Annotated in this window: 48 protein-coding genes and 1 pseudogene; 2 read left to right on the forward strand and 47 right to left on the reverse strand. The window is 45.1% G+C overall.

Features of this window, described 5'->3' with window-relative positions:
* Nucleotides 1-201: 201 nt before the first annotated feature.
* The 35 genes and pseudogenes from guaA (EV211_RS05750) to EV211_RS05915 all read right to left on the reverse strand — a co-directional run.
* Nucleotides 202-948 (reverse strand): annotated as a pseudogene (gene guaA, locus EV211_RS05750) (glutamine-hydrolyzing GMP synthase); the annotation flags it as partial.
* 294 nt (nt 949-1,242) lie between these two features.
* Nucleotides 1,243-1,650: a C-GCAxxG-C-C family protein gene (locus EV211_RS05755; RefSeq protein WP_456298057.1), complete on the reverse strand. Its 408-nt coding sequence runs from the start codon at nt 1,648-1,650 to the stop codon at nt 1,243-1,245.
* A 179-nt stretch (nt 1,651-1,829) separates the two neighbouring features.
* Entirely contained in the window at nt 1,830-2,030 is a 201-nt protein-coding gene (locus EV211_RS05760; RefSeq protein WP_133528472.1) for a hypothetical protein, read from the reverse strand.
* Between the two features lie 268 nt (nt 2,031-2,298).
* Nucleotides 2,299-2,790 carry a pyridoxamine 5'-phosphate oxidase family protein gene (locus tag EV211_RS05765; RefSeq protein WP_133528473.1) on the reverse strand — a complete coding sequence of 164 codons (492 nt, stop codon included), beginning with the start codon at nt 2,788-2,790 and terminating at the stop codon, nt 2,299-2,301.
* 157 nt (nt 2,791-2,947) lie between these two features.
* Nucleotides 2,948-3,307 (reverse strand): NifB/NifX family molybdenum-iron cluster-binding protein, encoded by a 360-nt coding sequence (locus EV211_RS05770; RefSeq protein WP_330564580.1) that lies wholly within the window; start codon nt 3,305-3,307, stop codon nt 2,948-2,950.
* A 33-nt stretch (nt 3,308-3,340) separates the two neighbouring features.
* Entirely contained in the window at nt 3,341-4,210 is an 870-nt protein-coding gene (locus tag EV211_RS05775) for an ATP-binding protein (protein ID WP_133528475.1), read from the reverse strand.
* Entirely contained in the window at nt 4,207-5,043 is an 837-nt protein-coding gene (locus EV211_RS05780; RefSeq protein ID WP_133528476.1) for a nucleotide-binding protein, read from the reverse strand. The genes EV211_RS05775 and EV211_RS05780 overlap by 4 nt, the downstream gene beginning before the upstream one ends.
* A gap of 25 nt (nt 5,044-5,068) precedes the next feature.
* Entirely contained in the window at nt 5,069-5,434 is a 366-nt protein-coding gene (locus EV211_RS05785; protein WP_133528477.1) for a NifB/NifX family molybdenum-iron cluster-binding protein, read from the reverse strand.
* 184 nt (nt 5,435-5,618) lie between these two features.
* Nucleotides 5,619-5,975: a CoA-binding protein gene (locus EV211_RS05790; protein ID WP_133528478.1), complete on the reverse strand. Its 357-nt coding sequence runs from the start codon at nt 5,973-5,975 to the stop codon at nt 5,619-5,621.
* Between the two features lie 24 nt (nt 5,976-5,999).
* Nucleotides 6,000-6,464, reverse strand: coding sequence for a DUF134 domain-containing protein (locus tag EV211_RS05795; RefSeq protein WP_133528479.1), 465 nt, complete (start codon nt 6,462-6,464; stop codon nt 6,000-6,002).
* A 158-nt stretch (nt 6,465-6,622) separates the two neighbouring features.
* Nucleotides 6,623-7,003: an amidohydrolase family protein gene (locus tag EV211_RS11155; RefSeq protein WP_133528514.1), complete on the reverse strand. Its 381-nt coding sequence runs from the start codon at nt 7,001-7,003 to the stop codon at nt 6,623-6,625.
* The gene (locus EV211_RS05805; RefSeq protein WP_133528480.1) at nt 6,958-7,668 is read right to left on the reverse strand and encodes an amidohydrolase; all 711 of its coding nucleotides are present in this window, start codon (nt 7,666-7,668) and stop codon (nt 6,958-6,960) included. The genes EV211_RS11155 and EV211_RS05805 overlap by 46 nt, the downstream gene beginning before the upstream one ends.
* Nucleotides 7,665-8,210 carry a recombinase family protein gene (locus EV211_RS05810; RefSeq protein ID WP_207667996.1) on the reverse strand — a complete coding sequence of 182 codons (546 nt, stop codon included), beginning with the start codon at nt 8,208-8,210 and terminating at the stop codon, nt 7,665-7,667. The genes EV211_RS05805 and EV211_RS05810 overlap by 4 nt, the downstream gene beginning before the upstream one ends.
* Nucleotides 8,211-8,911: 701 nt before the next feature.
* Nucleotides 8,912-9,415, reverse strand: coding sequence for an LptM family lipoprotein (locus EV211_RS05815; protein WP_133528482.1), 504 nt, complete (start codon nt 9,413-9,415; stop codon nt 8,912-8,914).
* A 23-nt stretch (nt 9,416-9,438) separates the two neighbouring features.
* Nucleotides 9,439-9,801, reverse strand: coding sequence for a recombinase family protein (locus EV211_RS05820; RefSeq protein ID WP_133528483.1), 363 nt, complete (start codon nt 9,799-9,801; stop codon nt 9,439-9,441).
* 432 nt (nt 9,802-10,233) lie between these two features.
* The gene (locus EV211_RS05825) at nt 10,234-11,856 is read right to left on the reverse strand and encodes a UvrD-helicase domain-containing protein (protein WP_133528484.1); all 1,623 of its coding nucleotides are present in this window, start codon (nt 11,854-11,856) and stop codon (nt 10,234-10,236) included.
* Nucleotides 11,841-13,883 (reverse strand): ATP-dependent nuclease, encoded by a 2,043-nt coding sequence (locus EV211_RS05830; protein ID WP_166635382.1) that lies wholly within the window; start codon nt 13,881-13,883, stop codon nt 11,841-11,843. The genes EV211_RS05825 and EV211_RS05830 overlap by 16 nt, the downstream gene beginning before the upstream one ends.
* Nucleotides 13,884-14,038: 155 nt before the next feature.
* Complete coding sequence (locus EV211_RS05835; RefSeq protein WP_133528486.1) at nt 14,039-14,320, reverse strand: YdbC family protein; 282 nt, start codon at nt 14,318-14,320, stop codon at nt 14,039-14,041.
* Nucleotides 14,321-14,342: 22 nt separating this feature from the next.
* Nucleotides 14,343-14,840, reverse strand: coding sequence for a JAB domain-containing protein (locus EV211_RS05840; RefSeq protein ID WP_133528487.1), 498 nt, complete (start codon nt 14,838-14,840; stop codon nt 14,343-14,345).
* The gene (locus tag EV211_RS10695) at nt 14,818-14,955 is read right to left on the reverse strand and encodes a hypothetical protein (RefSeq protein ID WP_166635383.1); all 138 of its coding nucleotides are present in this window, start codon (nt 14,953-14,955) and stop codon (nt 14,818-14,820) included. The genes EV211_RS05840 and EV211_RS10695 overlap by 23 nt, the downstream gene beginning before the upstream one ends.
* On the reverse strand, nt 14,930-15,208 hold the full coding sequence (locus EV211_RS05845) for a hypothetical protein (RefSeq protein ID WP_133528488.1): 279 nt from the start codon (nt 15,206-15,208) through the stop codon (nt 14,930-14,932). Before EV211_RS05845 ends, EV211_RS10695 begins: the two co-directional genes overlap by 26 nt.
* Nucleotides 15,209-15,304: 96 nt before the next feature.
* The gene (locus EV211_RS05850) at nt 15,305-15,628 is read right to left on the reverse strand and encodes a hypothetical protein (RefSeq protein ID WP_133528489.1); all 324 of its coding nucleotides are present in this window, start codon (nt 15,626-15,628) and stop codon (nt 15,305-15,307) included.
* 53 nt (nt 15,629-15,681) lie between these two features.
* Nucleotides 15,682-18,246 (reverse strand): VaFE repeat-containing surface-anchored protein, encoded by a 2,565-nt coding sequence (locus EV211_RS05855; protein WP_133528490.1) that lies wholly within the window; start codon nt 18,244-18,246, stop codon nt 15,682-15,684.
* A gap of 176 nt (nt 18,247-18,422) precedes the next feature.
* Nucleotides 18,423-19,364, reverse strand: coding sequence for a ParB/RepB/Spo0J family partition protein (locus EV211_RS05860; protein WP_133528491.1), 942 nt, complete (start codon nt 19,362-19,364; stop codon nt 18,423-18,425).
* On the reverse strand, nt 19,315-20,145 hold the full coding sequence (locus EV211_RS05865) for a ParA family protein (protein ID WP_133528492.1): 831 nt from the start codon (nt 20,143-20,145) through the stop codon (nt 19,315-19,317). Before EV211_RS05865 ends, EV211_RS05860 begins: the two co-directional genes overlap by 50 nt.
* Before the next feature lie 127 nt (nt 20,146-20,272).
* The gene (locus EV211_RS05870) at nt 20,273-20,728 is read right to left on the reverse strand and encodes a hypothetical protein (protein WP_133528493.1); all 456 of its coding nucleotides are present in this window, start codon (nt 20,726-20,728) and stop codon (nt 20,273-20,275) included.
* A 121-nt stretch (nt 20,729-20,849) separates the two neighbouring features.
* The gene (locus tag EV211_RS10700; RefSeq protein ID WP_166635384.1) at nt 20,850-20,996 is read right to left on the reverse strand and encodes a hypothetical protein; all 147 of its coding nucleotides are present in this window, start codon (nt 20,994-20,996) and stop codon (nt 20,850-20,852) included.
* Between the two features lie 392 nt (nt 20,997-21,388).
* Entirely contained in the window at nt 21,389-22,957 is a 1,569-nt protein-coding gene (gene guaA / locus EV211_RS05875; protein ID WP_133528515.1) for a glutamine-hydrolyzing GMP synthase, read from the reverse strand.
* A gap of 262 nt (nt 22,958-23,219) precedes the next feature.
* On the reverse strand, nt 23,220-24,728 hold the full coding sequence (locus tag EV211_RS05880) for an IMP dehydrogenase (protein ID WP_133528494.1): 1,509 nt from the start codon (nt 24,726-24,728) through the stop codon (nt 23,220-23,222).
* A 128-nt stretch (nt 24,729-24,856) separates the two neighbouring features.
* A complete protein-coding gene (locus tag EV211_RS05885) occupies nt 24,857-26,173 on the reverse strand; it encodes a D-alanyl-D-alanine carboxypeptidase family protein (RefSeq protein WP_133528495.1) in 1,317 nt (438 codons plus the stop codon).
* A gap of 40 nt (nt 26,174-26,213) precedes the next feature.
* Nucleotides 26,214-27,122: a D-alanyl-D-alanine carboxypeptidase family protein gene (locus EV211_RS05890; protein ID WP_133528496.1), complete on the reverse strand. Its 909-nt coding sequence runs from the start codon at nt 27,120-27,122 to the stop codon at nt 26,214-26,216.
* A 186-nt stretch (nt 27,123-27,308) separates the two neighbouring features.
* On the reverse strand, nt 27,309-28,949 hold the full coding sequence (gene groL, locus EV211_RS05895) for a chaperonin GroEL (RefSeq protein WP_133528497.1): 1,641 nt from the start codon (nt 28,947-28,949) through the stop codon (nt 27,309-27,311).
* Between the two features lie 18 nt (nt 28,950-28,967).
* Nucleotides 28,968-29,246 carry a co-chaperone GroES gene (locus EV211_RS05900; RefSeq protein WP_133528498.1) on the reverse strand — a complete coding sequence of 93 codons (279 nt, stop codon included), beginning with the start codon at nt 29,244-29,246 and terminating at the stop codon, nt 28,968-28,970.
* Between the two features lie 220 nt (nt 29,247-29,466).
* A complete protein-coding gene (locus tag EV211_RS10705) occupies nt 29,467-30,546 on the reverse strand; it encodes a DNA-3-methyladenine glycosylase family protein (RefSeq protein ID WP_166635385.1) in 1,080 nt (359 codons plus the stop codon).
* Nucleotides 30,547-30,937: 391 nt separating this feature from the next.
* Complete coding sequence (locus EV211_RS05915; protein WP_133528499.1) at nt 30,938-31,747, reverse strand: Asp23/Gls24 family envelope stress response protein; 810 nt, start codon at nt 31,745-31,747, stop codon at nt 30,938-30,940.
* Nucleotides 31,748-31,825: 78 nt separating this feature from the next.
* On the opposite strand from EV211_RS05915, the gene EV211_RS05920 reads away from it, so the two are divergent.
* Nucleotides 31,826-31,996 (forward strand): 4Fe-4S binding protein, encoded by a 171-nt coding sequence (locus EV211_RS05920; protein WP_133528500.1) that lies wholly within the window; start codon nt 31,826-31,828, stop codon nt 31,994-31,996.
* 122 nt (nt 31,997-32,118) lie between these two features.
* Here EV211_RS05920 and EV211_RS05925 read toward each other — a convergent pair whose 3' ends face one another.
* The 12 genes from EV211_RS05925 to EV211_RS05980 all read right to left on the reverse strand — a co-directional run bounded on the left by EV211_RS05925 (nt 32,119) and on the right by EV211_RS05980 (nt 43,704).
* Nucleotides 32,119-32,805: a redox-sensing transcriptional repressor Rex gene (locus tag EV211_RS05925; protein ID WP_133528501.1), complete on the reverse strand. Its 687-nt coding sequence runs from the start codon at nt 32,803-32,805 to the stop codon at nt 32,119-32,121.
* A 62-nt stretch (nt 32,806-32,867) separates the two neighbouring features.
* A complete protein-coding gene (gene acpP, locus EV211_RS05930) occupies nt 32,868-33,101 on the reverse strand; it encodes an acyl carrier protein (protein ID WP_133528502.1) in 234 nt (77 codons plus the stop codon).
* An 83-nt stretch (nt 33,102-33,184) separates the two neighbouring features.
* Nucleotides 33,185-35,248, reverse strand: coding sequence for an ABC-F family ATP-binding cassette domain-containing protein (locus EV211_RS05935; protein ID WP_133528503.1), 2,064 nt, complete (start codon nt 35,246-35,248; stop codon nt 33,185-33,187).
* 11 nt (nt 35,249-35,259) lie between these two features.
* Entirely contained in the window at nt 35,260-36,276 is a 1,017-nt protein-coding gene (gene tsaD / locus EV211_RS05940) for a tRNA (adenosine(37)-N6)-threonylcarbamoyltransferase complex transferase subunit TsaD (protein WP_133528504.1), read from the reverse strand.
* On the reverse strand, nt 36,276-36,749 hold the full coding sequence (rimI, locus tag EV211_RS05945) for a ribosomal protein S18-alanine N-acetyltransferase (protein WP_133528505.1): 474 nt from the start codon (nt 36,747-36,749) through the stop codon (nt 36,276-36,278). The genes tsaD and rimI overlap by 1 nt, the downstream gene beginning before the upstream one ends.
* A complete protein-coding gene (gene tsaB / locus EV211_RS05950) occupies nt 36,749-37,465 on the reverse strand; it encodes a tRNA (adenosine(37)-N6)-threonylcarbamoyltransferase complex dimerization subunit type 1 TsaB (RefSeq protein ID WP_133528506.1) in 717 nt (238 codons plus the stop codon). The genes rimI and tsaB overlap by 1 nt, the downstream gene beginning before the upstream one ends.
* Nucleotides 37,453-37,872 (reverse strand): tRNA (adenosine(37)-N6)-threonylcarbamoyltransferase complex ATPase subunit type 1 TsaE, encoded by a 420-nt coding sequence (tsaE, locus tag EV211_RS05955; RefSeq protein ID WP_133528507.1) that lies wholly within the window; start codon nt 37,870-37,872, stop codon nt 37,453-37,455. Before tsaE ends, tsaB begins: the two co-directional genes overlap by 13 nt.
* Nucleotides 37,873-37,881: 9 nt before the next feature.
* Entirely contained in the window at nt 37,882-38,451 is a 570-nt protein-coding gene (locus tag EV211_RS05960) for an ECF transporter S component (RefSeq protein ID WP_133528508.1), read from the reverse strand.
* 16 nt (nt 38,452-38,467) lie between these two features.
* Nucleotides 38,468-39,901 carry a dipeptidase PepV gene (pepV, locus tag EV211_RS05965; RefSeq protein ID WP_133528509.1) on the reverse strand — a complete coding sequence of 478 codons (1,434 nt, stop codon included), beginning with the start codon at nt 39,899-39,901 and terminating at the stop codon, nt 38,468-38,470.
* 17 nt (nt 39,902-39,918) lie between these two features.
* The gene (locus tag EV211_RS05970) at nt 39,919-40,143 is read right to left on the reverse strand and encodes a NifU family protein (RefSeq protein ID WP_133528510.1); all 225 of its coding nucleotides are present in this window, start codon (nt 40,141-40,143) and stop codon (nt 39,919-39,921) included.
* A gap of 49 nt (nt 40,144-40,192) precedes the next feature.
* A complete protein-coding gene (locus EV211_RS05975) occupies nt 40,193-41,470 on the reverse strand; it encodes an ABC transporter substrate-binding protein (protein WP_166635386.1) in 1,278 nt (425 codons plus the stop codon).
* Between the two features lie 122 nt (nt 41,471-41,592).
* Nucleotides 41,593-43,704 (reverse strand): CotH kinase family protein, encoded by a 2,112-nt coding sequence (locus EV211_RS05980; protein WP_133528512.1) that lies wholly within the window; start codon nt 43,702-43,704, stop codon nt 41,593-41,595.
* A 297-nt stretch (nt 43,705-44,001) separates the two neighbouring features.
* Between EV211_RS05980 and EV211_RS05985 the strand changes: the two genes are divergently transcribed.
* Nucleotides 44,002-44,396: helix-turn-helix domain-containing protein (locus EV211_RS05985; protein ID WP_133528513.1), on the forward strand; the 395-nt coding region annotated here is incomplete at its 3' end.

Consider the following 44,396-nt stretch of genomic DNA (forward strand, 5'->3'; position numbering starts at 1 on the left):
GTATGAGCTTCACATTGATTTTATTGGCCATTATTGTTGGCCTCCCTTCTGTATATTTGAGTTATCACTCATGTATATTGTACAGAAGTTCTGTATAAAAGTGGAGCTAATGTGCGTATTGATGTCAAGTAGGGCTATCAACTATACAGGTGGGGCCATAAAGAGTATCACTGGTGCTTATGACGCGAAATATTCACAACCGGGACAAACGGTAAAATATTGCCAAATTGATTGATCAAGACCAGCCTTTGCGATTTCCTCTCTTAAAATAGCATCGGATTCTCTAACAAATTCCAATTTGTCTCTAGTTATTGCGCCAACTACCCTAACTCCAAGGCCAGGGCCGGGGAATGGTTGTCTCCAAACCTGTTCATGTGGGAGCCCTAGAGCCTCTCCAACAGCTCTCACTTCATCTTTAAATAACCATTTTACAGGTTCAAGGAGCTGGAAGTCTATGTCTTCTGGTAGTCCACCAACATTATGATGGGATTTTACTACACCCTTATTAGAAACACTTTCGATTATGTCAGGATATATGGTACCCTGAACCAGAAAGTCCATTTTACCTAGTTTCCTTGATTCCTCTTCAAAAACCCTAATAAACTCTTCGCCGATTATTTTACGCTTTCTTTCAGGCTCATCTATGCCATCTAGTTTCTCTAAAAATCTATCTACCGCATTTATTGTAATAAGAGGCATTCCAAACTGTCTTCCAAAAATCTGATCTATTAGTTCAGGCTCACCTTTTCTCATAAGTCCATGATTTACAAACATACATGTTAACTGATTGCCAATAGCCTTATAAACTAGGGCTGCACACACCGAACTGTCAACACCTCCAGATAGTGCACATAAAACTTTTTTATCTCCAACAGTTTCCCTAATCTGCTTAACTGCATCTTCAATAAAGGCATCCACTGTCCAATCACATGTGAACCCACAGACTTTAATAAAACTTTCAATTTCTTCGACGGATTTTAAATTACCCTTTTCTAAAACAGGTACATTTAAAGATTTCACCTTTGATAGATCTGCATCAACTTCATCATCACCTACCACAATCACTGCCTTAGGATTAAGTTTTTCTAAATCCTGGTTATCTGGCTTCACTTCACAGTAAACTTTGGACTGTCTGGCTATTTTTGCCACCTGTTGATTATTATGTGCCCCAAAGTCAACTACTAACAATAGTTCTTTATTCATGGCTTTGCCTCCTGTATTTTTATTTATGTGAAAATTATACTATATAGAATTTTGGTTCGCAATGAATTGCGCCATTATTTCCGCAGCATTCCTTACAAGTTGAGAACACGGCCTTTTCCTGTAATACTCTTTTGTTCGAGGTTCCGGTACCGGACTTTGCCTCTTTTCTTCTAGCCCTAATAGATTCCTGCATATCAAATTCCCGTTTTCTTTTTCAAACTCTTTTGCCAATTGCTGGATTCTCTCATAGTGGTTCTTTTTCCCTTCTCTATCATCAGGGTCAGCATATCCATAAATCATGCCGGCAACCATAAACATTCCGGTTACTGCACCACAAACCTCCCTTAACCTTCCCATTCCTCCACCAAAAGATGAGCTGATTTTAAGAGCTGTTTCCTCATCCATATCATACATGTCACTAAAAGCTAAAAAACAGATTGCGAACAATTATATCCTTTTTCAAAAAGCGCTACAGCTATATCTCCGTACTTCCTATCTTCGTTCATATATCTTTCCTTTCAATTTTTTTCATTATATATCATTTAGCAACCTTTAGCAAAAATAAATGAAAAACCTCACAATCACTTCTAGAAGTAACTGTGAGATTTTACATGATTTTGACTTTATTAGAGACCTATTTTTTTTCCTTCTTCAATTATCTTGTAGTATTTAAGAAAACCTTCTGCATTCTTTATCGAAAATCCGTGGGGACTAATGATCTCAAGCATGAGGTTCGGCTCTGTTACTACACATTTGCAGCTTTGAAATCCAGGCATGTACAAAATATTGTCATTACTGGCTCTAATTAAATTCTTTCCAAAATGCATTTTGTCTATCCTCTTTTCGTTATTGTAATACTTATTCTACCACCATAGAGAGAATATTCCAATAATTATTTACTGACAAAATGTTCTGATTATTGACAATATGTGTTAATGTTATAATTTTTTTAGAAATATCAGCCTCATATTCACTGCCATCTGCACTCTGCATTTTGCTCAGGGTACATTTACACCATTCGGGAGATGTTTGAAGTCACATAAACGAAAATATTACTCTCCGTCTATATTCTCAATTCGAATTTGGTATTCAGGATCATTTTTCTTTTGCCCGCACAAGCTCTATAGCTTCTTTTCCACTCATATGTTCAATGTCAAGTTCAATAAGACATACTTGATCAAATTGATTATCAATTACCTTTAGCCTTCCCTCTTCCTGCATAGGAGAATATCTTTCTGCAATTTTTTCGATGGCATGTCTTTTTTCTACTGGATCAGAAATAATATGTGCTTTCCCAAAGACAATTACACTCCTAAAGTAAGTAGTATACTCTTCCGGTACTATCTGATCTTTATCTATTACACAGAAGGATACTTTTTCATTACTAGTGATAGCATCAACCTTATGACCTGTTTTTGCACAGTGAAAGAATACTTTTTCCTCCTGATACACGTAGCTGAGAGGTACAGAATATGGATATCCATCATCCCCGTGTACTGCCAACACTCCTGATGTTCCATTTTCTAAAACTTTTACACTATCTTCCTTTGATAAGACTTGTTTTATTCGACGCATTTCTCGAAACATATGGTCACCTCTTTCTTTTATTTCTGTGATAAAAATATAACGTCTATTATCCATTCCTTCAAAGGCCTAACGGAACAAATAAAAGACGTTACCCGGCGGTAAATTATTTTTTTCAGTTTACCACATTAATAAATCAAAATCAATAGACGACTGACTATTAGTGCTTTCCACATTCATCTGCATGCTGATGCTCGTGACATACAGATCCAGTTGACTTAAGCTTTCCATCTAAATATGACAATACATTTCCCTTTGCTTCGCCTGCTGCACCAACGATAACTTCGATACCTCTCTCGTTAAAAATATCAATGGCACCGCCACCCATTCCGCCGGAGATAATTACATTAACACCTAATTCGTATAAATAATTAGGTAAAAATCCTGGTTTATGGCCTGGGTTAGGAATAGACTCTTCTTTTACTATTTCTTTATTCTCTACCTCGTAGATGTTAAAATTCTGGCAATGTCCAAAGTGTCCTGCTGTCATCTTTCCTTCACTTGCTACTGCTATCTTCATAATTTTTTCCTCCTATAATCTTCCATTTATAATTTAATTTTTTTCTGACTTATTCATTATTTCCAGAGTGTTTTTTAGAATACTCTGGAGTTCTCTGCCGGCGATACAATCTATCTGGGCAATACTTTTCCTGCTGTTAATGGCCACCGATGCCTTATGATCAAAAGGGATTAGCCCGGCAATCTCTGTTTGATTTTCTTGGCAAAACTTTTTTATTCTCTCAGTGTTCTCTTCATTGATATCATATTTATTTATGCATACCGCATGTTTTACATTAAAAAGTTTTGCTGTTTTTAGGATTCGCTGTAAGTCACTGATTCCAGATACCGTAGGCTCTGTTACAATCAAAACCATATCAACCCCACTGATGGAGGCAATAACAGGACATCCAATCCCGGGAGAGCCATCAATTATAGAAATCTCTTCCTCTCCAACATCCTTCATGCTTTTCTTCACCTCGGTTACAAGCTTGCCCGAAGCCCCAGCTCCCATTTTTAATTTTGCAGTTGCAAAGTTTGAACTTCCGTTATATACAAGAACCTCTCCATTTACAGCCTCTACCATGGTTATGGCCTGAACCGGACAAACATAGGCGCAAACTCCGCAACCTTCACAAGCATAAGGGTCCATGATAATCTTTTCTTTTAATGATATTGCACCAAAATTACAATTATCTTTGCACAAGCCGCACTGAGTGCATTTTGTGTAATTTATACTGGCCTTAGGCAGTCCGTAAAAATCTCTTTTATCCGGTTTCCCCTGCGGAGGCACTGTAATATGAAGATTTGGGGCATCTACATCACAGTCTGCATATGATTTTGATTTAAGTAAATAAATCAACGCAGAAGCCACTGTAGTTTTACCGGTTCCACCCTTTCCACTTAAAATCAAAAGCTTTTTCATTGGCACACCTTCTTTTCCACTATTCCACTTAAGACATTAAATATTCTTTTAGCTTTATCATTTGAATAGTATACTATCTCACCATTAGAATTATCCCTGCCCAAGTCTTTATCAAAAGGTATCTCTGCCACAATATCAATCTTGTTTTCTAGGCAAAAATCTTTACTTGGGTTTTCCTCTTCGGTACATTTATTTAAAACAATACCTAAAGGCTTTTCAAAAACAGTTACAAGCTGGTGTACCATTTCCAGGTTATGCCTACCAAACTCTGTAGGTTCTGCAACCAAGATGCAGTAGTCTACATCCTTTATAGATTCCATTACCATACACCCGCTTCCCGGAGGGCAATCGATAACAGTGTTTCTATTATCAGGTATGCTTCCTAAAAGCTCTTTAATAACAGGCACTCCCGACGCTTCCCCTATATTCATTATCCCTGATAAAAAGTGAGTCTCTCCAGACTTTCCAACTAATACTTCTCCAACTTCTTTTTTCTCTTCAGATACTGCATCATACTTGCAAACTATTTTACAGCCTCCGCAGGGATGACAAATCTCCGGAAAAACAATCGGAGTACCTTTAATAAAAACCAATGCATTAAATCTGCAAAAATCCACACACTCCCTGCATCCTACACACTTTTCTTTATCAAAAGCAGGAAGATATATGGTTACTTTCTTCTTTTCAATAATTTCTGGCTTAAAAAACAATTTGCCATTTGGCTCCTCTACATCACAGTCCACATAGGTGCTCTTTCCTAAGGCCGCTGCCAGATTTACCGCTACAAAGGTTTTTCCGGTTCCTCCTTTACCACTTAAAATAGCTATTTTCATCTTATCATTCCTTTCAAGTCAAAGGCTATTTGGAAAACCCATGGTTATGAAAACCTTCATGAATTTCACTTAGTATTTCTAACTTTCCTTGATTGAATTTTTCTATTTCTTTCTCAACATCTTCTGAAGTTGTCTTATATATTTTTATTTCTGCTGCATCTAAAACAATTGCGGCATTCTGTCCACATCTTGGAGTCAAAACAGCGTCTGCTTTCTTGTCTACAATAAGCTGTGCCGCCTTAGTACCTGCACCTCCCGCTGCATCTGCCGCCGGGTTAACAATAAATTCTCTCTCTTTAGTTTCTAAATCCACCATAAGGAATAATGGCGTTCTTCCAAAAGACACACAAACTGTACCCTTGTCTTCATTTACCGGTATTATTATTTTCATATTTTCCCCTCATTTCATCATCCATTCATCTCATAGCATTATGAGCATATGTTTATTATGATATAATTCTACCACGTTTTGAACATATGTCAATAACCTATTTTATTTTTTCAAAAAAAACACTTTAAACCCTCTAAAAAAAAGAAAAACGCACCAGCAAAAGCTTGTGCGCATAATTAAACTTTTATTTACAATATAATCTTAATCCTACCAGTAAACATCCTTCTACATAATTAAGATTTTTTTCTTCTAGATACTCTATTAATTCCTCACTTTCAGCTCCCGGCTGAATAACAATACACTTAAAATCTTTATTGCATTCTTTCATAAGCTCTAAACCTTTAACAGGATTAATACACAAATCTACAATGTCGATATTGTCATCTATTTCATTTAAAGATTTTAGTTCTTTCCCTACTCCATAAGTGCGGTAACCGTGTTGTTCTAGTCCATCCTTTATTTTGCAAGCATATTTTTCTTCATTAATAGTATTTCCCACTACAGCAAATACTTTTTGGTCCATGATTTCCTTTAATTCCATCTTTTTTCTCCTTGATTAATAATTTTACTTATGCTTCCAACAGTTTTTATTGCAAAATTTACCTCTGCATTTTTTTAGGCAGTCAATTTTTATGGAGCCACATGTTGGGCATGCATACTTACCCTCTTTTATTAACTGTAAATTTTCAAAACTCTCTTTCCATTGGGTGTTGCAATCATCACACATAACGTTACAGATATACCGGGTATAATTACCACCGTCAATATGTATTGCCATACCATTTATAAGACTGTCTGCAATTTTTTTACGTGCAGAAAGTAATATTCTCTGGAAAGTAGGACGTGAAACTTCCATGCGCTCTGCACATTCAGCCTGCTCTAGTCCTTCTAAATCTTTTAGTCTAATAGCTTCAATTTCCTCAACAAGAAGAACACTTACTTCAACACCTTCAATTCCCTCTTCAGATGGGACAAAATAAGGAGCTGCAGGTATTTTTTCAATTTTACGTAATTTTATAGGTCTAGCCATAGTCTTTTCTCCTATTCTTATATGACTATTCCAATGATACCCTAAAATTCGCCTAATTGCAATTCTTTTACGGAACTGCAAAGAAGAAAAAGAGGACCCTTCGAAACGGAAGCTCCTCTTTTCTAAGTTTATATGTATGACTAATGCAAAACTATTTTTTATGCTTCGTAAATGGTTTCACCACCGATAATAGTTTTCAAAACCTTAATGTCCTTTATTTCTGAAATATTACAGTTCATGTAATCGTGATCTATTACTGCGAAATCTGCAAGTTTTCCTTCTTCTATTGAGCCTTTAATATTCTCTTCAAAACAGCCATAAGCGCCATCTAAAGTGTACGCTCTTAAAGCTTCATATCTAGTAAGTGCTTCCTGCGGGTTATATCCTCCTATAGGCTCTTCCTTTATGGTACAACGACTTACCGCATAATATAGAGATTCAAAAGGATTTACAGAGTCAACCGGATAATCTGTGCCTGCTACTATTTTGATGCCTAAATTAAGAGCCTTTCTCCTATTCCATGAATTGTTGTTTGGAATCCTGCATCATAAGCTTTCTTTACTAGGGACTCTAACTCCTCAGAAGACATACGATTGTTGCCCTTGTGACCAGGTCTGTCTGAATAGTCTTCCAATAACCAAGCACTTCTTGCACCTAAAGTTCCATCAGCAAAAATCTTTTGTCCTCTTACTGTTAATCTATCATCATACAATCCTATTTCCGGGCCATTTTTATAGTATTCGTCCAGCAATTCTCCTGGTCTAACATAGACATATGAACGAAGTTTAACTTTGTCTTCTTCGTAGGACTTTTTTAATGCCTTAATCATAGTATCTCCTTGGGCCGGTCCTGCCGGAGATAAAAATCCTGCACCTAAGTCAACAACTGTTGTTATTCCATTCTTAAGATAAGTCTTTTCAATAAGAGGAAGCATGTGCATTACATTATCCACAGTGTATGGTGGAATTATTTTGTCTACGGCTTGTGTAGCTGCATCTGTTAAAACTCCTGTTGCAACTCCCTTTTCATCTCTGATAATTTCTCCACCAAGTGGGTCCTTAGTGTCATCAGTAATTCCGGCAAGTTCCAATGCCTTAGTATTAACCCATAAACAGTGCATGCAAACTCTATACATAACTACAGGATTATCAGGACATACCTTATCTAAATCTTCTCTTGTAGGGAATTGAATATTTCGCGTCATAAGCACCAGTGATAGCCGTACAGCTTTCGTTTGTAGAGTCCAGATGTTCCATTTGCAGCTTTCATGGCAAGTCCCATGCGGATATTTTCGCTTCGGCTCTCATTTTCAGCTTGAGCAAAAGACTCCATCACCGAAATCATAAGATTGCTGTCAACCTCATCGGTATCCAAATTTTCTTCTTCAAATATGATTCTGACTCCTGCTGTCTTCAATCGATTGATTGCTGATAATGTCTCTACAGTATCTCTACCAAATCGACTGATGCTTTTGGTAAGGACAACAGAGATATTGTGCGCTTCACATTCTCTAATCAATCGATCAAATTCTCTACGTGGAACTTCGCCTTTGGCAGACGCAATATCAATAAATACATCTGCCAGCCTCCATTGACTCACATTCGCAACTGCTCTCGTTAAAGCAGAAATCTGTGCTGCGAGGCTATAAAGCTGTTCTTTTTCGTTCGTACTTACTCTGCAGTAGATTCCAACATTCTTGTCCAAGCGGTCATTCCTTGCTGGAATATACCAAATCTTTGAATCCATCAGCTCACCTCCACATTATAATTAGCCTAATTATATTGCAAATTGGTGCCAATGATAAGTAGGCAATACATAACCCTAAAACGCGCAAAAAACCAATATATTGTGTTCGCGTAATTGTTTTTCGCTACATATCGCGTGACATCAATACTACGCACTCAACGTGGCTCGATACCTCGATTATGATGTCAGGTTACCAGGGTAGTCGCTGCCTGTTCGTGGAAACATATCGAGACGATTTTTCGTTTGCGGGAACATATCCATCGGCACGCTTGTACCTATATTATATGCAGCAGGGAATATCGGCTTTTTCGGCAATCGTCTCAACTTGCCGTTTTCACCGTCTCAACTTACCGCAACTGTTGCAAAATCTGCAACAGCTCACACCAACTCATTCGAATTTTCCATGTGTTGCTCACCGTAACGAAGTCATCATGCATATCCATCAAGATGTAGCCTCTATATCAAGCCAAGTCTATCAAGACCACGTTTTTGATACAAAGATTTCTGTAGTAAAAAGGCCGAAAAAGCCCAGCAAATAAAGCATTTTCAGCAGTTCTTCGATAATTCCGGCTCTTCCTGCTCCTGTAAAAAGGTGTTTTTGGACGGGCCGTTACTGCTATTGCTGTCATATTTTCCGGGCCTCCTTTCGGTCGTAATAGGTAAAATTAAAAGTGGAGCAAAATTAAAATGTGTAATAAGCGTTACTCCTCATACGGCTTAACGCTATCTGTTTCTGCATCATACACCGCCAAATAACCAGTGTTATCGTAGTCAGTAGCATACAAATCCACAGTATTGATTTTGGTCTGAGTGTTATATCCGTATTTCAGTTTTCCTGACCAAGCGCTACGATACCATCCATAGCTGGATATTTCTTCTTTCCACCCAGTAATCTGAACATAGAAGCACTCACCATTGTCTGTTGTAAAATTAATCTGATGGTTTTTGTAGGTGCAGGCATTCGCTTGGAGTGTGCCATTTTTGTTAATGTTCCACATATCATCAACTTTAGGAATACCCACATTGGCTAATATCGTTGCAATAGCGTTGGTTTCTTCTTTAGAATAACCAAGCGCATCCAGGCCCTCTATTAGCGAAGTATCCTCGCTTAATTGAGGCACCGAGGTATTCTTAACATTCCCACCACATGCACTCAAGCTAAAAATCATTACCACACATATAAGAAAGATGATTATTTTCTTCACGTTCGTTACCTCCATAAAATTCGTTATTTCTTTTTAGAACTATATTTCTTACTGCTGCGATGCGTACCATCGTCGTCAGTAATGATATTGCTTCGCTTCTTCTTTTCTTCCTGAACAGCCCTGAACTCGCTCTCCGTAATGATCGGCGGATGACATTCTTTCATTTGGAACTCATATTGCTGTGTAGCAGAATCCAAAAGAGTTACCGTGCCTGTGTACTTCTCATTTTCAAGAATCTTCTCTACAGAACGCTTGCTCCACGTTTCTTTACCGGTAGGGGAAGGAATACCTGCGTCTGATAGTTTCTTTATGATACCAAGCACGCTGGCGCCATCCAGATACCATCTGAAAATGTCCCGCACAACCTTAGCCTGTTCATTGTCAATTACAAGGTCCCCATCCTTATTCTTAGAGTAACGGAATTGATTTAGACCACATGTCTCATATTACAAATCCCGTCTCTCAATATATCTATTCTAAATCAGAATGTTAAAAATGACAATATATTTGATGCCTTCTTGCTATTTGTATATGTACTGGGCAGTTTTACCTGCCCTGACCTTACCCAACTATTGTATTCAATATTTCCTTTGCAACCCCAAAATCATATGCATTCGCATTCTCGGGATGCATACGCAACCCGTGAAACGATGCTCCAACTATCAAAGCAAAAGCGCATACAACAAGTGGGATTTTCCAATATTTCTTCATCGTATTTACCTCAACAAACTGTAAGTTGTCGTTCTAATCTACATTTAACAGTATAAACATAATGGGAAATTCGAAGATTAAGAGCCAATAGCAAAGAAACCATCAAACTATTTTTGTAGCGTTGTTAATTCATGAACATTTTCAGCTCCAAACAGTTTTTTAGCTCGTTCGATAATTTGAACAGTCGGCTTGGGATAATATACAACGAGATTATCTTTTGCCCTGGAACAACAAACATAGAAAATCCTCTTAGTTCGTTGTATTATAGATTCTTTTCCAGGAGTTTCTTCGAAGTAATATTTAAAATTGTACATATTCCATTTTCCATTATCCATTATTACCAAAACATTATCAAATTCAGCGCCTTTTATCCCATGCTGCGTTGAATATGGTGAAAAATCATTATAGTATTTGAAATAGGCAAGCACTTGAGACGCAGGCAAGGTCTTAATTTTGTCATACGTTTCAGCATGGTGTTCAATGAATTCATTAAATCGATCATCTTTACGGATTAAATGCTCCTTGTCAAATCCATTTATCAATTCTTCGATACATATGTCAAGATTTTCCGAAAAGTAAGTCAGTGCAGAACTAATTTTCTGCTTATCATCATTTGTTCGTATTTTTCTCTGGATTTCATCAATTACATATGAAAACTCCTTTTTACTGTAGTGAAACAAAACACCTCCGATTTTTAATAAATGCTGGGCTAAACGGTCAGGCTCATTACCAATCAGGCTTTCAGTATATTTATATGCTGCTAACAATTCTGCAAAGCCTAAGCGCATAGCACTTAGCTTATGCGTTAAAAAGAGCACCTTCGTTTCCCGAAAGTCATCAAAGTTCCAGCTCGCTACAAAGTCACTCGTCTTAAATTTTCTCAAATCGAAATCACTATCAGAATATACAAAAATTGCACTGCCGATTTTATTGGCAATAGAACCATCTGGATTTTTCTTTGCAGGACGTTGAGTTATATCAGAACGTACATGATTTAGTAATTCAATTACATTAACAGCACAACGATAATTATCATCTTTGATTATTTCATGAACATCGCCAGCGATGATATAGGACTGAATATTACCAATTCCAGTTGCATAAATGGATTGTAGTTTGTCACCAAAAAACCCAACACACAATGAGCCTTTCGCAGGTGTTTTTATATGCTCCAAAAAGATTTCAATCACCGGCTTCTGTGTATCTTGATACTCGTCTATAAAAATATAGTCATACTTATCACACAATATCTTAGACAGCAGTGGGTATGTTGCAAACATGTGATTTGCGACTTTTAATAGATCATCATGAGAAATAATTCCATGCTCCAAGTCTCGATAATTTTGATACTCTATACAAGAAAAACTTTCTTCATTAATCTCTGCTTCACTAGAATATGATAATCTGCTTTCTTTGTCCGACTTTTCGGCAGAAATCAAAGATAGTACCGTTTGTTTTAAATTCTTTTGATAGTCCTTAATTTCATCCCACAAAAAATCATGAATTGTGGATACGGTAAGCTTTGAATATGGCGACCTTTCTTTAATTTCATCAGCTGCTACATTGGTATAAGTAATACATGCGACACGCGCCTTTGGGTCGTTCTTAAAAACATGATGAAGTGTTTGTATAAGCGTGTAAGTTTTACCACTTCCTGCTCCGCCACTTAGGAGAAAGTTAATCTTGTTATCTAAGCATTGGCTGATTTGATCCATTACTGTGCCAGCCATTCCAATCCCTCCTTAATATATTGTGGAGTGGTCCACCCCTCATTATTTTCACCGCCATACAAAAGAATATCAAGTGCAAATGAAGTTTTGCTGTCAATGCACCGAGCAGCTATTTCGTAATAATCTGGCGGAGTAGTTTGTAAAATGTCTTTGTTCTTTAAGCTAGTAAAGTTATCTATATTATCAACAATGAACTGTAAATTATTATTGATAAAGGCATCTTCAAAACTGCGTGCCTGGTATCCACCTTCTTCTTTTTGAAACAATAATCGTAATTGTCCGTCACTGTCAGCGTTCCATTTTGCTGTAGCACTGTCATAGCTGAAGGTTATTGGTTTTGCAGACAAGTCTACAATCTCATCAAGTTTTTCAAGCTGTGTGAAGAACTTAATGGACGCGTTCGTAGTTGTTGTTCCATCAGAAAATCTACATTTGCACTGCCGACCATTTTCCCCAAGCTTTGCACAATCAAGATCAGTAATAATTAGCGTCTTAATGCCTAAAAATCCCAAGAAAACGGCAAAGATATGTGAATATGCCCCTACCTCAATTATAGAAATATTTTGTGATAAAAGCGGCTCATATTTTGTTGCCCCTGTTTTTTCCGCATCAAGTTTTTTCATCATTGCAGAAAGCAACATTCGTTCGGTGTCGCCCTCAATCAAGATAGCTTTATTGGCAAAGAATAGCTCCGCACGATTCAAAGTCACATATTGCTTTACGAATCTATAAGAACGCTCTTGCTCTGCCTTAGTCGGGGCATCCTGTGCTGTAACCATTTTAGAGTATAGCTTTTTTAAACTGCGAGATTTCACGCTGACTGTCGACTCTCGGTAAAAATATTTGATATCGTTAAAGTCACATTGAGATACAATGTGAGATGAATGTGTACTGATGATGGTTTGCAACGAAAAGTCTTTTCCTGATGTGGCACTATGTTGCTTCAGTATACGCTTTATATTGGTAATAAAAATGTATTGCATTTGTGGGTGCGTATGTGCTTCTGGTTCCTCGATGAAAAGTAGATTTAGCGGGGTGGGGTTTTCGTCTGTCCGATTTTTTTTGGATAATTGGTCCAGCTTAATCCGTAAATTAAATATGATTGCAAACAAATTCAAATATCCCAAACCGTTATAGTCTTCTGGCAACATGGTGTTCTCATGCTTATATTTAACGGTTGTGTTATCTTGGAATATTTTCTTTTCGCTCAATGTTGAAAGAACAGAAAGTTCTGCTTCGTTAGGGTTGTATGACATCTCCGCGATTTCTTTCACAACGGGCTCAAAGAGCTTCTCATATATTTCAGATAAGCTCTCATCGGTATCTTGCAATTGTTTTTGTAGTTCAGGAAACTCCTCTTCCGACGAAACGCTAGCATTATAGTATTTACCAGCCAGTAATGATAATGCGTTGCTGTGTCCCTGCTCATTATCGACATCTCGTTTGGCGCCAATTGTTTGCATTGATATAACAGATCTTACAATATCACCTGAAACTATTTTGAAATTTGTCTCGTTTCCACATTCCAATGCCTTTACGCGCACAGAAAAATATTGATTGATATTGTTACTGATGTAGTAAGAAAAATCACGATTGATGCCTTTTGCCGTATATGAAGCGTAATCGGTCACCAACTTCTGATATTTTTCATATGTCAAAACATATTCAAACAACACAACAAGGCCATGTTTACTGTTATCCAAATCCAACAGGAGGGCAGCGGCATCACCTAGATTGTCTGTTTCTTCATAAGCTATATATAGTTTAAGTGATAGCGCAAGCTCAGTATAGTCTTCAGGTGGCTTTACGCCACCCTCAAGTGCAAGGATAGTTTCTTGTGCCTTAATACTAAAATCCTCAAATGCAAATTCTGGTTTGTTTTCTGAAAGAAATTTTTGCAAAATCGATAAAAACGATGTTTTACCGGAATTGTTTTTCCCTATGACTAAAGAGAGGACATCTTCAAAATCAATATCCATTTCAGTCAACATTCTAAAGTTTCTTATTTGTGCAAACTCCAATTTCATATAATATCCCTCCATCAAAAAACTATTTTTCTATGTGAATTGCACCTAATTGCTACAATAGTCCCCTACAAGTTCCGATTTACAGAGCTGACCATTGTAGTCCTGCGATAAAAATATTATACCACAGGACTACAAATAACAGCTGTATACTTAGACTACCTCTCCCAACCTTTGGATTTCTTTTCCGTAAACTTTGCCATGGCAACTTTTTCTCTGCCGTCCATGAGTCCTCTAAGCGACTGCATGTCATCTTCAGAAAGCGTTATGCCTCTTGACATGTGTTCATGATCCGGATCCCAGTCGCGAATATCGTACTTGGCCGGGCCATCGTTCCAGGAAACAACATTGATTTCCTTCTGCCAGCCGTTCTGATATTTTGCTATTACTCCAACATGCTCTATGACCTCAAATGAGATCTCGTTCCTTTTGTTCTCCATTTTGTTTTCTCCCTTCGTTTTCTTAACGTTCCATTGCTTTTGACATCTTTGAAGACGTGTGATCATCGAGAAGACCTTCTGCCTTGAAGCTCATCATCTGGCCACTCTCACCTGCCACGATGATATGATCCACCATCTTTATATCAAGCATCCTCCCGCATTCAGCAAGCCTTCCGGTGACTTCCCTGTCTTCTGCGCTTGCGATAGGGGTACCTGACGGATGGTTGTGGATCGCGATGAATGCAGCTGCATTTGAAAGTATGCTGCTCTTGAACACCTCTCTCGGACTCACCATAGATGAGTTGAGAGTCCCTACGCTGCAGACATTCATGTTGATCACCTGCCCGTTGGACTTGAGATTCAGTATGGCAAAGACCTCTCTGTCATAGTCCTTCATCTCATTTGCTATCACATCAAGCACGTCCTGCGGCGAGCTTATGGGATCCGCACTGTATAAAGAAGGCTCTTTCACCATGCGGATATTGACCACCTTTATCTCATTTTCTTTCTGCTTCGGCATGTGATGTCACCTCCCGTATATCAAACGACAGCACAGTGCCGTCGGGAAGATCCTCTATGATCTCCTTCACTTCATCAAGGTTCTTTACCTCAATAGTCTTCTCCTTCTCGTCCATAGAACTCGTCCTCCTTTTCTGTTTTCTTTGGCAGATCGTCAGTCCCCTGTCCCAGGTAACTTATGACCTTGTGCTTCTTCACCGCATCCTGCAGCTCCGTTATTATATGGATCTCCGATACCGTCACTCCCTGCATGGACAGTATATCCTGTATGGTGAGTGCTGTAAGCTTCTTCTCAGTGTCCACTTTCATGTCTATCAACCTGTTCAAAGTCCTTACTGTCTGCTTGTCCATTCCCATTCTTTTTTTCACTCCCTTCCTCAAGTATTTTCTTCATGCAGTAACCGCAGAAAGGAGCATCGTGGCTCCTGTATCTGCAGTTATCAGGGCAGTTTTCTTTTCTCATGTCTACCGCCCCGCTTCCATCATTTTCTTTCCATAGTCAGTAAAGGCGTACCAGTTCGTATGATCGAACCTATTGTCATTGAAACAGCCCTTCCTGATATATCCCTTGCCTACAAGGACATTCACGGCATCCTTTGCCATGTGGATGCTGAGATACGGGAACTCTCCCGTCATCATCCTTGCCGAGCATCTGTACCAAAAGCGTCCGTGCCTTTCAAGCACGCCGTCTCCATCGCCGTCATCCTTCAGGTGATCCCAGAGGAATTCTGCGATGACGGCTGCGTTGACTCCGCACTTTACCGCTATGTCATTTCTGAATCCTGTCATTTCATCCTCCTGTTAAAAGAGGCGGCACATAACGCCGCCTCGATACTTTTGCATTACTCTTCTTTGTTGTCATCGCCTGTTTCTGTTCCGTCATCAGCTTTCTTTTTCTTTGAAAGCGCCATGATAGCGGTGCATGCTGCAGCCATTATGATCACGAATATCCAAATGTTTGAATGATCTCCTGTCTGCGGGGTATCTCCCGTTAGCAGCGGCTTAGGGTATTTCACGCTCTGTCCATAGTCATTTATGTCGGAATGCGTCGTTACCTTTATGCCCTGGTGATACAGATCTTCGAAGACTACTACAGTCTTTCCTTCAAGCTTTCTGGAATCGAAAGCATATCTCAGTTCTACAGTACCGTTTGCTTTCTCTGCAGTGAATGTCTTTTCAGCCGTGACTTCTTTTCCATCCACTTTGAGAGGCTTGCCTGTTTCTTTGTTCATGAGCACGCCTTTGACTGTGTACTCTTTTCCCGGCACTAGATTACTGTAGCTTACCGTGTCCACTATGACAGCGGTCTTTTCAACAGTTCCTCTGTGAGTCCCGGTCTTTCCGTCTTTAGCTGTAGTGCGGATCTGCGGGTAGTGGATCGTCTGACCTTCGTCAGTTATGTCTGCATGCATGGTCACTCTGATTCCTTCATACCAGAGCTTCTCGAATACTACTACGCTCTTTCCTTCAAGGCCTTTGGAGTCGAAGGTGAAGCTCATATCCACTGTTCCGCTTTCTGCTTCTGCAGTAAAGGTCTTCTCGGCTGTGACAGTCTTGCCATCCACCTTGAGCGGCTCTTTTGTCGCTTTATCCATAAGAACGCCCTTGACAGTGTAAGTCTTTCCCGCGATGAGGTTGCTGTAGGATACTGTATCAACTATGGTCGTTTTATTTCCTATCGTTCCGAGATTATCCTTTGTCTTTTCATCCATTGCCGTCGTCTTGATCTCAGGATAGTGGATGGACTGACCCTCGTCTGTTATGTCGGAATGAGTCGTAACATTGACATCGCCCATATACAGGTCTTCGAATACTACCGTTGTCTTTCCCTTCAGCGCCTTCGAGTCGAAGATGAACTTCATAGTTACTGTCCCGGACTTTTCCGATGCCGTGAATGTCTTTTCCGATGTCACTTCTTTACCGTCTACCTTTATTGCTTCTCTGGTATCCTTATCCATAAGAACACCTTTGACTGTATAGGTCTTTCCGGCTATGAGGTTGCTGTATGATACTGTATCAACTATGACAGTGTCTTCTCCTGTCACTCCCTGATGATCCTCTGTCTTGATATCCTTTGCTGTCGTCTTGATTTCAGGGTAGTAAATGGTCTGGCCTTCATCAGTCAGATCCGCATGCGATGCGATCTTCAGATCTCCATAGTAGAGCTCCTCGAATACTACAGTTTTCTTTCCCTTGAGAGTCGATGCGTCAAGGTCGTATTCAAGCGTTACCGTCCCTGCGCTTTTCTCTGCAGTGAATTTCATCTCAGACGTGACTGCCTTGCCGTTTACTGTTATCGCTTTTCCTGTGTCCTTGTCCATGAGAGTTCCTTTGACAGTGTATTCTCTTCCCGGAGTCAGCTTCTGGTATGACACGGTATCCGTGAACTTTGAATCCGCATATGTCGTTCCCTGGCTGCTGTCTGTATGGGAATCCTTTGCCTCAGTCTGAAGTCTGATATCCAGCGGTCCAAACTTTACTGTGAAGCTTGCCGTATCCGCTTTGTCTACTGCAAAGAATGCCATGTTCTGTGATCCGCTGTCTGTGATCTTGTATGCGGCGTAGTCCTGCAGGTTCCCCGAAAGAGTCCCTGAAGAATATGTCGTATTTGCTCTGCTGAAATCGGACGTCTTGAGATAAAATGTCTTTCCGCAGTCTATCTCAAGGCTTGTTCCTGCGCTGTATGTCTTGCCGTCCATGACGAGACTCATACCGCTTGGTACTTTATAGTCGACATGATTGTCCTCATGGCCTTTGAGCGTTATGTTGTCGCTCTTGAACTCTCCGTCATCCGTCCATGTCGTAGATGCCGATGATCCGCTAGTCGATGAAAATGATATGGCAGAATCGAATCCTGCCGGATCGTCCAGTGAATTTACGTATGCAGCCGCTGCTTTGACCATGCTCTGATAGGACTCGCTTATCTGTCCGCTTACCACACCGCCGGACCATCCAACGAAAGCCGTGCTCGAATCATACTGGTATGAAAGCAGCACATGCGATAGCAGGTAAAAGTTCATGCCTGAAGCATAGCTGCTGTGCCCGTGGCTTGAAAGCCATGATGCCAGTTTCTTCTGCCCCGGATATCCGTAGCAGTAATACATGGTCTTGGCCACCTTGCTGCTGTCGGACATCGCCGATGCTTTTCTCGATCCTGTGTCCGGAGGCACTTCGTTCGGCTGCAGGCAGTACGCCTGTCTCGTCTTTCCGTTGACTGTCACTGTGTAGTGATGAGCAAGTCCTGATCCTCCGTAGGTATACGACGCGCTGCTCTTGTCAAGTTTGACAGATATGGTATCTGCCGCATACGCATTCTCGGTCCCTGTGAGCATTGCGACCGGCATATATGCTACTGTGATCAGCACTGCCATAAGCGCCGCGAACCATTTTTTCTTTGTGATGCTCATTGATTATTCTCCTTCCGGGCATAAAAAATAGCGCATGCATTTGATGCATAACGCTTTCTCGCTGCCCATATATGTTTTTGTTTTTCCGTAAGTTAACTGCTGGTAGTTACATGAAGTAGGGGTGTGGGGAAGAACGGTCTAAGGTACTCCTCATGTGACCGTCTATCTTCGCATCCCTATCTCTCGTTATCGCGTTCCTTCCTGCTGAGATACCTGCCGTAGTATTCCATTGCTGCTGCAACGAAGTCCTCCCTCTTTGATACAGGAAGATCCTTTGGAAACAGTTCTTTGAACCTGTCTCCTCTGAGGACTATCCTCTCCTTCTGGTTGGGCTTTTCCTCCAGCATTATCGCTTCGATCGCTTCAGGCGTGAGTTTGCCTTCCTCAGACATTTTTCTCATCCTTATCGCCTGTGCATGAGTAGGGGTGCATTGCTCCATCTCTATGCTTTCGCAAAGATCTTTCTGCTGCTCCTTTGGAAGATACGACAGTTCTACAGCCGGTCTAAGAGCTATCTGCCCTTCGTCGACCAGATCAAGAAGCTCCGGTTTCAGTTCAGCCAGGCGGATATATCGCTTGATTTGGCTTGCACTTTCGTTCATTTCATTTGCCAACTTTTCATTAGATCTCGACTTCGGACCCACTGGGACCGAAGTTAAGTCTGTTCTCTGTCCCTGCCTATTCATCGCTTCAAGCCTCATCTTATATGCAAAGGCTTTCTCGCTCGGAAGAATAGTGGTCCTCTGAAAGTTCGATTCCACCATGAATATGGTTGCCTCGTCTCTTGTCATATCCACTACCTCTGAACGAAGCGTCTCTAGGCCCGCAAGTTCGCAGGCTCTCTTCCTTCTGTGACCTGATATTATCTCATATCTACCGTCTTCCTTTTTTCTGAGAGTAGCAGGAGTGATTATCCCGTTTGCCTTTACACTTTCCACGAGATTCATCATGTCCTCGTCATCCTTCACCTTGAAAGGATGCTCCGGAAACGGGTCTATCTGATCCAGAGGTATCTCATATATCTTCTTCAGTTTGGCTTCATCTCTTTCCGCCTGTGTTGAAAATATATCATCTATCCCCGGAAGACCGAAGTCTATCGGTTCTCGCTTTTTCGCCATCCTTAAGCACCTCCCTTGTCAGCTCCGCGTATGCCGCAGCAGGTTTACTGTCCGCGTCATATGAATATATGCTCTCTCCTCTTCCGCTTGCCTCGGCAGCTTTCACTCCCACAGGGATCTGAGCGCTGTATATCCTGATGCCTGCCCCATAGTTCTTTCTGATAGCCTCGATAGTTTCCTTTGCAAGGCTCGTCCTCTGATCTATGAGCGTCATCACGATACCGCCTATCTTCAGATCCGGATTGAGCTGTCTCTGTACCTTCGCTACATTGTACAAAAGCTGCGTCATGCCCTTTGCCGGAAGATACTGTGCCTGTACCGGTATGATGACCTTATCCGCTGCTGTAAGCGCATTGATGGTCAGCATCCCAAGAGACGGCATGCAGTCGATCACGACGTAGTCATAACCGCTTTTCACCTGTCTCAGGTAGTTCTTCAGTACGTTCTCTCTGCTCATGACATTCACAAGACTCAGCTCGAACTGTGACAGCTCGATATTCGACGGAAGCACGTCCATTCCTTCGTTGTGATGGAGTATCCCTTCCTTCGGATCGAACGGTTCATCGTTTCTCACCTTGCTAAGGACCGACACTATGGTCTCATCCAGTGCATCGGTGTTCTTCCATCCAAGGCACGCGCTAAGGTCTGCCTGCGGATCTGCATCGATAAGCAGTACCTTCTTGCCGCTCATTGCGAGTCCTGCTCCAAGGTTCACGGCTGTGGTCGTCTTGCCGACGCCGCCCTTCTGATTACATATAGCTATAACTTCTGCTTGTTTCATCTGGTTCTCCTCCCTTCAGTTTGATATCATCGCGACACGCTTCGCTTTTGAACGCGCCGGATGTATGCCTGCCTGTCGGCAGACTTCTGCAAAAACCAATACGAAAGAAATTCTTATCTAAAAAAAATCAAGATAAAAACTCTGCTTTCTTTCCTTCAAGACTTTTTTCCATCTCTTGTTTTTTTGCAATGATTCTTAAATGCATTTCCATCAGATATTCATCGATCTCATCGGTGTCAAGAAACAAAAGCAGGAAATCCTCATATGCATCGTCATATACCTCATCGAATCCCGAAAGGAGTTCCAGGCGTTCGGTGACATCTTCTCTCCCTGCATAGCGAAATATCTCTCCAAGCATTTTTGTCCCTTCAAAATACGCTTCTCTTCTGTACATGCTGTCTACAAGACACATGAAATGGACTGCCGCTTCAGGATCTATCATTTCTTCCTGTACACAAAACTCAAAATCTTCCACTGCCTCTGCTGCAAGGTGTTCGATCAGCGGACAGTATTCGCTTTCGTCATCCTCTCTGCTGCAAAGCCCTGTCATTATTACTTTTATTGTTTCTTCTGTAGTTTTCATTATCCTTACCTCTTCCTTTCCTCGGCGATGCCGATCCAAAAATTACTAAAGCTCTGCATGTTTCAGCAGAGCAATGTAATATGCCTTAGGCATCATTATTCAGGAAAGGATATAAGTTTCTCTATCCAAACAGCTTCAGGATGAGATCATCCACGGCATCAGTATATCTGCCCTCTTTTATGAGGTTGTTTCTTAGTTCAACCAGGCTGAAGAGTATGAGCTGGCTCTCATCGTCTGTTACGTTCATCTTTATCTTCTTATCAAACATAATATCCACCTCCTGCTTTGTTCTATGTGGAGTATCTTTTACTAGATTTTACTAACAGAAATATCAAGTTGCAATTATACGATTTCTCATGCCATCTTTGACTTTGAGTACATTTGGCATCACAATGGCAATGAGGCATGCGCAGTAGATCGCATTGCGAAGCAAGCTTCGCGCGATCCTTGCGGCTGACCTGCCTCTGCTCTGGCTTCGCTTTGTTTGCCAGTCGCAGGGCTAGGGACAAGCAAAAAGCAGCGTATGCATTGAAATACCAACGATACGCTGCTTAATAAATTCTATGAAATTGTAGAACCATAGTAGAACCACGGCATTTTGCTGAATCGCTGAATCCCAGTGATTTCAACGGTTCTATCGACTATGAAAACCTCGCTCGTCTATTCAAACTCGATCGTTCCTGGTGGCTTACTAGTGCAATCGTACATCACTCTGTTGACGTGCTCAACTTCGTTGACGATGCGGTTTGTCACTTTGCCCAGGACGTCCCACGGCAGCTGCGCTGCCTCGGCGGTCATGAAGTCTGAGGTCATGACTGCTCTTAAGGCAATGGCGTAGTCGTAGGTCCGGAAGTCGCCCATGACGCCTACGGAACGCATATTGGTCAGAGCCGCAAAGTACTGGCCGATGGTTCCCGGCTGGCCGTACTTCGGAATCACGCCGCCCTCCATGGCTTTGGCGATCTCCTCCCTGTAAATGGCGTCAGCTTCCTGAACTATCTTAACCTTTTCCGGCGTCACATCGCCTATGATGCGAATGCCCAGGCCCGGTCCAGGGAAGGGCTGGCGATATACCAGCTTCTCCGGAATGCCCAGTTCCAGTCCGGCGCGACGCACTTCATCCTTGAAGAGCATACGGAGAGGCTCGATTATCTCTTTAAAATCCACGTAATCCGGCAGGCCGCCAACATTATGGTGCGACTTGATCACAGCCGAATCGCCTAATCCCGATTCAATGACATCTGGATAAATCGTGCCCTGGACCAGATAGTCCACTGCACCGATTTTCTTAGCCTCCTCCTCGAAAACGCGGATAAATTCTTCACCGATTATTTTGCGCTTTTGTTCAGGCTCAGTAACGCCGGCAAGCTTTTTATAAAAGCGTTCGCGAGCGTCCACATGAACAAAATTCAGATCGTATGGTCCGTCCGGGCCGAAGACAGCGTCAACAGACTCGCCTTCATCTTTGCGCAGAAGGCCGTGGTCGACGAAGACACATGTCAGCTGTTTGCCGATGGCCTTGGACATCATAACGGCCGCAACCGACGAATCAACGCCGCCGGACAAAGCGCACAAGGCTTTGCCGTCGCCGACTTTCTCTTTAATGGCCGCGATGGTGCTGTCCACGAAGTCTCCCATTTTCCAGTCGCCCTTACATCCGCAAACGTCATAGACGAAGGCTGACAGGACTTTCATTCCCTCGACCGTATGAGTGACCTCCGGGTGGAACTGCACTGCGTAGAGTTTTTTCTTGTCATCCTCGAATGCTGCAAAAGGGCACACAGATGAGCTGGCGGTCTTCCTGAAATCTTCAGGAAGAGCTGCAATATAGTCCGTGTGGCTCATCCAGCCAACAGTCTTCTTGGAGACCCGGCCGAATAATGTGCCAGTCGTATCAATGTCGATGTCCGTTTTCCCGTACTCGCTGACAGGAGCAGTCTCGACTTTGCCGCCCAGACTCCAGGCCAGAAGCTGAGCTCCGTAACAGATCCCCAGAATAGGTATTCCCGCCTCGAAAAGCGCAGTATCGTAATGTGGTGATTTCATATCATAAACGCTGTTAGGTCCGCCGGTCAGGATGATCCCTTTCGGATTCATAGCCAGCAGTTCGTCCAATGGCGTCGTATATGGATGGACTTCGCAGTAAACGTTGCACTCACGCACCCGGCGGGCGATGAGCTGATTGTACTGACCACCGAAGTCCAACACGATTATCATTTCTTTTTCCATAGTACTTCCTTCTCTATAAAGCATAAACAACCTCGCTCGCCACAAAGGTTACCTGTAAAAGCAAAACACCAAGCATCTTACAAGTTTAAGATAACATCCTTGTGTGAACGATTCCACAGCGGCAGCTTTGTTTTCACGATGAGCGAAGCTTATGCTTTGTAAGAATTAAATAGCATCAAACTATTGGCTTTATTTAATGCTCAAAGCATTGCGAGCGATTCGTAGAAAACAAATGCCGCGAGGACAAGTGAGCACAAGAATGTTATCTAATGGCATTCTGGGAGGAATCGCGCAGTATAACATCATGAGCTCCGCCCTCAACGATAGATGTAGCCGAAACCAGCGTCATCTTGCCGTTCTGCTGCAGATCCTTAATAGAGATGCAGCCGCAGTTACACATAGTCGATTTCACCTTGTTCAGTGAAAGGTTTACATTATCATGGAGGGAGCCGGCGTATGGAACATATGAGTCCACGCCTTCCTCGAACTTCATTCTTGGATCGCCGCCCAGGTCATAGCGCTGCCAGTTGCGGGCTCTGTTAGAACCTTCGCCCCAGTACTCTTTCACGTAATTTCCGTTGACATTCAGTTTGTTTGTCGGTGACTCGTCGAAACGGGCGAAATAACGGCCCATCATGAGGAAGTCAGCGCCCATAGCCAGTGCCAGTGTCATATGGTAGTCGTAAACTATACCGCCATCTGAGCAGATAGGAATATACACGCCGGTCTTTTTGAAATAGTCATCTCTGGCCTGTGCCACCTCTATGACTGCCGTAGCCTGCCCGCGTCCAATTCCCTTTTGTTCACGGGTGATACAGATAGACCCACCGCCTATGCCGATCTTGACGAAGTCAGCCCCGGCTTTGGCAAGATAGTCGAATCCTTCTTTGTCTACGACGTTGCCTGCGCCGATCTTGACCGTGTCGCCATACCTGTCGCGGACCCACTTCAACGTCTCTCCCTGCCACTCGGAGTAGCCCTCGGAAGAGTCGATGCAAAGAACGTCAGCTCCGGCTTCTACCAGGGCAGGAATCCTCTCCTCGTAATCGCGGGTGTTGACGCCGGCGCCTACTACATAGCGCTTGTGAGCGTCCAGCAGTTCGTTTGGATTGGATTTATGATTATCGTAGTCTTTTCTGAATACGAAATGTGTCAGTCTCTGCTGGTCGTCAATCACGGGAACGGCGTTCAGCTTATTATCCCATAGGATGTCGTTAGCCTCGCTCAATGTGCAGCCATCCTTGGCGTATATGAGTTTATCAAAAGGAGTCATGAAGTCGCTGATCTTAGTGTTCGGATCCATTCTGCTGACTCTGTAGTCGCGGCTTGTGACAAGGCCGAGGACCTTGCCTTCGGCGGTGCCGTCGTCAGTGATGGCTATAGTCGAATGGCCGCTCTTGGCTTTCATGTTCAGCACGTCCTGCATAGTCTGGTCAGGTCGCAGATTGCTGTCGCTCTTAACAAAACCTGCCTTGTAGGCTTTCGCGCGCTTGACCATTTCTACCTGGCTTTCGATAGGCTGGGATACAAATATAAAAGAAATCCCACCCTCTTTTGCCAGCGCTACAGCCATGTTGTCATCTGAGACAGCCTGCATCACGGCAGAAACAAGTGGAATATTCGCTTGAATTTCCGATTCCTCACCTTTCTTATATTTGACTATTGGTGTTTTCAATGAGACATTTTCAACTCTGGTATCCTTGGCAGTGAAGCCTGGAATGAGCAGATACTCGTTGAATGTCCTTGACGGTTCGTTACAATATTGGGCCATGAGTTCCTCCTTTTCTCTCCTTTTTCCTCTTCGTTTTTCATTTAATTATTAGGGATTATTTTATACCATTTTCGCCCATAAAGCAAGGGCGAAAATGTCTTTTTTTCAATGGTTTTCTAGTTTTTCTATTAGTTGAACAGACCGTCCTTGAAACTGTAGGTTTTTACCATGTAATAATATGTATGGTCTGACTGTGAATTCGGATCTGTATAACTGGATGTATCAGCTGATTTGATCTTCTTGATAAGCTTGTAACTTCCGCCTGTAGACCTGTAAACCTTGTAACCGTCTACGCCGGAGACAGGGCGCCAGGAAATATTGACCTTGGAGCCTGAGGTTACCTCCCCCGTGAGGCCCTTCACCATTTCGATCTTTGTCGATCCGTAGAAAAACTCATAGACCGAGTCAGGGAAGACCTTGTCAATTACCTTGGCAAACCACGACTGGTTCGTAGCCTCCTTCTCGATGCCCGAGGCTGAATCATTGCTCTCCGTAAGGGCTATAGACGACAAAGCCCTGCGTCCATAGGCGATCAGGTCCACAGTGTCGGAATAGCGCTTGGCCGATGTATCACCCAGAACAACCGTGTAGATCGTCCTTCCATTGAATCTGAAAGCCTCAATGAGCGTTGCGCTGCCGGAATCCCAGGTGCCCGTCTTGCCGGCAATGATATTGTAAGTCAGATACGGCTTCTTTATCTTCTTATCCTTATAAAAGAACGGATTAGTCGTGCGCACATAAAATGCATCGCTGAGATTGTCCTCTGGTATCTTGTACAGTTTAGTCTGGCAGACCTTCTGTATGAACTCGTATTTAGTGGCCGCCTGCAATATAAGCGCCATATCGTGAGCCGTTGTGTAGTGACCGCTGACCTTGACACCGTTAGCATTGACGAAATGCGTATTGGTGCAGCCCAGGGCAGCCGCTTCTTTGTTCATGATCTTGGCGAATGACTTGGTGTCACCGCCGACAGCCTCGCCGAGAGCCGCCGCCGCGTCGTTGCCCGAGTGGAGCAGCGCCCCGTAAATCAGATACCTGACCTTGATCTTCTCGCCCACCAGCAGATACAACTTGGACTCCATCTGTTTGGCAGCGTACTTGGAAACCGTCACCGTGTCGTCCAGACTGATCTTGCCCTTGTCCACATATTTCATGACCACATAACAGGTCATCATCTTGGTGATGCTGTATGGATCCATCTTCTTGTTGATATTTTTCCCGTACAAAACCTGACCTGTCTCGCCGCAGTATGCGATGGCTGCGTCGGCCGTCAGGCTGGGCTTGTTAGCATAAGTTGTCGAGGTTGTCACCTTGACCGTGCCTGTCTGGGCGGGTTTGATGTTGTAGGTAGTCGCGCCGAAGCTCTGGCCGGCGCACATAGAAAACGCCACCACAGTGGCTAAAATTACAGTTATAACTGTCTTGCTTGCTGATTTAATATTCATAGGTATTATTATAAGCGTTGGAAGGTGGCTTTGGCAAGGGTTAATGGGAATTTTTACGTATATACCTGTACAAAGCTTCCTGATCGCTGATGTTAGGGTACTCGTTGAAGACGGTCTGCTTGGCTTCCGTGCTTACACAGATATATTCCGTGCCATCTATCCTGGCATTGCTGGCCAGGCATTTCTTGGCCAGAGGCGTGTAGCCCGTCTTGCCGCCAAGGATCATGGAATTATCGCCGGTCTCATACCGTATGCTGTGAGTGATGACAGTATCACTGCTGCGCTTATTGTCCGCCTTGATGGTATACTTGACGCCGTCAAACATTTTGCGAAATTCTTTGTTATTCATGGCGTACCTGACCAACCTGGCGTAGTCCAGGCATGTGCCGTAATTGCCGGCGGAATCCACACCGATAGGATTGTCAAAGTGGCTGTTCTTCATGCCGATCCTCCTGGCCCAGGCGTTTTCCCTGATGGCAAAAGTTTTCAGGCTGCCGTCGCCGAAATATCTGGCTACTGTCATGGCTGCGTCGGCCTGAGATTCAAACATCATACCATATAGATAATCGCGCAAAGTAGCCTTTTCTCCAGGTTCGAAGCCTGCGGATTCGTATTCGCCCACGGTTTTCATATAATCATAGTCTGACGCCAATGTGGCCACGCGTATATCCATATCCGAAGCCTTCATGTGATCCAGTGCATAGACGATCACCATGATCTTGGCCAAAGACGCTGGCCTGGTCTTCTCGTCGGCGTTCCTCTGATATACTATTTCCCCGGTTTTCAGATTCTCTACCACAGCGCACTTGCTCTTTATAGCCGGAGGATCCTCTTTGGTTATAGTGCTGGATTCGCCGCCGTTGCAAGCAGACACAGAAACTATGACCGCTGCAGATAATAGCAGCGCCAAAGCCTTTTTGATTTTAATATGATTGCCTCTACTGAACATCACAACTCCCTAGTCTTGATAATATCAATTATAAACTTATTTCGACCTATGTCCATTCCTTTGTTAGAAAAAACAGAAATACCTGCGGGGCGAGGCGAACGCTTTACCCTTAAGGCAAATGTCCGCCCTGCTCTCGCAGGTATTCTTTATTTAAAGTTATTGTTACGAGTATACTTCAGTCTGAGCTTACATCATGCCGCCCATGCCGCCCATACCGCCTCCGGCTGGCATAGCTGGTGCTGCAGGTGCATCTTCCTTGATGTCTACGATGCCTGCTTCTGTAGTCAGGAGCATTGCTGATGCTGATGCTGCATTCTGGATAGCAGACCTTGTGACTTTGGCAGGATCTACGATGCCTGCGCCGATCATATCTACATACTGCTCATTTGCAGCATTGAATCCGTAACCCTTCTTCTGATTCTTGACTTCAGAAACTACTACGCTTCCTTCGAATCCAGCGTTCTCAGCAATCTGTCTTACAGGCTCTTCAAGAGCTCTTACAATGATTGCTGCGCCTGTCTTCTCGTCGCCTTCCAAAGTCTCGACATATTTCTGTACCTCAGTAATAGCGTTGCAGAGAGCAACTCCGCCGCCTGCTACGATACCTTCCTCAACAGCTGCCTTAGTAGCGTTAAGAGCATCTTCTATTCTGAGTTTTCTCTCCTTCAGTTCTGTCTCTGTTGCAGCGCCGACCTTGATAACGGCTACGCCGCCAGCCAGCTTAGCAAGTCTTTCCTGAAGTTTTTCTTTGTCAAATTCTGAATCTGTATCTTCGACCTGAGTCTTGATCTGATTGATTCTTGCATCGATTTCAGCCTTGTCGCCTGAACCGTTGACGATAACTGTGTTGTCCTTGGTTACCTTAACTGTTCCTGCCTGGCCTAACATATCTATAGTAGCTTCCTTCAGGTCATATCCTAATTCTTCGCTGATGACTTTACCGCCTGTAAGTACTGCGATATCCTCCATCATTGCCTTTCTTCTGTCACCAAAACCAGGAGCCTTGACAGCAACAACGTCGAATGTTCCACGCAGCTTGTTGACTACCAGTGTTGCAAGAGCTTCGCCCTCAACATCCTCGGCTACGATGACAAGTTTCCTGCCCTGTTTAACTATCTGCTCAAGCAGCGGCAGCATATCCTGAATGTTGCTCAGTTTCTTGTCTGTCAGCAAAATGTACGGATTCTCGAGAACTGCTTCCATCTTGTCTGTGTCGCTGACCATATATGGTGACAGATAACCTCTGTCAAACTGCATACCTTCAACAACGTCAAGGGTAGTTCCCAGTGACTTGGATTCCTCAACTGTGATGACTCCGTCTTTTCCGACCTTGTCCATAGCTTCTGCTATCAGTCCGCCGATGTTCTCGTCGCCTGCTGAAATGGAAGCAACCTGCGCGATGCTTTCCTGAGTCTCAACCGGTTTGGCAATTGCTTCTATCTGTTCTACAGTCTTATCAACTGCTCCCTGGATACCTCTCTTAAGTACCATTGGGTTTGCTCCAGCGGCTACATTCTTGAATCCTTCTCTGATGATGGACTGTGCAAGAAGTGTTGCTGTAGTAGTTCCATCGCCGGCTACATCGTTAGTCTTAGTAGCGACTTCCTTGACAAGCTGTGCGCCCATGTTCTCTACGCTGTCTTCCAGCTCGATTTCTCTTGCGATTGTAACGCCGTCATTAGTGATGAGCGGTGAGCCAAACTGTTTGTTGATAAGAACATTTCTGCCCTTAGGTCCAAGTGTTATTTTAACGGTGTCAGCAAGTTTATCAACTCCGGCCTGCAGACCCCTTCTAGCTTCTTCTCCGTAAAATACGTCTTTTGCCATTCTAATCTACCTCCCCGATTACTCTACAACAGCCAGAATATCTGACTGACTCATTATTGTATATTCTTCGCTATGGAATTTAACTTCAGTTCCAGCATATTTGGAAAATACGACCTTGTCTCCGGCCTTCAGTTCCATGTCCTCGTCCTTAGTTCCCGGACCTACTGCAACTACCTCAGCCATCTGAGGCTGTTCCTTGGCAGAACTTGTGAGGATGATCCCACCTTCTGTCTTCTCTTCTGCTTCCAGCTTCTTGATCACTACTCTGCTTCCAAGCGGTTTGATACCAAAACTCATTTTCATTACCTCCTGATTTATATTTATTATTTACTCATCTTATATGGCCACCATGGAAACGCCCTGTAGCGACCCATCGGCCTGATGGCTGTTAGCACTCATTCTGTCTGAGTGCTAACCATCTTCTTCATTGTATGACCTATGGGCACTATTGTCAACACATTTTTGCAAGTTTTTTATGTTTTCTGGATGAAGTTTTCCCCCACGAAAAAAAGCACCGCTACTCTGCGATGCTCCTCATATAATAGAACAGATACTGCTGCGCGAAACCGCCCAGGTCCCCGAATTTCTCCCGGGCAAAAGCCGCCATCTGCTTTTTGTTGTTCTCGTCCAGGCCGTACAGCTCGTGCATGACCCGGCGCACCCACACGTCTATGGGGAAGCTGTCGTACTTTTTCATGCCGAAGAGCAAAATGCAGTTTGCCACTTTCGGGCCTATGCCACAAAGTTCAAGCAGCTGCTCTTCATTCTCGGGCAGTCCCTGTTCGCAAACGCTTCTGGCCGTCTCCATGAGATATCTGGATCTGTAGCCAAGCCTGACCTCGGCCAGATCGGCCTCGCCCAGTCTTGCCAGGGCCTCCGGCCCGGGAATCTCGTATGCCGGCGCCTCAGACCGGATCGCGCCGGCCGCGGCTCTGCCAGGGTTACCGGAATTGCCGGCGTCGCCATCCTTCGCGCCGGCCGCGGCTCTGCCAGGGTCACCGGAATTGCCGGCGTCGCCATCCTTCGCGCCGGCCGCGGCTCTGCCAGGGTCACCGGAATTGCCAGCGTCGCCATCCTTCGCGCCGGCCGCGGCTCTGCCAGGGTCACCGAAATTGCCGGCGTCGCCATCCTCCGCGCCGCCGCTGATCGGCTCCCCCGCCGCAGCGCAAAGCCGCTCGATGCAGCCTTTGATACGCGGAATGTTGTTGTTCTGAGAAATGATGAAAGAAACTATGGTCTCCCAAAGATCCTGATCCAGAAGCCTAATGCCGTATCCAAAGTCCGCCGCCTTCCTCATGATCGGATCATCTGCGCAGAGAGTCTCCTTGATTTTCCCGTAATCTCTGTCCAGATCCAGGTACGGCCTCCAGATTTCCCGGAATTCCTGCTCAGTGCATGGTGTAATGGTCAGAGCTCCGGCGGCCTCCCGCGACGATTCACTATCGAGTCCGGCGGTGAACTGCATGTTGACCTTCCGGCCCATGGCGATTCCAGTGTAGGAACCGTTTGGCTCTTTGTTCCATCTGAAACACTGACCACAGTCGAAGATGTGATCCAGGTTGAAATCCTTAATGTTATCTACTGTAAATGAATTCATATTTTCCTCGCTACTGACCTCCTGATGTGTTTTATGACAAATCGCCATTTTCATGGTCAAAAATACGAAATGCTTTCCAATTTCTTGCTTATTCAAGTAGTAATGAATTAATATACTGGATTATACAGCTATCCGCATCGATATTTCGACTCTGGTTCACATAGTCATCACACTTATTAGTTTTAGGTTAACCATCTGCTGCCAATTTCTATACTAGTGTTCAAATATTATTGTCGGATCCATGGATATTCGGATTTTTGATGCCTTATTTCGTGATTTATCATAAAACACCTTTTTGAAATCCGGTCCCAGCACGCAATCCAGCCCCAGCACGAAATCCGGTCCCAGCGCGAAATCCGGTCCCAGCACGAAATCCAGCCCCAGCGCGTCTCTACACTACCTGCTTAACTTCCACATCGACTTTGACCACGTTGAAGGCGGTCATGTTTTCCACCTGTTCGCGAAGGGCCTTCTGATAATCCATGGCGCTTTCCCAGATCAGGGTGTTCCGCTCCACAGCCAGGGACACTGTAAGATGCAGCGCGTCCGGCGAAGTGTTTTCGTAGACCTTGATTGCCTGAGCGACTCCCGGCGTTTCCTTGGCTACGCAGGAGGCTATATCCGTTATAACCGAATCAGATATATAGAATTCCCCCATATAGCTGAAAGTCGGCCGGACTACTGTACGCTCTGAATAGGGACTGCCCCCGAAGAAGTTTCCGCCTTTGAATATGCGGAGAGGATCCATGAAGTAGCCGGCGAAATCGCGCTTCAACTGCAGTGTCGGCACAGGTATTACGTGCTTTCCCTGAATATGGCGCTGTCGGTCGGCCACATCGCGCTCCTCTTCAGTGGTGATGTCTTCAATGTGGATCTGACGGATGGGTGCCGGCAGGCCAAGGCGCTCAACTATGCGGCTGGCCATCTTGTCAGAAGTCCCCAGAACCAGAATGCTGTCAGGGGCAAGTTCCTTGATGCGGTCAGCTACGGCAGCCTGATGCTCCGGCTTGTTAAATAAAGCCGTCTTGATGGCGCCCACCATGGTCTGCTGGCGTTTGGCGGATATCCCCGCCTCGACGCGATTGCGATATATGAACAGGCCGTCATCTATTACGCTCTCTATATTCAACTCTTTACACAGGTTCATAGCCTGAAAACTCTTTCCTGTGCCGCTTTTACCGGTCAAAGTATAAACTTTCATCTTTACTTAGTCCCGCCTTTCTGTTATAATTAAGACCGAATTTAAATTCAAGACATGTCTTAAAGGAGGATTATACCAATGGCTTACAAAATTACAGATGCTTGCATCAAATGCGGAGCTTGCGAACCTGAGTGCCCAACAGAGGCAATCACAGAAGGCGAAGACGCTTATGTAATCGACGCTGAGAAATGTATCGATTGTGGTTCTTGCGCAGATGCATGCCCGGTAGACGCACCAGTTGAAGGCTAATCTACATTATTGAAAACGATAACCGTTTCGCAAAAGCGAAACGGTTATTTTCTTTATGCTCCCGCGTCTGATGTTATCTGCATCTCGACTGTCATTATACATCTGGGAAATCAGGCTCCCGCCTAATCTCTCAGATTTTCTTCTTCCCTGTGCTTGTCCTGAGCGACTTCCTTCTTCTGTATATCATTCATGTGATATGCCAGGGAATGAAGACTGTCAGAAAGATGTACAACTTCTAGGGCTACATGAGTCGGAACCTCGATATCCGTCGGAGCGAAGTTCCAGATTCCTTTGACTCCGGCGAAGGACAACTTATCTGCCACTTCCTGAGCATTATCCCGATTGACGCAGATGATACCTATATCGATTTCTTCCTCTTCAACATATTCCACAATGTTCTCATAATCCAGAATCTCTATGCCGTCCAGATCCTTACCGATCAGGTTAGGATTGATATCGAAGGCCGCACAGACCTTGAACCCCTGCTTGTGGAAATGCGTGTATTTTGCTATAGCCTGGCCCAGATTGCCTGCGCCGACTATGACCATTCTATATTCTTTATCCAGGCCCAGGATGGCGCTTATCTCTTTATACAGGCCGTCTACGCTGTAGCCGTAACCCTGCTGGCCGAAACCACCGAAATTGTTCAGGTCCTGCCTGATCTGTGAAGCCGTGTACCCGATCAGACTGCTGAATTCCTTGGAAGAGATCTTCTCTACTCCCTTTTTCTTCAACTCGATCAGATAGCGCCTGTATCTCGGCAATCGTTTGATGACTGCGTTTGATATCTTTGCATTATTTTTCCCCATCGTTACATCTCCCGTTCTATAAAAAAAAGTCGAAAACCCGCCATGGCCGGCGGGTTTAATCTTTACTCTTCAAAATTTTCGTCTACGTATTTGACCAGGTCACCGACCAGTTGGAATTTCTCTGCTTCCTCATCCGGTATTTCTATATCGAACTCTTCTTCGATCGCCATGATGATCTCTACGGCGTCGAGGGAATCAGCTTCCAGATCCTTCATCAAATTTGTATCCATCGTAACCATTGACTCATCAACGCTCAACTGCTCGACGATGATGTCTCTAATCTTATCAAAAGTCATAATAAACCTCCTATAGTCTATGATCAATTACAAAACTTATTATAGTGTACCCTCTAATGTATTGCAAGTGAAAATTTAATTTTTCACAAATTCAACCACTCGTCATACACGAAATCAAGTTCTTCCTGGGCGCTGTCCAGCTTTTCCTGCATTTCCCGCAGAGCCTTGGAATCGGACAGGTTGGCTGGCTTGCACATATCCTCCTGGATCTCCTTGATCTCTGTTTCCAGGGAGTCTATGGTGTCTTCAAGTTCTTTTCGCTGACGCTCGTTTCTCCGGTGCTCGGCCTGTTTCTGCTTCTTCAAAGCCCTTTCCTCCGCCGGCGACAGAGCTTCCTGCCCGGCCGGGGCCACTTCCATTCCGGAGGCTTTCTGTGCATCGCGCAGGCCATCTACCAGATCGTCATTAGGCGATGCCTTGCTTTGGCCGCCGGTGTGGAGGCCGGCAGTCACAACGCCCGCGCTGCCTTCGTCCTTAAGTTCTTCTATATACTTCTTACCTGATTGTATGGAAGCCTTCTTTTCCTCATAGTAGTCATAGCCGCCTACATACTGAGTTATGCCCGAAGGTCCCAGCTCAAATATCCGCGACGCCACCTTGTTCAGGAAATATCTGTCATGGGATACGGCGATGACCGTACCAGGATAATCCTTCAACGCATCCTCGAAAACCTCCTTGGAATCTATGTCCAGGTGGTTAGTAGGCTCATCCAGCACCAGAACATTGGTACCGGACATCATGAGCTTAAGCAGAGCCAGGCGAGCCTTCTCGCCGCCGCTGAGTGAGCCTACAGGTATGAATACCTGATCGTTGGTGAACAAAAATCTGCCCAGGATGGCTCGTATCTCGCTGTCTTTGTAAAGTCTGTAGGAATCGTGGACCTCATCCATAACGGTCTTGCTGTCGTCAAGCATTTCCTGCCGCTGGTCGTAATATCCGAAGGTCACATTGTGCCCGATCTTCAGGTAGCCGGCCGTCGGCGTCAGGTCGCCCATCATGATCTTCAGCAAAGTAGTTTTGCCGATGCCGTTAGGTCCGACGATACATATGCGCTCGCCCTTTTTGATATCGAAATCCACATTTTCAAAGAGGTCGCGCCTGTCAGCGCCGAAGCCGAAGGACTTAGACAGATCCTCGCCGAAAAGCACGTCATTTCCACTTTTGTACTCCTGACGAAAGTGTATCTTCATGGAACCCAGTTCTTCCTCGGGCCTGTCCATAACATCCATAGCTGCCAGCTTCTTCTCGCGGGAAGCCGCCCGCTTGGCCAGATGCTCCGTGCCGCGCTCCTTGAACTTTCTGATTATGTCTTCCTGGCGCTTTATCTCGTCCTGCTGCTTGCCGTAAGCCCTGATGTCAGCCTCTCGCTGCTCACGCTTCTTGATGGCGAATTCCGTGTAATTTCCCTCGTAGCTCTTAAGCCTGCGATGCTCCACGTCGAAGATCCTGGTGGCCATCTGATCCAGAAAATACCTGTCATGGGACACCAGCAAAATAGTGCCTGTGTAGGCTTTCAGGAACTGCTCAAGCCATTTGAGCATGCCTATGTCCAGGTGGTTGGTCGGTTCGTCTAACAAAAGGATGTCCGGCTTTTCCATCAGAAGGCAGGCCAGGGCCAGTCTGGTCCGCTCGCCGCCGCTGAGGGTGTGTATAGGCTTATCATAGTAGTCCTCGCTGAAGGCCATGCTGGTAAGTATTCCCTTCATTTCGCTCTTATACGAGAAGCCGCCTTCGTTCCTGAATCTGTCCTGCAGATCTCCCAGGCGATGAAGGGCTCTGTGGTATTCGTCGCTGTCCAGTTCTCCATCTGACGCCATTTCCGCCACCTTGTCGCTGAGCCTGTGTATCTCATTTTCCAGTTTCTCGAAATGGCCGTATATTCTGTGGACCTCTTCAAGAAGAGTGCTGTTATCGTCGAAGGTATCCTTTTGAGCCAGGTAGCCCATGGATATGTCCTTAGACACGAAAAAATCGCCGGAATCAGCATGGTCCCGGCCTGCGAGGATATTCAACAGGGTGGTCTTCCCGGCGCCGTTGGCTCCGACTATGCCCACTCTGTCACCGCTGTTGACGTGAAAGGACATTCTGTCCAGGATCACGTCGACTCCATATGCTTTTGTAAGGTCAGTTGCTGACAATACTATCATTTCTACTCCATTTACAGAGACAGGTCTGCGTAAGCGTCCAGATGCAGATCGTCCGCCCCCTCTTTCTTATACTTGTAATATGCCGCCGCGGCGATCATGGCTCCGTTGTCCGTGCACAAAACCGGCTCCGGCGCATATAGTCTGATACCTTCTTTATGGCAGGCTTCCTTAAGTTCCCGGCGCAGTTCCGAATTAGCCGCAACGCCGCCGGCAATGACAAGCCTGTCTTTGTTCATGTTCCTTACTGCCATCATGGTCTTATCCACGACTACATCAAGAACTGCCTGCTGGAAGCTGGCGGAAACATCCGCAACATTTATCTCCCTGCCGGCCATTTTCTCTGTGTTTATATAGTTCAGAACGGCCGTCTTCAGACCGCTGAAACTGAAATCCAGGCTGTCCTTTTCCAGATAGACACGCTTGAAGTGGACCGCCTCCGGATTCCCGTCCTTAGCAGCCTTATCCACCTTGGGACCGCCGGGATAACCCAGGCCGATGACCCTGGCAACTTTATCGTAAGCCTCGCCTACGGCATCGTCTCTGGTGCCTCCGAGGACCTTGCATTCGTTGTAATCTGTCACTTCCACGATATTAGTGTGACCTCCGGAAACTATGAGTGCCATAAATGGCGGCTCAAGATCCGGGTACTGGATATAGTTGGCGCTCACATGACCGTGCATGTGATTGACGCCTACCAGGGGAATGTCCTTGGCGAAGGACAAAGCCTTAGCCGTTGCAACTCCAATTACTACGGCGCCGATGAGTCCCGGGCCGTTAGTGACTCCTATAAGATCCACGTCGTCCAGTGTAACTCCCGCTTCTGACAGAGCCTCATCCAGAACGCTGTTTATGTTCTGCAGATGATGCCGCGAAGCCAGTTCCGGCACTACGCCGCCGAAAACAGTGTGAAGTGCTATCTGTGATGAAATAACATCAGACATCAGCTGGCGGCCGTCGGCCACTACAGCTATAGATGTTTCATCGCAGCTGGATTCTATTCCCAATGTAATAAATTTCCCGTCTTTCATTATGATTCCTCTGTGATTTTGTCCGGATCGCCCATGCGCCACATTATTATGGCGTCCTCGCCGTTGTCCTCGTAATAACCCTTACGCCTGCCGGATTCCTTGAAACCGAATCTGCCATAAAGGCTCTGGGCAGCCTCGTTGCTTGCCCGCACCTCCAGGGTGTGACTGACGATGCCGGCCTCTTCAGTGGCGTTTATCATGGTATTTAACAAAATAGTGCCTACGTGCATGCGTCTGTACTTGGGCAGTACGGCTACGTTATTTATGTGGCCTTCGTCTGCGATGCTCCAGACGCCGATGTATCCTATGAGTTCCCCCTCCAGGTCAGCCACTATATATGTGGCCAGCTTGTTTTCCGCTATATCGTGGCGCAGGGATTCCTCAGACCAGGGAGTCTCAAAGCATTCCTGCTCTATGGTCTCCAGTCCCGGCACATCGCTGACCGTTGCTTTTCTGATTGTTAGTTCTGACATTATTTACTCCTGAATTTAGCCATTTTCGCCGCTCTGGCCCTGGCAAGGGATCCGTCCCTGAGTTTCTGCTCTGCTTCTGTCTCACGCATGTAGTCGGGCAAAAGCTCCTCGTATGTGCAGGTCTCGCCTGCCTCCAGTTTATCCATGGCAAAGGCAGCCGTCATGGTGGCTGTCTGGTATCTGTCTTCTTCCTGAGCGCATTCGCGGCCCTGAAGTTTGTCGGCGTAAGCGTCTACGCCGTCGCCGTAAAAGATCGGCGCTATGCCGGCCTTATCGACTGCGTCCAGAACATCCGTAAGCATGTACGGTCCCGGCTTCAGAATGTCCTTTTTATCCTTGTCAAAGACTGCTCCGTAGACCTGCCCCCTGCGAGCGTTGAATATGACCGCTACGGGCCTGTTTCCGCACTTGAGGCGGAATGTATCCAGTGTCGGCACCTGTATGCACGGCTTATGCAAGGCCTGAGCCACGGCTCTGGCCGATGATACGCCTATGCGTATGCCTGTGAAAGAGCCCGGACCCACCGATGCGGCTACGGCCGCAATATCGCTGCCGGTCACCTTTTGTTCCCGGAAGAGTTCCTGCGTCATGGCCATGAGGTTTTTCAGATGGCTCATGTCTTCGGTGGTGGTCTTCATGGTCATTTTATATGTTTCCAGGTCGGCAAGAGCTACTGAGCCGATTTTTCCTGTTGTTTCTATGGCTAAAATGTACATCTGTAAACTCTCTCTCCTTCCTTTTCTCCGTATTCTATGAATATGCAAAGGGTCTCGTCGGGCAGCACCTCGGCCACCTGATCGGCCCACTCTATGATGCAGATGCCGCCGGCGTCGAAGTACTCATCTGCGCCGATATCGAACATGTCCTCGCCGCTTTCCAGGCGGTAGACATCGAAATGATACAGGGGCAGCCTGCCGGAATGATGCTCGCCGACAATAGTAAAAGTAGGGCTCGTGATCCTTTCGGTAACGCCAAGCCCTTCAGCTATATACTTTGTCAATGTGGTTTTCCCTGTGCCCAGGTCGCCTATGAGGGCGACTATATCGCCGGCCTTCAGTTTCCCGGCCAGGTCCAACCCAAAGCGTCTCGTATCTTCTTCGTTTTTAATGGTAACCGTTCTCATAAGTATTTCCTACTTCTTCGGTACGGACGGCTTGTTCTCGGCTCTGTGTATGAGCTTGGATATCCTCTTGTATATGAGGAATGTCAGCAGAGCGTTGATACCGGCCTTGGAAAGGTTGAAAGGAATTATCGCCGGCAGCATGAGTGCTACTACGGCTTTCTTCTGCATTCCGTAAAAGAGCGGATCCATTATATAATTCGCTGCGCACATGACCACTGTCATGGTTATGACGCCTGCAACCAAAGCAACGACGGCCTCTTTCTTGGTCTTTTTGTGCCTGTAAAGGTTGCCTGCAACAATGACGAATGAGCCCGTTGCCAGTACATGCATGACGAAGCCTATCCACGTGTCCTGTCCCATGATGAATGCTTCTATGAAGCTTGCAAGGAACGTAACGATAAGTCCTGCCACAGGTCCGAAGGAAAATGTGGCTATGAGGATAGGAATGTCGGCCAGGTCGTATTTGAAGGCCGGCATCAGCGGATATGGTACGTATATCATTACCAGGACGCAGGCAATGGCCGTAAGCATGGCCAGGGTCGCCAGTTCCACCTGATAATATCTGGAATTTTGCTTCATGTTCTCTCCTAATGTTCTATAGTTCGAAGTCCGGCTGGCTCATCTTGTAAATGGCGTCAGCGTAGATCTCGATCATCTGGTAATACCGTTTGATTTCAAGTTTCTCATTTTTCTGGTGCATGATATCCGGGTCGCCCGGGAACAGTCCGCCGTAAGCTACGACGTTATCGAAGGCCTTGGCGTATGTGCCGCCGCCTACAACTATAGGCTGGCTCTCCATGTCGCCGGTCTTATCTCTGTACACTCCCACCAGCGTTCTGATTACATTGCTGTTGGTGTCGAAGTAGATAGGCTTCATGTCCCCCTGCTTGACCACGCCCAGATCGTACTTGTCGATGAAAGGCATAACAGCTCCGTAGATCTTATCTGCGTTGGCAGAAATCGGATATCTGATGTTTATATTAACTGAGATCGATTCGCCGTCGTAATTGACAAGTCCGTTGTTGAATGATAGTTTTCCTGATTTTTCATCATGGAAATCCAAGTTCATGTTCTTGCCGTAAACATTGAATCCAACGCATTTATTATAAAAGTCTATGAATACGTTCAAGTCGTCGTTAACAAAGGTTAGCTTTCCAAGGAAGGCGAACAAAATGGAAATTGCATTGAGTCCGTCCTGAGGTGCTGCTCCGTGGGCGGCTACTCCCTCGGCCGTGATTTCCAGGGACTTGCCTACGCCTTTAGTCTTTACTTTATATCCTGTCTCGTTTCTGTATTCCTCTACCAGGTCCTTGATATGGTCATAGGCCTCCGGGTCGTTGCTTCTGACTACGGCTCTCGCGTGCTCCGGCACCATATTGGCTGCCGTGCCGCCGGAGAGCTTGCTCAGGAGCAGGCCTTCCTTAGGTGAAGGTGAAAGTTTCTTGGCTATATCAAATCCAATCATGCCCTTTTCTCCGTTGAGAATAGGGAAATCTCCGTCGGGAGTGAACCCATAGTCAGGGTTGCCCAGTTTTTCCTTATAATGCTGTACTCCGATCCAGTTGGTCTCTTCGTCCAGCCCCATGATCAGACGTATGCGGCGCTGTGGCTCATAGCCGGCGTCCTTCAAGGCCTTCATGGCAAAGAAGCACGCAAGGAGCGGGCCTTTGTCGTCTGTAGTTCCGCGGCCGTAAATATATCCATCGCTCTCCGCGCCGCTGTACGCATCGAAATCCCAGCCGTCTCCGGCAGGTACTACGTCCAGATGGCCGATGATGCCAACGGTTTTATCTCCGCTGCCAAAGTCGATATGCCCGCCGTAATTGTCTGCATTAGCTGTCTCAAAGCCATACTCCTCAGCCTTTTTCAGCATGTACGCAAAAGCATCCTGCACGCCCTGCCCGAAAGGATATACCTCACCGGATGGTGTCGTAACAGGATCTCCTGCATCACTTCTGATTCTTATCAGCTCTTTTAGAGTATCGACAGCCTGGCTCTTATTTTCTTCAATATGCTTTGCCAAGTCCATTTCAATACCTCTTTTTACTAATCTACTGCTTCTACGCCTTTAACTTCCGGAACAGCTTCCTGAAGGATCTGTTCTACGATTCCTTTCAGAGTCATTCTGGCTCCCTGGCATCCTGCGCAATGTCCCTGTAATCTTACCTGAACAATGTTGTCCTCTGTAATACCGACCAGTTCGATGTCTCCGCCGTCTCTGCGGAGTACCTGTTTAACGTCCTCTAAGGCTGCATTGATTTTCTCTTCCATTTGTAATTTTTCCTTTCTATTTATCTGCTTTCGGTTTTCACCGGTGCAGTTATTTCACTTTATAAACGTATACGGTCTTGAATGCTCCGTCCTTGATAACATCTATGTTAACAGGCTTGCTCGGAACTCCCAGCTTATTGAAAGTTATGACGCCTGATGCGCCGGAGTAATCCCTGGTTTTCGCCAGAGCATCTCTGACCTTGGCGCCGTCAGTAGATCCGGCCTTTTCGATAGCCTCTATGGCAAGCATATATGCGTCATAGGCCATGACCGTTCCCTGATCCTGATTCTTATTGCCATACTTCTTCTGGTAGGCTTCTGTGAATTCTTTATAGTTTTTCGTTTCAGCAGTCTCACCGTTAAAGTCAGATGCCACCGCTATTTTTATACCCTTTAATCCGCTCTGCAAACTCAGTAATTTATTGTTATGCCACTCTTTCGGGCCTATGAGCGTAACTCCATTGACCTTCAGTCTGTCTAACTCCCCGGCAAAGGTCTTGCCGCTGTCAAAGGATGTCGCCATGAAGATGGTCCTGACGCCGCTTTTTCTGATCTGCTCGATGCAGGCGTCCAGATCGCTGCCATCCTGCTTGATCTGTATTTCCTGACAGGTGACCGGATGTTTCTCAGCGACTGTGATAGTCTGCTTAGTCGTGACCTTCTTCTTCTTGACTTTCTTAGTAACTTTAACGACCTTTTTCGTCTTTGTCACCGTATAAAGGCCCTTGCATTTCCTGGTAAAGTTATTGACCATATCGCTGACGGTATCGTCTCCTTCAACGGAAACCACTGCTACCTTATTCTGATTCAGGGATTTTACAGCATACTCTGCTGTAGCGTAACCCTGGATGGCCTCGGAAAAACTGGTACGGAAATAGTACTCATTGTTTTCTGTAACCAGGGGATTAGTCGCCGATATGGTTATTCCCGGCACCTTGGCGTCTCTCAGATATTCGCCGGCAGCCAGAGAACAGGCGTCTCCGTAAGTTCCCAGTACTACAGCAGGCTTCTTCTCAAGTATATTCTGAATCGCACTCTGCGTAGTATAAATGCTGCTCTGAGTATCCTCATAAACCAGCTCGACCTTCTTCCCAAGGACCTTGCCGTGAAGTTTGTGGGCGATCTCGATGCCTCTGATTTCCGCTTTACCGTAACTGCTGTTTTCACCCGTCGTAGGTTCCAGAACGCCGATCTTGATAGTATCAGCCCCGGCTCCTTTGTCAGTGAAAAATGTATCTTTGAAATTGTCATAGGTGGCGCACCCGCTCAGGCCTGCAACCATGCAGACAGTGATCAGGATCACCATAAGTAATTTCTTTATTTTCATTATTTCCCCGAATATAGCTTTCGATTCCAAAAAGCGGTGAGAGGTCATGGACCCTTCGCCGCATTTTGTGTGCAAACGTACTCTTTATTATACTACATTTGCCTGAAAAGTAAACATTTTTGTCACCTTACCGTGACCTTGCACTTATATACCTGTGTGTTTGTAGAATCTATTACCAGCACTACTGCCTTGCCCTTTTTCTTTCCTCTGACTACTCCCGCCGGAGATACTGAGGCGATGGAATTATCAGATGAAACGAATTTCAACCCCGTATATACAGGATAAAGAGCATCTGTCTTAATATTGATCTTACCATACGAACCGGCCTTTACTTTCATAGACTTGCGAGTCAGTTCTATATATGGGGCTACGACTGTACTGTCGATATCCACGACATTCAGGGTATATGATGCTGATACCTTGCCTATCGTAACGCTTATGACAGTCTTTCCTTTCTTCAGAGCTTCTACATTGCCGTCACTGTTTACCGTTGCTACGGCTGGAACAGACGACTTCCACTTCATGCCGCTGGTGTCCGCTGAAAACGGCACGGCCGTGTAAGGATTGTCCGACACAACGCCTGCCACACCTGCAAAGGACTTTTTGTTCAAAAAGTATATAGCCTTGATTTTACTGCTGTCGGCTTTACCGGAGCGTATTTTCTTCCACTTTGCGTGAGCCGTTAAACTACTGGTAGCAACGGTATCTTTGGTGAGTTTTATCATAGAGCCGCCGTTATTATAATACCAGCCCTTAAACTCATAACCCTTCTTTGCCGGGTTCTTCGGGAATCCCGTGATGACCCTCTGACTGTAGGCAGTAATGGTCTTGACGGGCTTCTTTCCATTTACGAACTTTACCTTATATTCCTTAAGCTGAAGTGTCTTGTAATTGGCGTCGATCCAGGCGACACGCTTGTTGATCCATGTCTTCAGCTGAGTGACTTCCTCGCTGTATGGTCTGTTGCCTTTTACTGTAGTATCGCCGTCTATATCCATGGCGTAGGTGCCCCACTTCTCCATGTCGTACTTCTCCGAGATGCCTACCTGAGCAACATACTTATCCAGCTGGCCGCCGTCTCTGGTCAGTTCCTCAAGTTTAGCCTTGATGACCGGCCATCTATCCACGACCTTCTTAGAGAAGGTTTTGTCCTCGAAAAGCCTGCCGTACCATACGTTCTGATTCTGTGAGAACTCTGTGGTATTCATGTTCTTGCCGTATTCCAGATCTCCCCAGGCTACGAAGTCGAAGTCCCACAAAGGTCCCCAGCACAGCTTGCCGTTCCTGGCCTTGTAGAGATATGTGCTGTTGCTGCCAAAGGCATCCCCGTTGTATGAGATTTCCTGAAGCCAGTAATAGTCCACGGCCGAATCCACATCCATATAATCTTTGTAGGATGCGCCGCTGCTTTCCTTGAAGTCCTTGCCGTATATGGCGTCCTCGGTTTTCTGGAAGTAATCCTTGATATAGTTGTATTGAGCGTCGTTAGTATAGCCCTCGAAATCCGGACTCTCTATGAGGAACCTGTTGCCCTTCTTGGTTGTGAAGTCCCTCTTGGTCGATGTCGGATCCTTGGTTTTCTCGTCATCGGCGCTGCCCATAGAAAGGAGATAGCCGCCGGTGATGGTAGGCTCTGTAGTCGCGCTGCTTGACGTCTTATCTGTCAGATCGTCTATGTTGACGCTGTTCTTGTCGACTCTCACCTGAGTGCTTAGATAGTAACTCCCATAATATGTGCCGTTCATGACCACGTCCACGAACTGGCATTTCGGCGTGTAAGCCATGCCCAGCTGACCGCCCAGCCAGTATGTCAGCTTGTTGCGTAAAAGGCTGTTATCGAATCTGTTTGCCAGCAGTACCCAGTTCTTGCTGGTGCCCATGCTCAGTAGATTCTGTTTCTTGTCGAATTTCACCTTATAGGGCTTCTTGTCTGCGTCCCAGGTGGAATTGCCCCGGCCCCTGATATAGTCCAGAGAATAGGTGCTACTTGAATCTGCAGCCTGGGTCTTCCCGGAATATTCGTCATAGTACCCGGCCGGCACCTGCATAGTCATGTCACCGAAACACTCTGTCTGGTGGCTGCCGTCGGAATTCATGTCCGATATGGTCCCCTGTGATTCATCTATGTTGAAATACAAGGTCGGCAGTGAACTTTGGACGAACTCGACTGACCTGAGCAAAAAGCTCTCTTTGTTGCCGCTGTCGTCTCTGTCGTCTCTGACCTTAAATGACAAAGTGTGCTTGCCTACGATGTTCTTCCCAAGTGTGTCGGTGGTTATGTCCGCGGCCTTGGTCCAGAAGTCTTCTCTGTTTTGATTTTTGATTTTTACAGACGCAAAAGGCTATTCAATTGAATAGTTAACTTCCATGCCCCAACATAGTGTATGATGCGTGGGCCGAGAAACGGAAGTTAACATTGCAAACAGATAATAGCTGACATTTAATCGTGTCAGCTTTTTTGCGTTTTATATCTTAATGATGTAAAATATCATAACTTCAGCAGAGGAGGTGGCGGAGCAAAGGAGAAAAAAATGAAATACAAACATTTAACATTAGATGATCGAATCGAAATACAGCATGCGTTAAAAGATCGCACATCGTTCATAAAGATAGGTGCTGTTCTTAACCGTGATGCATCAACGATCTCAAAGGAAATCAAGGCACATGCACATGTGACAAAGACCGGGACAAAATCGAGGCCACACAACTCATGTGTACATAGAAAGACCTGTATGCATGAAGGAGACATATGTGAGTTGTGCATACAGACATCATCGTGGCATGAAAGCAGGTATTGCTCGGTTTGTGGAATGTGCAATGATGTTTGCCCGGAGTTCAGGGAATATCAATGCAAGGTCCTGAAAAAGCCTCCGTATGTCTGTAACGGGTGCAAAACTCGGAGGAGTTGTACACTGAGTAAATGTAC

Source organism: Aminicella lysinilytica (assembly GCF_004362975.1).
GTDB lineage: Bacteria > Bacillota > Clostridia > Peptostreptococcales > Anaerovoracaceae > Aminicella > Aminicella lysinilytica.

Excerpts from the sequence above, each read along its gene's own strand:
- EV211_RS05760 (WP_133528472.1), bottom strand. The coding sequence starts at position 2,030 with ATGCATTTTGGAAAGAATTTAATTAGAGCCAGTAATGACAATATTTTG.
- EV211_RS05765 (WP_133528473.1), bottom strand. The coding sequence starts at position 2,790 with ATGTTTCGAGAAATGCGTCGAATAAAACAAGTCTTATCAAAGGAAGAT.
- EV211_RS05770 (WP_330564580.1), bottom strand. The coding sequence starts at position 3,307 with ATGAAGATAGCAGTAGCAAGTGAAGGAAAGATGACAGCAGGACACTTT.
- EV211_RS05775 (WP_133528475.1), bottom strand. The coding sequence starts at position 4,210 with ATGAAAAAGCTTTTGATTTTAAGTGGAAAGGGTGGAACCGGTAAAACT.
- EV211_RS05780 (WP_133528476.1), bottom strand. The coding sequence starts at position 5,043 with ATGAAAATAGCTATTTTAAGTGGTAAAGGAGGAACCGGAAAAACCTTT.
- EV211_RS05785 (WP_133528477.1), bottom strand. The coding sequence starts at position 5,434 with ATGAAAATAATAATACCGGTAAATGAAGACAAGGGTACAGTTTGTGTG.
- EV211_RS05790 (WP_133528478.1), bottom strand. The coding sequence starts at position 5,975 with ATGGAATTAAAGGAAATCATGGACCAAAAAGTATTTGCTGTAGTGGGA.
- EV211_RS05795 (WP_133528479.1), bottom strand. The coding sequence starts at position 6,464 with ATGGCTAGACCTATAAAATTACGTAAAATTGAAAAAATACCTGCAGCT.
- EV211_RS05805 (WP_133528480.1), bottom strand. The coding sequence starts at position 7,668 with ATGACGCGAAATATTCAATTCCCTACAAGAGAAGATTTAGATAAGGTA.
- EV211_RS05810 (WP_207667996.1), bottom strand. The coding sequence starts at position 8,210 with ATGGATTCAAAGATTTGGTATATTCCAGCAAGGAATGACCGCTTGGAC.
- EV211_RS05825 (WP_133528484.1), bottom strand. The coding sequence starts at position 11,856 with ATGGCTGGCACAGTAATGGATCAAATCAGCCAATGCTTAGATAACAAG.
- EV211_RS05830 (WP_166635382.1), bottom strand. The coding sequence starts at position 13,883 with ATGAAATTGGAGTTTGCACAAATAAGAAACTTTAGAATGTTGACTGAA.
- EV211_RS05835 (WP_133528486.1), bottom strand. The coding sequence starts at position 14,320 with ATGGAGAACAAAAGGAACGAGATCTCATTTGAGGTCATAGAGCATGTT.
- EV211_RS05840 (WP_133528487.1), bottom strand. The coding sequence starts at position 14,840 with ATGCCGAAGCAGAAAGAAAATGAGATAAAGGTGGTCAATATCCGCATG.
- EV211_RS10695 (WP_166635383.1), bottom strand. The coding sequence starts at position 14,955 with ATGGACGAGAAGGAGAAGACTATTGAGGTAAAGAACCTTGATGAAGTG.
- EV211_RS05850 (WP_133528489.1), bottom strand. The coding sequence starts at position 15,628 with ATGACAGGATTCAGAAATGACATAGCGGTAAAGTGCGGAGTCAACGCA.
- EV211_RS05855 (WP_133528490.1), bottom strand. The coding sequence starts at position 18,246 with ATGAGCATCACAAAGAAAAAATGGTTCGCGGCGCTTATGGCAGTGCTG.
- EV211_RS05860 (WP_133528491.1), bottom strand. The coding sequence starts at position 19,364 with ATGGCGAAAAAGCGAGAACCGATAGACTTCGGTCTTCCGGGGATAGAT.
- EV211_RS05865 (WP_133528492.1), bottom strand. The coding sequence starts at position 20,145 with ATGAAACAAGCAGAAGTTATAGCTATATGTAATCAGAAGGGCGGCGTC.
- EV211_RS05870 (WP_133528493.1), bottom strand. The coding sequence starts at position 20,728 with ATGAAAACTACAGAAGAAACAATAAAAGTAATAATGACAGGGCTTTGC.
- EV211_RS10700 (WP_166635384.1), bottom strand. The coding sequence starts at position 20,996 with ATGTTTGATAAGAAGATAAAGATGAACGTAACAGACGATGAGAGCCAG.
- guaA (WP_133528515.1), bottom strand. The coding sequence starts at position 22,957 with ATGGAAAAAGAAATGATAATCGTGTTGGACTTCGGTGGTCAGTACAAT.
- EV211_RS05880 (WP_133528494.1), bottom strand. The coding sequence starts at position 24,728 with ATGGCCCAATATTGTAACGAACCGTCAAGGACATTCAACGAGTATCTG.
- EV211_RS05885 (WP_133528495.1), bottom strand. The coding sequence starts at position 26,173 with ATGAATATTAAATCAGCAAGCAAGACAGTTATAACTGTAATTTTAGCC.
- EV211_RS05890 (WP_133528496.1), bottom strand. The coding sequence starts at position 27,122 with ATGTTCAGTAGAGGCAATCATATTAAAATCAAAAAGGCTTTGGCGCTG.
- groL (WP_133528497.1), bottom strand. The coding sequence starts at position 28,949 with ATGGCAAAAGACGTATTTTACGGAGAAGAAGCTAGAAGGGGTCTGCAG.
- EV211_RS05900 (WP_133528498.1), bottom strand. The coding sequence starts at position 29,246 with ATGAGTTTTGGTATCAAACCGCTTGGAAGCAGAGTAGTGATCAAGAAG.
- EV211_RS10705 (WP_166635385.1), bottom strand. The coding sequence starts at position 30,546 with ATGAATTCATTTACAGTAGATAACATTAAGGATTTCAACCTGGATCAC.
- EV211_RS05915 (WP_133528499.1), bottom strand. The coding sequence starts at position 31,747 with ATGAAAGTTTATACTTTGACCGGTAAAAGCGGCACAGGAAAGAGTTTT.
- EV211_RS05920 (WP_133528500.1), top strand. The coding sequence starts at position 31,826 with ATGGCTTACAAAATTACAGATGCTTGCATCAAATGCGGAGCTTGCGAA.
- EV211_RS05925 (WP_133528501.1), bottom strand. The coding sequence starts at position 32,805 with ATGGGGAAAAATAATGCAAAGATATCAAACGCAGTCATCAAACGATTG.
- acpP (WP_133528502.1), bottom strand. The coding sequence starts at position 33,101 with ATGACTTTTGATAAGATTAGAGACATCATCGTCGAGCAGTTGAGCGTT.
- EV211_RS05935 (WP_133528503.1), bottom strand. The coding sequence starts at position 35,248 with ATGATAGTATTGTCAGCAACTGACCTTACAAAAGCATATGGAGTCGAC.
- tsaD (WP_133528504.1), bottom strand. The coding sequence starts at position 36,276 with ATGAAAGACGGGAAATTTATTACATTGGGAATAGAATCCAGCTGCGAT.
- rimI (WP_133528505.1), bottom strand. The coding sequence starts at position 36,749 with ATGTCAGAACTAACAATCAGAAAAGCAACGGTCAGCGATGTGCCGGGA.
- tsaB (WP_133528506.1), bottom strand. The coding sequence starts at position 37,465 with ATGTACATTTTAGCCATAGAAACAACAGGAAAAATCGGCTCAGTAGCT.
- tsaE (WP_133528507.1), bottom strand. The coding sequence starts at position 37,872 with ATGAGAACGGTTACCATTAAAAACGAAGAAGATACGAGACGCTTTGGG.
- EV211_RS05960 (WP_133528508.1), bottom strand. The coding sequence starts at position 38,451 with ATGAAGCAAAATTCCAGATATTATCAGGTGGAACTGGCGACCCTGGCC.
- pepV (WP_133528509.1), bottom strand. The coding sequence starts at position 39,901 with ATGGACTTGGCAAAGCATATTGAAGAAAATAAGAGCCAGGCTGTCGAT.
- EV211_RS05970 (WP_133528510.1), bottom strand. The coding sequence starts at position 40,143 with ATGGAAGAGAAAATCAATGCAGCCTTAGAGGACGTTAAACAGGTACTC.
- EV211_RS05975 (WP_166635386.1), bottom strand. The coding sequence starts at position 41,470 with ATGAAAATAAAGAAATTACTTATGGTGATCCTGATCACTGTCTGCATG.